The 43973-nt window shown below is 57.3% G+C and carries 40 protein-coding genes and 2 pseudogenes; 24 read left to right on the top strand and 18 right to left on the bottom strand.

All coding sequences use genetic code 11. The annotated features are described in order from the left end of the window. The first annotated feature begins 375 nt into the window (after positions 1-375). Positions 376-717, top strand: coding sequence for a hypothetical protein (locus M0D69_RS33890; RefSeq protein ID WP_301786198.1), 342 nt, complete (start codon positions 376-378; stop codon positions 715-717). A 212-nt stretch (positions 718-929) separates the two neighbouring features. Here M0D69_RS33890 and M0D69_RS33885 read toward each other — a convergent pair whose 3' ends face one another. After that, a complete protein-coding gene (locus tag M0D69_RS33885) occupies positions 930-1823 on the bottom strand; it encodes a LysR family transcriptional regulator (protein WP_301786197.1) in 894 nt (297 codons plus the stop codon). Positions 1824-1949: 126 nt separating this feature from the next. On the opposite strand from M0D69_RS33885, the gene M0D69_RS33880 reads away from it, so the two are divergent. Next, positions 1950-2798, top strand: coding sequence for an SDR family NAD(P)-dependent oxidoreductase (locus M0D69_RS33880; protein WP_301786196.1), 849 nt, complete (start codon positions 1950-1952; stop codon positions 2796-2798). 221 nt (positions 2799-3019) lie between these two features. Beyond that, positions 3020-4174 (top strand): epoxide hydrolase family protein, encoded by a 1155-nt coding sequence (locus M0D69_RS33875; RefSeq protein WP_301786195.1) that lies wholly within the window; start codon positions 3020-3022, stop codon positions 4172-4174. Positions 4175-4782: 608 nt separating this feature from the next. Here the strand turns inward: M0D69_RS33875 and M0D69_RS33870 are convergent. From M0D69_RS33870 to M0D69_RS33855, 4 genes are all read right to left on the bottom strand, one after another. Beyond that, on the bottom strand, positions 4783-4920 hold the full coding sequence (locus M0D69_RS33870; RefSeq protein ID WP_301786194.1) for a hypothetical protein: 138 nt from the start codon (positions 4918-4920) through the stop codon (positions 4783-4785). 254 nt (positions 4921-5174) lie between these two features. Next, the gene (locus tag M0D69_RS33865; protein ID WP_301786193.1) at positions 5175-5804 is read right to left on the bottom strand and encodes an NAD(P)-dependent oxidoreductase; all 630 of its coding nucleotides are present in this window, start codon (positions 5802-5804) and stop codon (positions 5175-5177) included. Positions 5805-5944: 140 nt separating this feature from the next. Beyond that, positions 5945-6817, bottom strand: a complete 873-nt coding sequence (locus tag M0D69_RS33860; RefSeq protein ID WP_301786192.1) for an NmrA family NAD(P)-binding protein — start codon at positions 6815-6817, stop codon at positions 5945-5947. Between the two features lie 45 nt (positions 6818-6862). Continuing rightward, on the bottom strand, positions 6863-7258 hold the full coding sequence (locus M0D69_RS33855) for a DoxX family protein (RefSeq protein WP_301786191.1): 396 nt from the start codon (positions 7256-7258) through the stop codon (positions 6863-6865). 117 nt (positions 7259-7375) lie between these two features. Between M0D69_RS33855 and M0D69_RS33850 the strand changes: the two genes are divergently transcribed. The 7 genes and pseudogenes from M0D69_RS33850 to M0D69_RS33820 all read left to right on the top strand — a co-directional run. Further along, entirely contained in the window at positions 7376-8281 is a 906-nt protein-coding gene (locus M0D69_RS33850; RefSeq protein WP_301786190.1) for a LysR family transcriptional regulator, read from the top strand. 305 nt (positions 8282-8586) lie between these two features. After that, positions 8587-9213, top strand: a complete 627-nt coding sequence (locus tag M0D69_RS33845) for a hypothetical protein (RefSeq protein ID WP_301786189.1) — start codon at positions 8587-8589, stop codon at positions 9211-9213. 722 nt (positions 9214-9935) lie between these two features. Continuing rightward, complete coding sequence (locus M0D69_RS33840) at positions 9936-10727, top strand: hypothetical protein (protein ID WP_301786188.1); 792 nt, start codon at positions 9936-9938, stop codon at positions 10725-10727. Positions 10728-10958: 231 nt separating this feature from the next. Further along, positions 10959-11753: a hypothetical protein gene (locus M0D69_RS33835; RefSeq protein WP_301786187.1), complete on the top strand. Its 795-nt coding sequence runs from the start codon at positions 10959-10961 to the stop codon at positions 11751-11753. 166 nt (positions 11754-11919) lie between these two features. Continuing rightward, positions 11920-12138 carry a hypothetical protein gene (locus tag M0D69_RS33830; protein WP_301786186.1) on the top strand — a complete coding sequence of 73 codons (219 nt, stop codon included), beginning with the start codon at positions 11920-11922 and terminating at the stop codon, positions 12136-12138. 201 nt (positions 12139-12339) lie between these two features. Next, the gene (locus M0D69_RS33825; protein ID WP_301786185.1) at positions 12340-13683 is read left to right on the top strand and encodes a hypothetical protein; all 1344 of its coding nucleotides are present in this window, start codon (positions 12340-12342) and stop codon (positions 13681-13683) included. 111 nt (positions 13684-13794) lie between these two features. Further along, positions 13795-14055, top strand: a pseudogene (locus tag M0D69_RS33820) (integrase); the annotation flags it as partial. A gap of 59 nt (positions 14056-14114) precedes the next feature. On the opposite strand, the gene ltrA reads toward M0D69_RS33820, so the two are convergent. The 5 genes from ltrA to M0D69_RS33795 form a co-directional block, all read right to left on the bottom strand. Next, positions 14115-15608: a group II intron reverse transcriptase/maturase gene (gene ltrA / locus M0D69_RS33815; RefSeq protein WP_301786199.1), complete on the bottom strand. Its 1494-nt coding sequence runs from the start codon at positions 15606-15608 to the stop codon at positions 14115-14117. Positions 15609-16020: 412 nt separating this feature from the next. Beyond that, positions 16021-17148 carry a molecular chaperone DnaJ gene (locus M0D69_RS33810; protein WP_301786184.1) on the bottom strand — a complete coding sequence of 376 codons (1128 nt, stop codon included), beginning with the start codon at positions 17146-17148 and terminating at the stop codon, positions 16021-16023. Positions 17149-17311: 163 nt separating this feature from the next. Further along, entirely contained in the window at positions 17312-18928 is a 1617-nt protein-coding gene (locus M0D69_RS33805) for an IS66 family transposase (RefSeq protein WP_301786183.1), read from the bottom strand. Positions 18929-19032: 104 nt separating this feature from the next. Next, entirely contained in the window at positions 19033-19386 is a 354-nt protein-coding gene (gene tnpB / locus M0D69_RS33800; protein ID WP_301786182.1) for an IS66 family insertion sequence element accessory protein TnpB, read from the bottom strand. Beyond that, positions 19367-19852 carry a transposase gene (locus M0D69_RS33795; protein ID WP_301786181.1) on the bottom strand — a complete coding sequence of 162 codons (486 nt, stop codon included), beginning with the start codon at positions 19850-19852 and terminating at the stop codon, positions 19367-19369. The genes tnpB and M0D69_RS33795 overlap by 20 nt, the downstream gene beginning before the upstream one ends. A gap of 82 nt (positions 19853-19934) precedes the next feature. On the opposite strand from M0D69_RS33795, the pseudogene M0D69_RS33790 reads away from it, so the two are divergent. From M0D69_RS33790 to M0D69_RS33770, 5 genes and pseudogenes are all read left to right on the top strand, one after another. Then, a pseudogene (locus M0D69_RS33790) lies at positions 19935-20306 on the top strand (tyrosine-type recombinase/integrase); the annotation flags it as partial. A gap of 571 nt (positions 20307-20877) precedes the next feature. Continuing rightward, a complete protein-coding gene (locus M0D69_RS33785; RefSeq protein ID WP_301786180.1) occupies positions 20878-21249 on the top strand; it encodes a hypothetical protein in 372 nt (123 codons plus the stop codon). A 173-nt stretch (positions 21250-21422) separates the two neighbouring features. Then, entirely contained in the window at positions 21423-22190 is a 768-nt protein-coding gene (locus M0D69_RS33780; protein ID WP_301786179.1) for a tetratricopeptide repeat protein, read from the top strand. 128 nt (positions 22191-22318) lie between these two features. Further along, positions 22319-22711: a carboxymuconolactone decarboxylase family protein gene (locus M0D69_RS33775; protein ID WP_301786178.1), complete on the top strand. Its 393-nt coding sequence runs from the start codon at positions 22319-22321 to the stop codon at positions 22709-22711. Between the two features lie 36 nt (positions 22712-22747). After that, positions 22748-23704, top strand: coding sequence for a cyclopropane-fatty-acyl-phospholipid synthase family protein (locus M0D69_RS33770; RefSeq protein ID WP_301786177.1), 957 nt, complete (start codon positions 22748-22750; stop codon positions 23702-23704). A gap of 9 nt (positions 23705-23713) precedes the next feature. Here the strand turns inward: M0D69_RS33770 and M0D69_RS33765 are convergent, their stop codons facing one another. The 3 genes from M0D69_RS33765 to M0D69_RS33755 form a co-directional block, all read right to left on the bottom strand. Further along, positions 23714-25105, bottom strand: a complete 1392-nt coding sequence (locus M0D69_RS33765) for a heavy metal sensor histidine kinase (protein WP_301786176.1) — start codon at positions 25103-25105, stop codon at positions 23714-23716. Continuing rightward, the gene (locus M0D69_RS33760; RefSeq protein ID WP_301786175.1) at positions 25102-25773 is read right to left on the bottom strand and encodes a heavy metal response regulator transcription factor; all 672 of its coding nucleotides are present in this window, start codon (positions 25771-25773) and stop codon (positions 25102-25104) included. Before M0D69_RS33760 ends, M0D69_RS33765 begins: the two co-directional genes overlap by 4 nt. A gap of 925 nt (positions 25774-26698) precedes the next feature. Continuing rightward, a complete protein-coding gene (locus M0D69_RS33755; RefSeq protein ID WP_301786174.1) occupies positions 26699-27676 on the bottom strand; it encodes a hypothetical protein in 978 nt (325 codons plus the stop codon). 984 nt (positions 27677-28660) lie between these two features. On the opposite strand from M0D69_RS33755, the gene M0D69_RS33750 reads away from it, so the two are divergent. From M0D69_RS33750 to M0D69_RS33740, 3 genes are all read left to right on the top strand, one after another. Beyond that, entirely contained in the window at positions 28661-29803 is a 1143-nt protein-coding gene (locus M0D69_RS33750; RefSeq protein WP_301786173.1) for a sterol desaturase family protein, read from the top strand. A 139-nt stretch (positions 29804-29942) separates the two neighbouring features. After that, a complete protein-coding gene (cfa, locus tag M0D69_RS33745; protein ID WP_301786172.1) occupies positions 29943-31130 on the top strand; it encodes a cyclopropane fatty acyl phospholipid synthase in 1188 nt (395 codons plus the stop codon). A gap of 122 nt (positions 31131-31252) precedes the next feature. Next, a complete protein-coding gene (locus tag M0D69_RS33740) occupies positions 31253-31867 on the top strand; it encodes an HAD family phosphatase (RefSeq protein ID WP_301786171.1) in 615 nt (204 codons plus the stop codon). A 51-nt stretch (positions 31868-31918) separates the two neighbouring features. On the opposite strand, the gene M0D69_RS33735 is transcribed toward M0D69_RS33740, so the two are convergent. Beyond that, positions 31919-32344, bottom strand: coding sequence for a phasin family protein (locus M0D69_RS33735; protein ID WP_301786170.1), 426 nt, complete (start codon positions 32342-32344; stop codon positions 31919-31921). 1062 nt (positions 32345-33406) lie between these two features. Between M0D69_RS33735 and M0D69_RS33730 the strand changes: the two genes are divergently transcribed. Beyond that, positions 33407-34006: a LysE family translocator gene (locus tag M0D69_RS33730; RefSeq protein WP_301786169.1), complete on the top strand. Its 600-nt coding sequence runs from the start codon at positions 33407-33409 to the stop codon at positions 34004-34006. Between the two features lie 98 nt (positions 34007-34104). Here the strand turns inward: M0D69_RS33730 and M0D69_RS33725 are convergent, their stop codons facing one another. Further along, positions 34105-34998 carry an NAD(P)-dependent oxidoreductase gene (locus tag M0D69_RS33725; protein ID WP_301786168.1) on the bottom strand — a complete coding sequence of 298 codons (894 nt, stop codon included), beginning with the start codon at positions 34996-34998 and terminating at the stop codon, positions 34105-34107. A gap of 207 nt (positions 34999-35205) precedes the next feature. Here M0D69_RS33725 and M0D69_RS33720 point away from each other — a divergent pair, with 207 nt between their 5' ends. The 4 genes from M0D69_RS33720 to M0D69_RS33705 are packed head-to-tail and all read left to right on the top strand — an operon-like array spanning position 35206 to position 39425. Beyond that, positions 35206-36207: an ABC transporter permease gene (locus tag M0D69_RS33720; RefSeq protein WP_301786167.1), complete on the top strand. Its 1002-nt coding sequence runs from the start codon at positions 35206-35208 to the stop codon at positions 36205-36207. A gap of 54 nt (positions 36208-36261) precedes the next feature. Next, positions 36262-37206, top strand: coding sequence for a sugar-binding protein (locus M0D69_RS33715; RefSeq protein WP_301786166.1), 945 nt, complete (start codon positions 36262-36264; stop codon positions 37204-37206). 25 nt (positions 37207-37231) lie between these two features. Next, entirely contained in the window at positions 37232-38737 is a 1506-nt protein-coding gene (locus tag M0D69_RS33710) for a sugar ABC transporter ATP-binding protein (RefSeq protein ID WP_301786165.1), read from the top strand. 31 nt (positions 38738-38768) lie between these two features. Further along, on the top strand, positions 38769-39425 hold the full coding sequence (locus M0D69_RS33705) for an aspartate/glutamate racemase family protein (RefSeq protein ID WP_301786164.1): 657 nt from the start codon (positions 38769-38771) through the stop codon (positions 39423-39425). Here the strand turns inward: M0D69_RS33705 and M0D69_RS33700 are convergent. From M0D69_RS33700 to M0D69_RS33690, 3 genes are all read right to left on the bottom strand, one after another. Then, the gene (locus M0D69_RS33700) at positions 39400-40179 is read right to left on the bottom strand and encodes a Crp/Fnr family transcriptional regulator (protein ID WP_301786163.1); all 780 of its coding nucleotides are present in this window, start codon (positions 40177-40179) and stop codon (positions 39400-39402) included. The two genes, M0D69_RS33705 and M0D69_RS33700, sit on opposite strands and share 26 nt — an antisense overlap. A 124-nt stretch (positions 40180-40303) precedes the next feature. Continuing rightward, positions 40304-41599: an MFS transporter gene (locus tag M0D69_RS33695; protein ID WP_301786162.1), complete on the bottom strand. Its 1296-nt coding sequence runs from the start codon at positions 41597-41599 to the stop codon at positions 40304-40306. 97 nt (positions 41600-41696) lie between these two features. Next, a complete protein-coding gene (locus M0D69_RS33690; RefSeq protein WP_301786161.1) occupies positions 41697-42791 on the bottom strand; it encodes a tartrate dehydrogenase in 1095 nt (364 codons plus the stop codon). A 112-nt stretch (positions 42792-42903) separates the two neighbouring features. Here M0D69_RS33690 and M0D69_RS33685 point away from each other — a divergent pair, with 112 nt between their 5' ends. Continuing rightward, positions 42904-43815, top strand: a complete 912-nt coding sequence (locus M0D69_RS33685; protein WP_301786160.1) for a LysR family transcriptional regulator — start codon at positions 42904-42906, stop codon at positions 43813-43815. Positions 43816-43973: the final 158 nt, after the last annotated feature.

The following is a 43973-nucleotide window of genomic DNA, read 5'->3' as shown; positions in this document are numbered from 1 at the left end:
CGCAGTACGCCATTCTCGATGATCGTAATAGGCCGTATTACGAGTACCGAATGGCGGCCTGAACTAGATCCCTGATACGTTTAGGACAGGTTTGGTGCCTCGGAACAGTACGACAAAGTGACTTTGGGCGTCTCTGTCCGGCCACGAACGGTCATTCGACACAGACCACCATATCGGTAACAATCTCAGGGCAGCTTTGTTCTCGGCGCATAGTCACGGCGACCGAACTAATTGTCATTGTCCCGTAGAGCAAGTATGGACAGCTCATTGCTGAAGCCGCCGTTTGACCGAGGCGCTAGATTGTTGCCAATTGCGCAATCCCAATGCCGGGCTTTTGGTGCTTGGCATGTATTAAACCCAGGAAACTTCCGCGACATGACTTCCGCCGACATTATGCACATCTTCGAGGCGCTAATCGCCCTAGCGCTCATCGGCTTGGGAGGCTGCGGCCTTATGCGAAACAAAATTTCTGCCAAGCTGGAGAAAAACTATCCGGCAGAAAGTGCGCGCCTCAGTGATGCTGCTGTCGGTGTAGGCGGGAGGTTCAACTACGCTTCGATTATCTGGCTCGTCACGGGTGACTATAGGTCGCTGAACGATCCACAAATTGATAGCTGGGCGCGGGTAGCAAGAGCAGCACTATTTGTTGGTGCTTTAGCAGCTGTGGTGTTCTTCATGCTGCTCGCGTATGGGCGATATCGCGCTCACCCAATGTGAGTGAATACTCGTCGCCACGCTGACCGTCCACTTAGGGTCAACGAGCACCGGACTACGATAGATGACTGGTAGGGCTGAATTACGGCACGGGTATTTGCCGGCGTTCGGCCATTTACGGTCAGTTACCGGCGTTATTCGAATGACCGCAGCTGGGTCAGCAATGGACATTTATTCCGCAACACCCGGACCGGGAGCTAATGTCTCATCCCAAATCAAGAACGATAACGAAGCGAGTCGATGACCACACGTACAGCGACCGGAAGTTGGCGTCGGTCGGGATAGTAGAGGAAGCTTCCCGCTAGCGTGACAGACCATCCCTCTAACACTTGCGTCAATGTGCCTGACTTCAGGTGGGGTTGCACCAGTTCTTTGAGAACATAGGCGAGGCCGTTTCCCGCCAGGGCGGCATGGATAAGGATATCGCTGTCATTGGCGACAAAGACCGGATCGACTGGCACCTGGACGGATCGACCCTCTCGCTCAAAGTCCCAGAAATGGAGGGTCTTCGAACTTGGTCGTTGATATCCCAGACATGCATGACTGGCCACATCGTCCGGAGTGAGCGGCGCGGCGTTGTTCTTCAGGTACGAGGGCGATGCAACAAGGGCGGTTCGGTAGTCAGCACCGATGCGAACTGCGACCATGTCCTTAGCCAACAGTTCGCCATTTCGGATGCCTATGTCGAAGCCAGCCGCGACGATGTTTGCCAAGCGATCATCTACCGACAATTCAACTACGACCTCAGGATAGTCGCGCCGAAGTTGGGCGAGCTTCGGCACGACGAACATCAGCGCTGCCGTACGATGAACACTGATACGGACACGGCCTGCTGGCCGGCTTCGATTGTCCGCAAGCGTCGTCAAGCCTGCCCCTATCTCGATGAAAGCGGGCCGCAACCGGTCCAACAGCTTTTCTCCCGCAGCAGTTGGTGCGACGTTTCTTGTGGTTCTGTTGAGCAGCTTGACGCCGAGGCGCCCCTCCAGCAAGCGAATGGAATGACTGAGAGCAGAAGCGGAAACACCGAGCCGCGTGGCTGCACGCGTGAAGCTGGATTCCTCGGCGATGGTTGCAAAAGTTAGCAGATCGGCCAGATCCTCGCGGTTCATTGTTGAGTCTCACTCATGATTTCATGCAGGATTATGTCACTAATCAACAGAGCCGGAAGGCACTAGACTGCTGGAGCTGATAACAGTCCGACGCAATAAGGCGTCGTGCAGTGCGGAGGAGGATCGATGACAGCAAACATGATCGCAGTGGTGACGGGTGCGAGCAGAGGCGCCGGAAAGGGCATCGCGATCGCGCTTGGAGAAGCCGGGGCCACGGTCTATGTCACCGGACGCAGTGTCACTGGGGGCGAAACGCCCTTCGGCGGTTCAGTAAATGAAACAGCCGAACTCGTGTCTCGCGCAGGCGGGACAGGAATAGGAGTTGTGCTCGATCACGCAGACGACCTGGCAGTGGCAGATTTCTTCGCCGACATCCGTCGTCAACACGGCCGTCTCGATATCCTCGTGAACAACGCCGCAAAGGTTGGTGCACCCGCTCAAGGCGGCTTCTGGGAGAAGCCGTTGGATACGGCCGATGTGATTACTGTCGGCCTGCGCTCGCACTACGTGGCTAGCTACTATGCTGCGCCGCTTCTGATTGCCAATGGCCGTGGGTTAATTGTCAACACCGGACACTACGGTGCCATCAGCTACCATCTGAACCCGGCCTACGGCGCCCAAAAGGCAGGTGCGGACAAAATGGCGGCCGATATGGCGAAGGAGTTACGGCCCTACAATGTCAGCGTGGTTTCCGTCTGGATGGGCGGTTTAGATACCGAACGTGCTCGCGCCTTTCTCGCTACGCTTCCAGAAGACAAGCGCCCGAAGCAAAAGCGCGAGTCTCCACAATTTACAGGCCGCGTTATCGCCGCGCTCTACGGATTTGAGTCCATGATGGCACTTTCAGGCAGGGCGCTGATCGGCGCGGAGATCGGCGCAACACTCGGCGTGACCGACATCGACGGTAGCCGACCGCTCTCTGATCGCTACGCGATGGGTGGCCCGCCTGAGTTACATCGTTCCCTTACCATTTAAGCCGTTCTGCCATATACAAATCTGAACACTAGCGAAGCGTGTCGGATGAAACCGTGCGATGTCGGCTTTTGTCCGGGCAACGGCCGTTCGTGATCGTAGCCTACAGGGCGGCTGTGGGTCGTCTACGGAACTTCGTCGTCGGACCAAGCCCGGTCAATTGTGGGCGTTCGACACCGCCAGTTAGATCGTGGAGAATCGACTGCACCCTTCCAGGAGGTGCCATGCATATCGAGCCATTTCAGATTTCCGTGTCCGATTTTGAGATCGACGACTTGCGCCGGCGTTTGCGCGACAGCCGGTGGGCATCCACGACTCCGTCCGAGTCGTGGCAACAAGGCACAGACACCACATGGCTGCGCGAATTGGTGAAGTACTGGGCCGACAGTTTTGATTGGCGGGCTGCGGAACGCGGTCTGAACCAGCAACCTCAATTCATGGCCGACGTGAACGGTCAGCGCGTGCACTTCGTTCATCGGCGTGGCGTTGGACCCCGGCCCTATCCGGTGGTCATCACGCATGGCTGGCCCGGATCGTTCTTCGAATTTCATGCGTTGGCTGATCGGCTGTGCGACCCGGCTGCATTCGGTGCGGACCCGAACGATGCCTTCGACGTCGTTATTCCTTCACTGCCGGGCTTTGCGTTTTCGCCGGCGCCTGCCACCCCTGGCACTTCCGCGTTTCAGGTAGCCGATCTGTGGGCATCGCTGATGCGAGGTCTTGGGTACGAGCGATTTGGCGCTCAGGGTGGTGACTTGGGCGCAGGGGTGTCGGTCGCGCTCGCCTTGCGACATCACCAGGTAGTCGATGGCATTCATCTCAACTTTCTGCCGGGCTCGTACGAACCCACGATCGACGCCGCGAATTCGCCGCTTACCGCTGCAGAACAAAACTTCCTTCGAGAGAAGGGTGAGTGGGCTGCGCTCGAGGGCGGTTATGCGCATATGCACAGCACGAGGCCGCGGACGTTAGCCGCGTCGCTTAACGACTCGCCGGCCGGGCTGGCTGCGTGGATCAGCGAGAAGTTTCGCGCGTGGAGCGATTGCGAGGGCGTGATCGAGCGCAGATTTTCAAAAGATGAGCTGCTCACCAACTTATCGCTCTACTGGTACACCCAGAGCATTGGTACAGCAATTCAAATGTACTGGGAAAACAGGCTTCAACCCATGCGCTTCGCCACTGGACAACGTGTATTACCGCCGGTCGGCTTTGCGCGCTTTCCGAAAGAGATTAGCCACCCGCCGCGCGTATGGCTGGAACGAGCGTTCAATGTCGCGCAATGGACCGACATGCCGCGTGGTGGCCATTTCGCGGCAATGGAAGAACCTGAACTCCTCGCGGCCGACATTCGTAGCTTTTTCAGGCGCTTCCGGCAGTGAGTTCGTTGAAGAATCGCCCCTATGCGGGATGCGATCTGCGTTTCGCGACGGACCACTGCTGGGACGATGAAGGTCATTCAGGGTTGACTCCCGCCGTTCGCCATCGGACCGGGTCCGGCCAATACCTGCCCGTCGACTGCTTCAAATTGACGCCGCAAAGCGGACATTGGAGAACAACTGAAAACGAGTCGTCTTCCGACACACCCATCAATGTCGGCAGAGCCCGCACTCGCATGCTGTCAGGATGAGCGGGATTCACGACTAAGAGGACAGACGCCCTGTCAAGCCCTCGCGACGGACGCTGCGGCACACCGCTGGTGTGGGATGGATCGCTCACGCTTCGGCCCGAGGTCGAGGCAGTTGTGCCCGTGCTGGCCGCCTAGGATTACGCCGCCGTGCCGAGCTGGCGACATGACGGCCGCTGGGGGCTGTGGACGCAGGAGGGCAACATCACCAGCGGGCCTAGTGAGACCTTCGCTTCGCGCTAGGAAGCCCTCGCGGCGGGGCGCGTTTGGTGCGACGGCCTCAGGAAGTAATTTTAACGTCCCCCGTACCGGATTGCGGTGGGTCGCAGGCCGAAACCGGGGTTTGGCTTCGAGCCAGTCACTCTAAAAGGTCGCGACCGTCAGCACGCGCGTTGTACGCAGGACCGCATACGGACCGAGCCATGAAGGGGCGGGCATCAAGCCCTGAAGCAACCGGGGGTCTTCGTCCGCGGTTGTTATGCTGGCGCGGATGAAAGGCATAGTCCTCTCCTCTGACCCAGCGCGCCGTGACGCCGGGGCAAGTTTGATGAATCATGAGATGGCGCGACGGTCGCCGTCATTTGGGCGAATCCAAATCCAGAACGCTCGCGAATGCTGTTTGGCGCTGCCACCGGTTTCTACCGGCGGTATGCGCGCGACGGGCAGCGCAATCTTGCCTTCCAATCTGTTCATTCGTGACCTCTTGTATGCCTGACTACTAGGTGGTTGAAGAACGTGATCCACGAGACCCGTCCTCACCATAGGAGAACGGGGGTCCGCTTCAACCAGATGTTAGTCGCCAGTTGCTCCACAACGAACCGAGCGACATCGGTGCGTGCGATCTTCCCGCCGTTGACGCCGGCGAGGTCAACGATGGCCCTGACGCTTCCGCGAGCTGGGTCGTTGGTGAGCATCGCGGGCCGGACTATGACCCAATCGAGTGAGCTGGCGCGGATCGCGGCTTCCTGACTCCCCTTGTCTTTGTAGGCATGGCGAAGCAGCAAGGGCTGGAATAGCCGGTCGAATACGAAGCCGCCGTGGCCACGGCTGTCTCCTACCCCCAGGGCGGAGATGCAGATTAGACGGCGCACGCCGCTGCGGGCCATCGCCGGGAGGAGCGCGCGTGTCGCTTCGGTCAGAACGCTGACTTCGCTGAAAGGGCTAACGCCCGTGCCCAGCGAGCTGACGACGGCATCGCAGCCTTTCAAGGCGCGCATCAGGGCGCCTTCGTCGCAGGCATCCCCCTCAATGAGGTCTGCGCCTGGGAAGTCGGGCGCGCGCGCCTTCGAGCGAACCAACGCTACTACGGAATGACCCTTCTCCAAGGCGTCGTGGACGATCAGCCGTCCGGTTCCGCCCGTTGCACCCAAAACAAGAACCTTCATAGTCGATCTCGATAGTTGTTGGTATGAACGCCGCATTTCATAAGGAAATGGGCTCTTTGGGTTGCTCTGCCAGAATCACGATGGGGTACGAATATCCGGAGTAGATTTCCAAAGTCATATCCCATCGCTGATCCGCTGACCTATTCTGTAGCGGCCTTCAGGGCCGCCGCGAAGACATCGCGGGCAGACGTCGCGCCCGGGACGTGCTCCGTACCCTCGACGCCGAGGTCCATCCAGCCTGAGTTGACGGCGTCATACATCGCTTCGGCCGGTCCCGTCTGGCCCTTCGGAACGCCGAGCTGCTCGAACGCTGCCGGCCACCCGGCCCGCGGTACAGCAAAAGCGTTGACGTCGACCTTCAGGACTTCACCCAATTGCGTCGCTACTTCATCCGCACTGACCATCGAACCGAGCTCGATGGCGCGATGCCCCGACCATGCCGGCCCGGTCAGAAGCGCTGCGACTTCGGCGCCGATGTCGTTGGTCGCGACCATGGTCGATTTCCGATCGGTCGGGTTGTAGTAGACGGGGAGCGTGCCACCTTGGGCAACATGCAAGCCGTAGAGGAAGTTTTCGAAAAATCCGCCGGCACGCACATAAGCAATCGGCAATGTCAGGTCGCGAAATCCTTGCTCCAGACGCGACAGCGCCGTGATCATTCCCAGCCCGCTGGTTCTGTTCGCCCCCATCGACGAAAGCGCAACCACTCGCGGCGGCGATGCCCTGGTGAGCGCCTCGACATAGTTTGCAATCACGCCCCTGGCTTCTTTGAAATCGGGCGAGGGCGCCCAGACAGCCGGCAACATGACGAACGCGCCTTCGACGCCTTCGAGCGCGTGCTCGATGGCTGCCGAATCATTCCAATCGCCGTCTACCAGTTCCACGCCCTGGTTCGCCCAGTGAGCCGCCTTCTCGCGATTGCGGACCAGCGCGCGTACTTTCTTGCCGTGCGCCAACAGATGTTCTGCCGTTGCGCCGCCTACTTTTCCCGTGATTCCCATTACTAAAAACATATGCCTTCTCCGGATATTGAGGGACAGAGGACTGCCCCGGTTGGCTTAACGAATGAGCGGCAGGATGGCTCGGATACGGGAGTTGCGCGCGTAGAGGCCGCCCCACGTCAACGTGCCCAAAACCAGCGAAATGATTTCTGGCGGCGATCCCAACTCACCAATGCGGACATGGGCGCAGATGGCACCTCCCAAATAGCCCGTCACCAGGATCGCGCCGAGGACGGCGGTAGCCGGGATGGCGTAAAGGATGGCGCAGGCAAGGACGATCGGACCCACGACACGGGTAACGTCCATCGCGAACCCGGTTTCCTGCAAGATGCTCGCGATCTGTGCTGGCACGAAAAGCTGAATAATCCCGTCTGCCACCAGAGCGATAACGACAAACGCGCTCATTACCCGGCCGGCCCACAGGGCGCGATGCAAGGTCATCGTTTCAGTCACTTGTTGTTCTCCGATGTGGGTCTCAATTTCGAAGCTTATTGTGTTTCTCAGGTATGATAAACGCCGATAAAGTGAACTAACTGTTCTCTCTGCGGTGAACAATACCGAGACGCGAAAATGCAGAATCTCGAACCCCTCCTCATATTCGTAACGGTCGCGGAAATGGGGAGCTTCACCCGCGCGGCCGACAGCTTGGGCATCCAAAAAGGGAGGGTCTCAACGGCTGTCCGGAAGCTGGAAGAAGATGTCGGTGTCAGACTCCTGCACCGGACGACGCGGAGCGTGCAGTTGACAGAGGACGGACGTGCGTTTCATGCGCGCGCCCGCGATCTGCTTGCTGAAGTCGATGACCTGCACTCGATGTTCGCAGGCGAGCACGTGGCACTTCGCGGGCGTCTAAGGGTGGATCTTCCGTCCGAAGTGGCGCGCACCACGATCGTGCCGGCTTTGCCGGAGTTCATGGCGACTCACCCCGAGTTGGAGCTGGAGGTGTCGAGTACGGATCGGCAAGTCGATCTGGTTCAAGAGGGATTCGACTGTGTATTACGGCTTGGACCGATACGGGACGAGACGCTGATTGCCCGCCCACTGGGCCTGCTGCGCATGGTCAACGCTGCCAGTCCCGCCTATCTGGCGCGCCATGGCGTCCCTCGATCGCTAGAGGATCTCCAGCGTCAGGAACATCGGGCAATTCATTTTTCGACGATGCTCGGCTCAAGACCTTATGGATGGGAATATCCGAACGGCGACAGCTACGCGACGCTTCAGTTGCCGGGTACGCTACACGTCAACAACGCGCAGATCTACGAAGCCGCTGCGCTCGCCGGCCTCGGCCTGATTCAGGCGCCACTCCTGGGGATTGGCCGATACTTAGAAAGTGGGGCGCTTGTGGAGGTTATTCCCGACTCTCGTCGCCGGGCGCTCGCCGTGTCCCTCGTCGTAGCACATCGGAGCAATCTGTCGCGCCGAGTCCGCGCATTCATGAAATGGATCGAAGTTGTGCTGACGCCGTATCTGGAATGAGGGGTGGTGGATAAACGTTGATCGAGAGTGCCCTAAAATTGACTGCTCCGAAGCTGCCACTCGTTGGGGGCTGCAATGGGTCGGGTGCCGCCCTTCGCGGCAGGCGGCAGGCGGCCAGACGCACACGTCTGCAGGGACTTGGCAGTGAGTCGCGTGCTGACGCACAGTGCAATGGCGTGGAATGAATTGTGGGACGCGTTTCGCTCGGGCCGCAAACAGTCCCTTTTTAGACACAGCCTCGGCCATCAGCGGGCGTTCAAATAGCCTAAAATTTACAGCAGGCGCATCGGCTCGACGCTCGCTGGGTGATCCAGCGCGGCTCTAACGCGGAGCCGGCATCTCAGTTCCGCGCGGTCCGACTTGACCACGATGGTCAACACACCAGGGATACCTTCCTGAGTCACGAACTAAGGGCCGAAATGTTCGCTGCTGGACGGGCGTCGCCGCATATCGATCGCTGGGGCCCGTCCAACTCGGACGTTACAACCTATGGGAGTAGAGCCATGGTCGCGGTCAAATACAACGATCTTTCTATGGCCTTCGACTTCATTAACTCCGCATCGCCGATGGAGCACAACGCGTACGTCTCGCTCGATACGGGCGAAGTCTATTGGACATCTGATTCCAACGACGCATTCGACGAGAATGTTCCTGACGACCTTGAAACTTCGGATCGCTACCTTACGATACCGCATAAGAACGATCTCGATCTCGGAAGAAGTCTCGCCTTGCGCTTTGTCGCACAAGGGTTGCCTGCGCGTTACGACCAGGTCGAAGGATTTTTCCGACGGCAAGGCGCTTACTCGCGCTTCAAGGATCTGCTGCAGCGCGAAGGCGTTCTCGAAGCCTGGTATACGTTTGAAGACGACTCTGTCGAAAGCGCACTGAGGCAATGGTGTGCCGAAAATGGCATCGAGATTCTTAAGACGTGACTGGCCGTTCAGTCAGGCGAAAAAATGTCTGGCCGCGCGGGTTACTTAGGGAATTCAGGCGTCGCCGTGACAGAGAATCACCCAGCGTATCCGCTCCGAGTCGGATCAGAACTCTCCGGTGCCAATTGTCGGCAATCGGCCAATTTGAGACATTCGACGCCACTGGCCAGATCGTTGACAATCTCTGAATGGACGCTACGTGACCGCCATCTCGTGCATGATACGATCCGAAAATGTAAGCCGCATTCAATCATGACGCGGCAATCAACCGTTGTGATGCCATCGAGACTGGCTGGCCTGCGGGCTCTCGATCGCGACTGATTAATTCAACATATGCTGAAGGTTCAATCTTGAGGCGCGCCCTGGTAGCTGCCGTGTTGGTCGTCGCGTCGATTGGATTCGAGTATGTTCCTGCACGCGCACGCGATCTAAATCAGCCGATGGTGGCTCCGAGTGTGGAACGCACATCCACATTTCGTTTGCCTAACGAATCCAATGCATCGGTATCTCGGATAGTCTTCAGCCCCGATGGACGTTATCTTGCCGTTCTCGTTGACAATACATCCCGCAGAGTTTCAGACATTATCGTTTGGGATCTGAAGTTGGATCGGGAGCAATCCCGAATCGAGAACCTACCAATTTACGCTTTTCCGTATATAAAAATATCTTGGAGTCCAGACGGCCGCTACATAAGCCTCGGGATCGGAGGCCAGGGTTGGCCGATGCAATTGTGGAATCCGTTGACGGGCGCTGTTGAGAAAGAACTCAATGTCAAGAGCGCGATACCATCCGTATATAGCAGGGATGGAAGCAAGCTGTTGGTTAATACGACGCCTATCGTTTATCTGCATCCTATCGAAGGTAGTTACAGAGTCTACGACACGAGGTCGTGGAATTTTCGCGACTATAGCGCTGACGGGTTGATGGTTCAAACATTGGCGTGGACCTCGGATCAAAAGGTAATCCTGGCCGGTGTCTGGCCCAAGTGGAGTGTGGGTCGATCGATAGACGGGGTCACCCCACAGATGTCCGATGTTTTGGTCCGGCGGGTTGACCCTGATGGCATTGAAAGTTCCCGCACCGTCATCGTGGGGCATGGGATCGCTATGGCAGGAAGGCCAGATGTAATTCTGGCTGGGCCGGTTTCATGTTCAACGTCAACGACGGACTTTTCCGGTGACATGTTTGCTTTAGGTTCGGGGCACATTACGGTGCTGAACACCAAGACCTTGAATACTGCATTTATTTACGCTCCATCCGAAGGCGACTCAAGCCGCGAGGCGTTTCCTGATGGAGCTTTGGGAGCTAACGTCGCCTTTAGTCATGATGGAAAGTTCCTATTTCTGGGCGGTCAAGGCACGGGAAAAAGCCTGATTGTCGAAGTGTTGACCGGCGCGCAGGTGGGTACGTTTTCTTCCGCTGGTCGTGGTCTTGCTGTGAGCCCAGACGGGAAAACGTTAGCGCAAGGTGATGGCAATTCCGTTTATGTGCTGACTTTGGAAAACTTGGAATGATGCGGATTCTGGGCATCTGAGCTTGCTCAGTGAACGGCTCCTATTGAGAAAGGCGATGGTCGCTTGTGGGTCGCGTGCTGCCGATCGCCAACAGGCAGCCACCGGCAATGAACGATCCTTCGTCGCGGAACCCGGATTACAAGTTCGACGGTCCTGTGATGCAGACAAAAATCAGGAGCCGTGGTGTGGGGACAAGGGTATGATCCCACTTTAAATACGCTCGATTTTGGCATGCTTGCGCTTAAACTGACGCTTGTCCCGCTGTTCTTGCTTGTCGTTTCGATGTCGGGTAAATGGTGGGGGCCAGCGTTTGCTGGCTGGTTAGCCGGTTTGCCTGTGGTAGCTGGTCCGATTCTGTACCTTCTTGTGCTTGCGCATGGCCCGATCTTCGGGGCGCGTGCTGCTACGCTTTCCCTCTCCGCGATCCTCGCGTCAGAAGCATTCAATTTCGCATACGCATGGACCTGCCGCTCGCGCTCGTGGCCGGTCGCACTAGTTGTCGGCCTCATCGCGTGGTTTATATCCGCGTGCGGCCTATCAATGTTGCCAACTTCACCTATATGGGCCGCTACCGCCGCCCTCGCTGCTGTGTGCTTCGGCCAGTCGTTTTTGCCACGCAGCGCAGCGGTCGCAGCTGGCGCACCGCTTTCACGGTCCGACCTGATAGGCAGGATGGTTGCCGGCGCGGTGCTGACGGTACTAGTCACCTCGTTGTCTGGATGGGTAGGCGCTACATGGAGCGGTTTACTAGCAGTATTCCCGCTTCTGGGGATCGTCTTATCGGTATCGTCTCACCGTGCACACGGGCCGGCCTTTGTCATATCGCTGCTTCGGGGCATGGTCCTTGGCAGGTTTTCGTTCGCCGCATTTTGTTTGCTGCTTTCGTTCTCACTGCTCAACCAGCGTCCAATCGTGGCCTTTGTGGAGGCGGCAGTCTTAGCAATGCTCGTGCAATGGGGCACTAAGCGGCTAACGACAACGCGGCGCTCCAAGATTGCGGAGCCGAGCGCCAGTGCTGCAGATTGATTCTGTCAACGTTCTATCGTTCGGCCGAGTACCCGCTGAGGGTCCGTTTTCGGACGACTTGACTGTCCCTATAGTAGGTCGACTGCGGCCTACCGCGTGGCTAGGTTGTGCACGATGCGCTCAGGATGATTGAGTGCGCTTAGGATACGGGGATAAAGTGGTTTTGATGGCTTACGGAAAGGTGCACCAGACGCAACTCGTCGCCGATGTCGGAAAGGAGCGGTGGCTCGTTCGCGATCGGGACTGGTGGGGGTGGCCCGATCCGCCTCGGTACGTGTTTTTTGTGCTGGAGGACGATCGTATCGTCGTTGCGGCAGACTTCAACGCCTGGCCCGTCAGTTGGGGGTCAAATCCAGACAAGATCGGCGCTGTGGACGTTCCATGACCCAGGCGATCTGTCGCTGCGACTGCCGTTGACGCGATAATGTGCAGCCAGTCACTGTGGGACTGAGTGCGGCCAACAGGAGACAGTCGACTCCACCTCCCGAATCATTGACAATCGGGACATAAGTCAAAGCGTGGCTCAATAGAGGCTAAGTTCTTGGTCTCGGATGATATTCGAGGTATTTCTGGGCGGGGTTTTGATATGACCGAAGCAGCGCATGAAAATCGCTGTCCGTTGAGCGCGGTGGATCGACGGCTCGCGGACGTTCACCGGCATTGGCACGAGGTTGAACGTGCCTACTTTGACCCCGAAAGTTTTAGAGTCTCGATCCAGACCGCGATTCAGACCCTGCGCACCGTCACTTTCATCGTGCAAAGTAATAAGCGGCTCTTCACTGACTTCGATCCTTGGTATGAGTCGTGGCAAAACAGATTGCGTGCTGACCCTTTGATGCGTTGGATGGTGGATGCACGCAACAAAATCGAAAAGCAAGGCGATCTAGAAGCACATAGCTTCGTTCGAGCCGAGATCATGGCGTCGTATTACGAGGAAGGGCCACGGATGGAGGTCCCAGCTGAACTCTTTCAGAGTCCAGTTGAACTGATCCGCTGCATTCCTACCGAAGCGTTGCGCAAGCATGTATTCAAGGACGGCATCCTGCGCATTCAAAGGCGTTGGGTAGAAAACAGCTTGCCAGAGTACGAACTCTTAGACGCTGTGGGAATCGCCTATGGAAAGGTCGCCCAGTTAGTGGCTGATGCGCACCGGCAATTGGGCTTGGAGCAGCCTTCCACCATGGTAGGCGACATCGACCGCACAGACGGAGAAGAATCCCGCGGGGGAAGATTGCCCTGCATGATCGGTCACGACGACGCTCGTAGTCACCACGTGTGGCTTGCTACGGGGCAGCCAATGGAGATCGAACGGAAAGCGGTTGAATTCGACCGGAAGGAAGCGGAACAAGCCGCAGGTAAGTACGGGCTCAATCCAAAGGAAATGTTCCCGTCGACAGACCACGCGCCCGAAGCGACGTTGAATGGTTTGTTCGGTGCAGCCAGAAAGATGTTTTCCGTGGATGGTCATCACGACACCATTGCCTTCCTCCTGAAGGGCGCACGTCCCGTAAAACTGATGCAACTGGCTCCTCAGGAGCACGGGGAAAAGTACCTTCTCATGAGAATGCTTGCGAACGAGGTGATCAAGTACGGTGCAGATGGAGTGATCCTCGTCAGTGAGATCTGGAGCGCACCCTATGATTCGAGCAATCCTTATCGCCGGGCAGCGGATGCACCTGAAAGAACAGAGTTTCTGACAGCTGTTCTCGTAACCCAAACCGGTGTTCCCGTTGAACTGTGTGCGCTGATTACGCGCGAGGGCGATAGCGTGAACCTCGGGGAGACAGAGTCGTTTCTGGATGAGGCGCAAATTGCTTTTGCTCCTATTTACGCTGCGTGGGGACGAGCGATTCCTAATGCTTGGATCGAAGTGACGACGATCGGCACAGGGGATGCAGCTTCTGGTGAAGACTCCACGACATCAGTTTGATTCGCGGGCGAACGTCCGCATTGGAGAATGTCGAGAGTCCGCATCGGGTCGGACAGCGACCACCGGCAGCCGGCGCAGACTAACGTTCCCTTCATTCGAAAGGAGAACGTCATGGAAACGACCGCGATCAACACACCGGGGTGTGTTCCGTGGAACAAGGGCAAGTTCACAGGACAGAAGCCACCGTTGAGACTGAAGGAGATCTGGGCCATCCGGATTCGCCTGCAACTTTCGGCGCGGACACGTGATCTCGCGATTTTCAACCTGGCCATCGACAGCAAGTTGAGAGCATGCGATCTGACCAAGCTGCGAGTGCGTGATATTTGCCACGGCCAACACGTCATATCCCGGGCAACGGTCATGCAGCAGAAAAGGTCGCGGTAGGGACGGTGGTTACCCACCGCCCCCCGCACAGATCCGTACGTGCAGCACTACTGCATACGGCTCCTACCAAAGGTGTTGACGTAAAACCGCTCCGACGGATGCGGGTGAAGTACTTTGCAAGGGGGCAGGTATTTGCTGATCACACGGCCGAACCGTGACCAAGGCAGCCGATGCCGCTGACTTCTTCGCATCAGTGCGTGACGCCAAGAGCGGCGCACTGCGTAAAGAAAGCCCGACAAGCGGCGAAGGTTGCCCGGCACCGCATAATAGTTAAAATACCCTTGAATCACCCGCCTCAGCCATCGACCTACCACAGGTACCGGTTCATGGCGACGCCGCATCAGCGTTTGCCGAATGCGCGTCAGCGATGCACGCATCCGCTTCTTGCTCGTCAACCGAATGATCTTGAATTGGCCATTCGACCTAGCCGTGCCACAGCAGTGCGTGAAGCCTAGAAAGTCGAATGTCTCCGGCTTTCCGGCTCCACGCTCTTGACGTTGTTGCGCGGCGAATCGCCCGAAGCGAATCAGCCGCGTTTTGTCCGGGTGGAGTTTCAGTTTGAATTTGGCAAGACGTTCCCGCAGTGCCGCCAGGAATCGTTTTGCATCGCCTTCGTATTGGAAACCCACCACACTGTCGTCGGCGTAGCGTACGAGGATGACATCGCCAGTAGCATGTCGTTGGCGCCATTGCTGCGCCCATAAATCCAGCACATAGTGCAAGTAGATATTTGAAAGCAAGGGCGAAATCACAGAACCCTGAGGTGTCCCCCCCACAGAGGCGATGCGGCGTCCATCCTCAATAGTGCCTGCCCTGAGCCACTTTCGGACTATGCGAATTACTCGTCTGTCAGCAATCCGATGTTCTAGAAAGCGGAGCATCCATTCGTGATCAATTTCATCAAAGAACAAACGAATATCCGCATCTAAAATCCAGTTTACTTTCCGATCCGAAATCCCTACCGATAAGGCATCAAGCGCGTCGTGCTGACCGCGTCCCTGTCGAAACCCGTACGAGAACCCGAGGAAGTCTTGCTCGTAGATTGCACTCAGTACCGTTGCTACGGCCTGTTGCACAATCTTATCTTCCAGCGCTGCAATCCCCAACAAACGCAACTTGCCGTCCGCTTTCGGAATGCAAACCCTTCTGGACGCTTGTGCACGGTAGGCACCCGAATGAATCTCCCGGTGCAGTTCATGTACGCGCCCATAAAGCTGGCTCTCGTAGTCGTGCCACGTTACGCCGTCCACGCCTGCCGCTGCCTGCTTGCGAAGAGCATAAAAGCTTTCCACCAACAGTGACGGCGTAACATGGTGCAGCAGTGCCGTGAAACGCAACTTCCGATTCCGTCGAGCTGCTTCACGTACGCCTTCGAGTCCCGTCGACGCGCTTTTATCCCGGCTCTGAGTCCGGGGCGCGGGGTCCTCGTCGGCGTTCCCTTTGGTTACACCCCTTCCCTCCATCACCTCCGCCGGGTCATCCCCTTTGTTCGGCAACTTCCTCGGTAGTATGGGCGTATCCGACTTCTCACCGGCGTCAATGGCTGGATTACGGTCATGGACCTTCCCAGCCCTGTCCGGCCACACTACGCCGGACACCGATGAGATCTCGCTGCTTCCGTATGAAAGACTTCCCGACATGCTCAGGGTCTCCGACCGCGCAGGATCAGCGCACGACTTGCGATTATCGTCGTGCTCCGTGTTGCCTTCCGCTTCGCTTAACAGCGTCGGCATCCCAGAGGAACTATTTCGCAGCTCAATGGCTGGCCTGTCGGTTTCCCCTGTCAACGCTTCGACATGTACCTCGCGATGCATGCCGCATGACTCGGGGCCAGAGCGATTCGCCAATTCTTCTCCGTATTGAACTTTCATCAACTATCTTTCATCGGCTTTGCAGCCGCACTAAGCGGTGTTTTCTCCACACTACGGAAGAAGCATGAAGGGCGATGCTCCCCTAGAACGGCATATCGTCGAAACGTGGCGTGGCTAATGACCGTCTCACGGACTTTAGCCAGCCCTTCAGTTGCTTGACGTCGTCGAATACGAGCAGGTCATGTTCAAGGGCGTGGAAACTCTCCTGCAGCGAGAAGATATCAGCGGCAAGATTGCGCATGATGGTGCCGGGCGACACCTCAATGAAGGGTGGAATTCCGTAGCTGTGCTTGAATCCGTTCTCGACGTGCAGGATTTCGTGGTCGAGTTCACCGACCTGTTCCTTCAGAATCTTGTTGTAGTGTTTCAACCGGTCTTCGCCGATGTTGTTGATGGCGCTCTGGTCAATGTGTTCTAACTCCAACTGCAACTCAAGCAATTGCAACAGGCTATTTTTGCTATACGCCTGATTGGCCCTCTGCATCAAGGTGGTCTTGCGCTCACGTTCCTGCGGATCGGTCTCGCGGTCGGGATGCAAGGCGCTGGCCAGTTTGCGATAGACCTCGCGGATCGATAAGCTCAGTTCGGCCTGCTCGACTTGTTCTCGTGCCTCTGCTGCGAGTTGCCTAGGTGTCTTTTTTCGTTTGGCGCGACGCGCTTCCCGAGCCTGGTTTTCGAGTGCATCTTGTGCCTGCAGCTGTTCCATTTGCGCATGGGCACGCTGCAGTACATCCTCGGGAGAACTCATATCAACGTCGTCGCCAAGCTCGACCCCGAGCATGGCCTCGAGCGCCGATTTCATGTCGTCCAATTCGGCGGCGGCTTCACTGTCAAAGTCAGATTCGCTATACCGGTTGTAAATCGATTTAAGCTCCGGATCATCGCTCTGCGCGACCAGCTCACCTGCCAGGTCGCTGATCAGCTCTGCAATCGTGCGTCGCTCGGATTTGGTCAGCCCCTTCTGAGCGTACGCCTGGTCCAGGCGATGCACGAGCTTGGTCCGCAAGTCGGTGGAAGTTTGCTCAAGGGGAGCGAAATCGCTTACGTATTTCCGATGGAAGGCAGGCATTGCAGCCTCCCAGGCACTCAGTCTGGCGCGTCGCTTTTCAATCTGCTTGATGAGCGTGTTGAACGCCTTTTGCCCTTTCGACAGATTAGACTGGTTATGGTCCGAAGCAATGCTGATGGACCTGAGATTTGTTCTGGTCATGGGATGATTTCCGCTGGTTGATGCGAGAGCGAGCACGCCGCTATTTTAGCCGAGGTCGCGGTTGCACCGCGCTGCGAGAGCGAGCACGCGCACGTTGCCGATCGATGATCGACTTATGCCGGAGCTCGTGGAGAGCGCGGATTGGATCCCAGATCGGGATGCTTCACGGATGGGTTGTAGCGAGCGGCACTCGTTTGGCGAAGTTAAAAGGCAGCAGGTCGCTGATGTCAGCGTCCGATGCCCGTTGTGGCATCTCGGTGAGCACATGATGCAGATACGCATAGGGCTCGACGTTGCAGGCCCGGCACGTCAGCACGAGGCTATAGACAATGGCGCTCGCCTTCGCGCCCGCAACTGTGTCAGAGAAGAGCCATGAATTTCTCGATGTTGCAAATGGCCTGATATCTCTTTCCAGAATGTTGTTATCCACGGGGGCACGCCCATCGATCACGTAGCGGCTTAAATATTTCCATTGGTTTCTCGTGTAGCTGATCGCCTTGCCCAACAAGCTTTCAGGCAGCACTTGGAGCGCCTGTGTGTCCAGCCAAGCCTTGAACGCTTCTAGCAACGGCACGCTGTGTTGCTGCCGCAGCCGGTAGGTGTAGTCGGCTTGCGCCTCGCCATCGGGCAGTTCTGCCCGGGCCAAGGTCTCGACCTGATACAGCGCCTTGAAGTACTCAAGCGCCTGCAGCGCACGACCACCCGTTTTCTTCTTCTGTCCCTTGTGCGCGTCAACGAACAAGCGCCGTGAATGGGCGATACAGCCGAAGTGAGTGGCACCTTTGAGCGTTCGCCAAGCACTGTATCCGTCAGTCATCAGCATGCCTTCGTAACCAGCGAGAAACGCTTGCGGGTATTGCTGCCCGCGCCCCGGCTGGTAGTCGAACAGCACCACCGGCTGCTCGCTGTCCCCGGCGCTTCTGTACGTCCACATATAACTCGTGCTTTGTGGCGTCTTGCCTTCTTCCTTGAGCACCTGCACCGTCGTCTCGTCGCCGTGAATCAGCGGCTGCGACAACAGTGTTTGGCGCATCGCTTCGTACAGTCGGCTGTAGTGCATCTCGGCAGGCCTGATGATCCAGTTCGCCAGCGTGCCACGGCTCACCGCAATCCCCGCACGGGCCAGCACGTGTTCCATCCGGTACAGCGGCGTGCCGTCAACATATTTGCCGGTTGTCACCGTCGCAATCATCGCCGCGCTCGCGCTGCTACCCGGCAACGGTTGCACGGGCATCGGCGCGATTACCATCGGCGTGCGTTCGGCGTTGCGCTCGCAGTGGCGGCACGCGTATTTGAAGCGCACATGTTGCAGCACCAGCACCTTGATCTCGATGTGCAACTGCTCGCTCGTCTGTTCGCCCATGCGGTGCAACGTGTTCTGGCAGCACGCACAGATCTTCTGCTCATCGGGTAGATCGTACTCGATGCGCCGGCGCGGCAGCTCGGCCGGCAGCGGCTTGCGTCCCCGCTTACCGTGCTCGGATTTATCAACCTCCGGCAGTCCCGTATCGGGGAGCGCGAATACGTCATCCGAATCATCGTCACCGGGTTCGGTCGCGGCGATCTGCTCGGCTTCATCGAACACCCGATCCTTGAGTTTCTCGCTGCTCGGGGCGAAGCGCTTGAGCTGCGCCAGACGGAACAACTCCTCGAGTTGCCCGATGCGTTGCGCAAGTTGCTGGTTATTGGACTGAAGCTCGAGAATGCGCGCGATCAGCTCATCGGGCGAGAGCTGTTTGAGATCGTCCTCAGCGGACGGGGAGCGGGCGTCGGTATTCATGTGCACCACGATAGCGAAGCGGCACAACGAATGGGTTTACGTCAAAGTGTAACAATCGCGCCGGGCGTCGCGCGCACTACGCCCGGCGCGCTGCTACCGAACGTTCAGCTCACGTGTCGGTACTGCCTCGAAGGGTGACGACGCACCGCGTCGATGTCGATGCCTTCGAGTAGCCAGTGAAGCTGTTCGGTCGTGAGTTCCATCACCGCCTGCTGTCGGCGTGGCCAGACAAAACAGTCAGCCTCAAGCCGTTTCATCATCAGCCAGAAACCCGAGCGCTCATAGAACAGCAGCTTGATGCGATTTGCCCGTTTGTTACGGAAGGCGAAGACCACACGGGCAAATGGGTCAAGCTGCATGGACTGCTCGACCAGAATAACGAGACCATTAATCCCGTTTCTAAAATCGACCGCGTCGCGGTGCAGGTAGACCCGCAGTTCAGCGTCCAGTCGGAACATCACTGCGTCCAAGCGTTTCTATCATCGCCGACACCAACGTCGCGTCCTGGGCACCGCACTCGAGTCTGAGCGTGATGCCGTTGGGCATTTCCACCGTCAACCGTGACGGTGCCGCCGGGCGCTGCGCTACAGGAGGCGCTTCGCGGTGCGGCGGCGCTAACCTGGGTAACTGAGGTTGCGCTTTGGCGCCAGCGCTCTCGACGACCGGAACAAACGCCGCCGCGTTCTCTGACACCGGCGTCACGCTCGTGTCGCGGTGTTCCTTCTGGTGCTCGCAGATCCACCGGCGCAGCAAATTCGCGTTCACGCCGGCCCTCAGCGCCATGCCAGCTACCGATACTCCGGGTTGCAGGCAAGCCTCGATCAACCTCTTCCTGTCCCGTTTGTCAAAACGTCGTTTGCCGTCCCGCCCAACGCTGGCAACCTTGAGTGGCAAAAAATCCAAATCTGAATAGTTCTGTGTCATGGAAGGTGTCCACTGATTTCAGTGGACACATCCTGCTCCGTCCGCACCCAAGATGCCATGTGTGCTCAATTCACCGCTTACGCAGAAAACGCAGCGTCCGGTCCAGTTCGAACTTACCGGGCAGACCCGGGATAGCGCGGACGCGTGGATCAGGACCGCCGGACTGTCGCAGTCGGACTTTCTGTTCCCGAGCAGGATTCACGGGTCGCCGCACCTTTCAACGCGTCAATACGCTCGCCTCGTGCATCGCTGGATCGCATCAATTGGTCTCGACGACACGGCGTACGGAACCCATACCATGCGTCGGACAAAGGCATCGCTGATCTACCGGCGCACAAAGAACCTGAGGGCGGTCCAGTTGTTACTTGGCCATTCCAAACTTGAAAGCACAGTCCGATATCTCGGCATTGAAGTCGACGATGCACTTGAGATGGCCGAACAAACTGAGGTCTGAACCAAGGCTAAGCCGCCGAAGAATACCTCAGCAAACCGCGCAGCTTTCGGCGTGCGATTGGGCATCTCTCTTTCCTCCTCGTCGCGCAAACACTAGATTTGTCATTTCACCCCAGCGGATTTTAATCAAATAGGCTTCGATCTTTATCGTAGAACGGCCGCTTTCGGGAAATCTGAAGGTCTCTTGAGGGTCGAGAAGACGCATTCGATTTTCTTGTCAACGGACATTCGTAGCAGAGCAACCACTAAGTATCCCGAACGACTGCAGAGGGCCGAACTCCAGGCGGTCGCCTCGACAAGACGAGTCTATATCGACGATCCCAACCCTGCTTCCCGGCATCGGCTCATATCGACCTGAATGAGCCCGCCCACCTCCTACCCAAGACACACCAGATTTTCCCGTCACCACTGACCACGCGGCTGCCTGACCCGCACATATAGCCAGGACCACAAGAACCCATACATACGGGCCGTTTATCTCCGCAGCAATAGATTTGATCTATTTTTTACGCACGTTCCGCTATCGTTCGAGGTTGTAGTGGGAGTGTGTCGTATACGTTGCTGGAGATAGCATGTTCGAATTAGGAAAAGAGTATTCGCGCGAATACATTCACGCGGTGTGCGGGGGCAATAAGCAAGCGTTTTTACCGGCTAGCAAAGGAAAAATTGTAGCCGCCTGCCTGCGGCCAGATCTGAATCCTCAAGCGCCTGAAGTGATTATCTGCAACAGTAGCAGCTCGGCCCGGGCAGCGGGAAGAACGCTTGCAAGGCAGGGCGGCTCCATCCCTGTGTTCATCGAGCAAGCGACGGATCGCCTGCGATACGAGGGTGACTATGCTGTCGCCGAATCGCTGACTGCGCCTCTGGATTGCGAGCCTTATGCCCGGAATACAGGTTTCACCATCCGGCAGATATCGCGGGTCATCAAGCTCAAGCGCTGTTAGCCCGCAGCCCTGCGGAGCGCATGTGCCCCCGCCCATGAAAGGTTTCATCCCACGACCTGGACATTGAGCCGGGGGCAACTTTATTATTCGCTGGACGCGTACTATTCTGTATATGAGGAACACAAAGGATGCGGACTCGCCGCATAACTCTGAGCCCTCAAAAGCGAATACACATGCCATATCTGGGAATCGGTCTTCACGTAATTGTTGCGATCTACTTTGCCGTGCATGCGGTACGTAGCCGCCAGAACATATACTGGCTTCTGCTTTTGTTCGCTTTCCCGATGCTGGGAAGCGTCGTGTATTTCTTCGCCATCTACCTGCCAAGCCTGCGCCAGTCGCGCGGCGCGCGCGTGGCCACGCGGGCCCTCACTCAACTGGTCGACCCCAATCGTGTCATACGCGAGGCGCGCTCCGACTTCGACCGCGCGCCCACCGTCGAGCATCGCATGCGCCTGGGTGCAGCCCTGCTGGAGACCGGCAATGCCGGCGAAGCGCTCGAGCACTATCAGGCTGCTGCGAACGGCCCCTTCGCCACTGACCCGGCGCTGCTGCTCGGCCTGGCACGGGCACAGTTCGCTGTCGGTCGCCACGCCGCAGCCGACGCTACCTTGTCCAGCCTGTTCGCTGCCAATCCGCGGGCGCGTCAGCAACCCGAACCGGCCTTGCTCTATGCGCGCACCCTGGCTGCACTTCAGGCGCCCGGCACGCAAGCGGCCTTCGAGCAGGCCCTGGCGTGCGCCAGCGACGCCGCACCCCGGTGCTTGTTCGCAGACTGGCTAGCCGGGCAAACGGATCAAGCAGATCACCGACGGGCCAGCAGCTTGTATGCGGAAATTGCTCACGATGCCAAACACTGGCCGCGTCACGCCAGGGAACACAACCGGGAGTGGCTGCAGCGCGCGAACGCCGCGCTGGCCACGGAATCGTCACGTCGATAAGAGGTAGTCAAGAGCTGTCGATGAATGGGCAGGTATCAGGCGACGACACAGCTCGCTTTCGGCACGCTCCGCTCGTTGGGAGGCGTAATATTCAGAGGCAAAATCGTGCCGCTATCGAGGAGAAACACATGAGCTATCCAGGTCCGGTCGAGTATGACCAAGGCGCACCCGCGGTCCGTGCGGTGTACGACGATATTATGCGCACCCGCCAAGTGGACGACGTCAGCAACTTCTGGAAATTCATCGCGAACCACCCTCCGACACTGGAACGCACGTGGCATAGCCTCAAGGACATCATGGCGCCAGGAGCACTGGATCCGCTGATCAAGGAGCTGCTCTACGTTGCGGTCAGCGTGACCAACAACTGCGCATATTGTGTGGCGAGCCACACGGCAGCCGCCCGTCGCGCAGGCATGACCGACGAGATGTTCGGGGAATTGCTTGCCGTCGTCGGCATGGCGAATGAGACTAATCGCCTTGCAGTTGGATATCGCGTGCCGATAGACCCTGCATTCGAATAAAATCGACGAGATAACCCCCTTAGCCGCAGGCGAAGAATGAAAACCCCCTCTGAATCCCAAACCTCAAACACTAGTCACAATCGACTGATTTCTCACGGTGCCGACTCGCAAAATGGCTGGGAAGATCTGCTGCACGCCATCAAGGCACGGTTGCGCGAGGCAGGTGATCTTCCGGGTGCAACCGTTGACCAGCAAGTCAGCTTGCTGGAGCAGTTATCCGCTTTCGAACTCGGTCGATTCCTGCTTGAGAATCGTGGTCTGAATGCGTATTGGACGCACCAGTTGGTGAACTACCGGCAAAGTGCCGAACCGGCGGGCTCAATGTCCCCGCTCGAGGTCCGGGTATTCGAGAGGTTGCCCGCCGTACTGGCAACCCGGGAACGTTTTGGAATCTTTCGTCAACAGCTACAAGCCCTGCTCAAACCGGGGCTTGCACTGGTATCGATTCCCTGTGGGTTGATGGGTGAACTACTGCTGCTCGACTATGAGGGACAGTCCGATATCACCTTGACAGGCATCGACCTCGATCAAGCGGCGTTGAATGGCGCCCTGGCGCTGGCGAAAGAACGCGGGCTAGCCGATCGCTTGTCGCTGCGCTGCGAGGACGCCTGGATTTCCGGACCGGGCAACGAGTTTGACGTACTGGCGAGCAACGGTCTAAATATCTACGAACCGGACAATGCCCGCGTGACAGCCCTGTATCGCGCGTTCTTCAACAAGCTGAAACCAGGGGGCACGCTGGTCACCAGCTTCCTGACACCGCCGCCAGCTCTGTCCGAAGAGTCGCCGTGGAATCTGACAGAAATCGACCATGAGTCGCTGGCGCTTCAGCACCTGATGTTCGTACGCGTCATTGAAGCGAAATGGAGCGCTTTTCGTACGCACGCGCAAACCATGGCGCAACTCGGGGATGCGGGTTTTGTCGATATCAGGTTTATCGATGACCGCGCGCGTATGTTCCCAACTGTCGTCGCTCAAAAACCGTTGCAATAAATGCCGACGTCAGGCGAGGCGCGGAAAATACAACGCGAAGGTTGTGTTGTCGCGTTGGCTCATGACGTCGACTTTGCCCCGATGCGATTCCATGATGGATTTCACAATCGCGAGGCCCAAGCCCGTGTTTTTTGCCGATCCTTGTCTCGATGCATTGAGCCGATAAAACCGATCGAAGATCTTCTCGACGTACTCAGGCGGAATAGGCTGGCCCTTGTTCGTGACCTCGACGATTACGTATCCCTCCGACTGGTACGTGCGCAGTTCGACGTCTGATCCCACGGTGGCGTGGTCGAGGGCATTCGACAGCAAGTTGCTGACTGCTCGTCGAAACATCAGCGGGTCCGCCAGGATCCTGGTATCCCCATTGATGACGAAGCGGACGCCCGCTCCCTCGGCTATGCCTTGAAAATACGAGGTCAGTCTGGTGAGTTCAAGTTGGCAATCAACTTCGCTAAGCTTCAGGTGTTGCTTTGAATTGTCGGTCCGCGCGAGGAACAACATGTTCTCGATCATGCGCTGAAGGCGTTCGCACTCTTCAATATTTGACTCGATGAGAATCTCGTAGTCTTCAACCGTCCGCGTGCGCGACAGCGTAACCTGCGACGAACTGATCACGTTCGCCAGCGGCGTTCGCATATCGTGCGCCAGATCCGACGAAAACTGAGAGAGGCGCATAAACGCCCGCTCAAGACGATCAAGCATGCGGTTGACCGATGTGGCAATCTCCAGCAGTTCGACCGGCCCGGCGGCTATGTCGAGCCGCTCGTTCAAGCGATGCGCTTCAATGCTGGACGTTTGACGGCCAATGGTCTTGACGGGCGAAAGGCCCTGCCTCGCTATGGCATAACCCAGCGCACCCATCAGGATCGCACCGGCCGCTATCGCGAGCCAGATGTCTTCCTGATAGCTCTTGAGCAGCGAGTGCCGCTCAGAGGCCACATGCGCCAGCAGGATGCGAATGGTTTCCCCTGACGGCAAGGTTTCGTCGGCGTAGATGCAGCGTGAGGATCCGATGGTAGGCGGATTGCACGAATACGCCGTATGTTGATAGTGGCGCCCCGGCCCGACAGAGTTCAGCTCGCGAGCCGGCGCGATTGAATGCCGCACCAGCATATCGCCGCGCCGGTCGGAGAGGGCGAGGAATATCGCAGGATGCGACTGCAGAACTTCGTGGAACACGACGCTGTGTTGAACCAGCACTTGTGTTGAACCGAAGTTGCGAGCTTGCTGCAGGAACTGATCGAGCTTTTCACCGATCTCGATGTCGTCGCGCCTTTGAAGTTCGCGCGCGAGAGAGTCGTACAAGAACCCGCCCACCAGCGCAAACGCCAGCAGGGCGACGATCGCAAGGGCGGCTGTCAGACGCTTGAGCAGCGAATAGGGCCTGGCGGCAGTCACGACCGGTCCTCGAGGACATAACCCATGCCGCGAACGGTATGCAGCAATTTCTTCTCGAAGCCGTTGTCAATTTTCGCGCGAAGCCGTTTGACGGCTACATCGACCACATTCGTATCGCTGTCGAAGTTCATATCCCAGATCTGCGAAGTCACGAATGTTCGTGTCAGCACCTCGCCCTGCCGCTCGGCAAGGAGTTGCAACAGAGCGAATTCTTGCGCGGTGAGATCGATGCGAGCGTTTGCGCGCCGGCTCCTTCGCCTGACCAGATCGACTTCGAGATCGCCTACGGTCAGGACATCGCGCATCGCGCGCGGTGCCCGGCGAATGAGCGAGCGAATCCGCGCGAGAAATTCGACGTAGGCAAAAGGTTTGGACAGGTAATCGTCTGCGCCCAATTCGAAACCGACCACCTTGTCTTCGACCGTGTCTCGTGCGGTGAGCAATAGCACCGGCGTGTTCTTCTCCATTCGCAAGCGCTTGAGCACGTCGAGCCCGCTCAGCTCCGGGAGCATCACGTCGAGCACAATCAGGTCGAACGCTTCATGCAGCGCGAGGAAGAGGCCGTCTTTCCCATCCGTGGCGGTATCGACCGTGAAGCTCGCTTCGGTCAACCCTTTTCGAAGATAGGACGACATCTTCGGCTCGTCCTCGATGATCAGTATCCGCATTGCGTATTTAATTTGATGAAGTGCAGCCTGTGAGTTCAATCTCCAGGCTACCGCAGCTTAGCTTGACAATACGGACGCAAAAATGGCGACAAAATTACGTTTTTGTCATGTGGTCGCACCCGGCAAAACGGTCATTAAGAATTCGTCAAGCGTGTAGCGGCGGCGCTGGACTCTCACGTAGTGGTCGTCGGTTCTATCGGTGCAGGCATCGCTCCATTCGCGACGAGTGCTTTGCAGATGACGGAAACGTCATTTTCGCGTCACGTCGCATCCGGGTGCGAGATCCAATAATAGAAACCGATACGAGATCGACGCGTAGTCCGGTTTATCGCTCTCAAGCAGATTTTAGAAGATTCAGTTTGCCGCCGACTTCGACACTACGACGTTTCCAACATCAGCGTTTACTGATGACCGTAGAAGTTGGCTTCTTTCTAATCACTCTGGATAACTTAATAAAGAATTTTGTTTTGACCGCATCACGAGTCTTCCACGGAAGACAACGCGGCAATCGGTCGACGCATCACCTCAAAGGTCAACTCATGGCGACAACATCTTCTACCCTGGGCCGTCTGATCGTCACTTTGGTTTTATTCGGGGCGGTGGCAGGGTGCGCCGACCCAGCGGCGGGAAGTAGCTTGTATGCATCGCGTTCCAGCGAAGCGCCGAGGCTTCCACCCAGTTATCCCTGTCAGAATATGCATGTGAAAACGTTGAACTGTCCGTCGAGATGATCCGACTACCGTGGTAGCGAGAGCTTGTTAAGTTCTCACCCGGATCGCGGCGGTGCTGTCTGCACGCGGAAGGGCTTCGATCCGGATTGCCGCTTGGCGCAGTGGCCGGTTGGCGTCGGATACTGTGCCTGAGCTCGTCAGTTTGAACAGATCTGCGGACAATGTCCGAGTGTTTGACCGGTCGCGCGAACGCCTCAAGACACTGGCGACAATTCGGCAGCTTTGCTCTGTCGTTCCTGCTCATCCCACAGCCGGCTGTCGGGAAACCAGAACGCGTCCGGTCGCGGGGGCGACGCGAGCCTCACCGGAAGTGACGGATCGAATATTTTGGACCAGGCCGACAAGTAAGATGGCGTTTTCACAAGCAATCCGCAATTTGAAAGCAGCAAGCTTGAAACCAGCGCTTCACGCCCGATTTCGAGTCCTGGATAGCCGCTGAAATGGACGGGCACGCCACCGCGTGCGAGTAATTTCGCAGGCGCTGCCTTGACTGGCTTCCCGAATGGCCACGCGATAAAAAAATCGATAAATGCCTGTTCGTCGCTCGATACAAAAATATTGTTTAAATTCGGGTTTTCGGCCAGCACGGATTCCACCAGCCGGCAAAAATTTTCCCAGGAAACCGGGATGGCTTCCAGTTTTTTATCGGTGCCTCGGAAATGGACGCCGAGGGTTGACTTGCTGATTTCCAGCCTCTTGCAGATCGAGCTGACTTCGTCTGCGATATGCGCGGCCGGTCGATAATGCGACAGGAAGAGTTCGCTCGCAGACTTGAGTTGCAGCCGGGCTTCATACCGCTGCCGAAGGCCCAGCTGAACCAGATCGCGAACTGTCGATGTTCTTACTTTTTGCGCTGACGTTGCCTCTGGCGGTGTCCGAACAGTCTCAAAACAGGCTGAGAACCAGTCCATTTCCCCCAACGGATCGCCGTATATGCCACCTCGTGCGGAAATGCGCGGTGTCAGGCGTTTCTCCTCGCAATACATCAAGATAAACAAGATCATCTGCATCACCGAGAAAAAACCGGAATTCTCCTGGATCTCGATGGCGAACACTCCTTTGTTCAAGCGCTGCGTGGCGTGGAGGGAAACCCGGCTCGGCGTGGCCAAGGAGCGCTTGAACCCCTCGCTGCGTCGGATCAGTCTTGCCCGGTCGATTACTTTTCGCAACATGCTGAACTCCCAATCATTTGGGTTATTTATTTGAGATTGAACACGCTGCTTAACGAATTAAAAATGGAATAACCTTTTAAGTGAAAGTGCCGCAGTGTCTGGACGGCAGCTCGTATTGCCGGTTGTATATCACACACGTTGGTAACAGGTATTGAACAAATGATCAGGCCGGGACGCGTCAGGGCGCACGACGAACAATCGCCGCCACTCATCGGTTCGGTCCTTAGAGTTGAGTTGTCTCGTTCGTATGGCTAATAGAATCAGGCACCTCGTTTTATCTTTTATTGGGCTGTACGGTCAGAATAACATCGCCACATTCTTCATCAAGAAAATTTGCCCTGCTCAGGTGTCTTTGCGCACAGAGGGCAGGTAGTTTACTCTATCCAATCCCGGTAGTCCGGACGCACCATGCGCTTCCACCCGATTGATTTAAATGATAAGTAATCCAGATTATATGGAGATCGACGACACGTACTCACGTGCTCGGTAACGCTCGGATCCCTCGAACCCGACCGAAGCCGCGCCGGGGGACCATTAGCCGTCGTAAAGTAATTCGAATTATTCATCGTTTTGCTTTACCTGGCCACCGCGAGCATTGACGAAGCCAGATCAAACAAACGCCATGTAAGCATTTGGTAAGTGAAGCATTGGCACAATTGACGCGGCTTTGTGGTTTTGTCCACAGCGAAATACCGGCGTTTGCAGGCTATGCCAGCGGTTAGCAAGCAGGGGTTGCGTAGATTCTGTACGATTCCAGACAATCGATGATTAGCTATCGCGGCGGCGTTCCACGGGGGCGCTGCTGAGGACCATGACTGATTCGCAGCGGCCACGCCGAACGGGCAGGTCTGCCAGATTCCCAATCCTTACCCGGCACACCGGCAAGCTCGGCCGGCTTGACCGCCTGTTCCCGCTGCCGTTGAACCATTGGCTGCGTGAAGCTGGACGCTTCGTATAGCCGAGACCACATTGCCGAGATTGTGAATGGACAAGATCATCGTTTTCATACTTCCTGTTTTCGTTGTTCTGATCGGCGCCGAGTTTGCTTACGGCTGGTTCAGGCAACGCAATACCTATCGGCTGAACGATGCGCTGAGCAGTCTCAGCCAAGGCCTGATAAGTCAGTTGCTGGCGCTGGTCACGCAGCTCTTTCAAATTGGCTTGTATGCCCTTGTGTTCAATGCGCTGACGCCAACCCCTGACGTCAGGTTCTGGGACACCTGGTACGGCTGGCTGATCGCCATCGTCCTGTTCGATTTCTTCGACTATTGGTTGCATCGCGCGGGGCATGAGTGCGCTGTCATGTGGGCCGCCCATGTCGTCCATCATCAAAGCCAGCACTTCAATTTCTCGACCGCCTTGAGGCAAGAAAGTACCGTCGCGCTCATTGGCTGGATCTTCTACCTGCCCATTGCGGTGATAGGCGTGCCGCCCGAGCAGTTCGGCGTTGCCGGACTCATTGTCCTCGTGTATCAATTCTGGATTCACACTGAACACGTCGGAAAACTCGGCTGGTTCGACCGCGTGTTTTCTTCGCCTTCCAACCATCGTGTGCATCACGCGGTCAACGACCAGTACCTCAACAAAAATTACGGCGGCATGTTCGTGATCTGGGACCGGATGTTCGGGACTTTTGCGGAGGAAGAGGAGCCTTGCGTCTATGGAACGAGGACGCCCCTGCGAAGTTGGGATCCGGGCTGGGCAATCTTCGCGGAATACTGGTCGCTCGTGCAGGCAACGCGTCAAGCGAGGTCGTGGACAGACAAGTGGCGCATCTGGCTCAAGCCTCCGGGCTGGCGGCCTTCCGACTCCAGTGCGGACCTTCAGGCTGAGCCTTCTGCGCCAACGTTCGACCTGGAGGCGGCGAGGCAGTTGTACGGAGAGCCGCCTGCCAGCAGTGCTGCGATATTTGCGGCCGTGCAATTTGCCCTGATGATGGGTGCAACGGCGGGTTATCTATGGTATGCGGAAGAACTTTCATATTCGACGGAGCTGGGGTTGACCGGTGTGATCGTCGCCGGACTTTGGGCTTTGGGCGCTTACTTGCAAGGCCGTGTGAGCGTCATCCCGGTCATTCTGGTCGACCTTGCGGGCGTAGCGGCTGCGGTCGTGATGTTCAGAGCTTGACCGTCATTTCCGGGGCGGTTCGAAGGCGGCTGTCCGCAAGCAATGCGTAAGGGCAGTGCTTACTGGCTGTAAGCACTCCAATTCTGACACCGGCCCCTTTTGCGTTACAGTGCGCTACAACCCTTTCGGTCAAGAGGCAATGGTGACGATCAACACGAATCGCAATGAAGCCGTCCTCCCGGACACAGCCTCTCCTAAACCTAGACGCGCCGCACCCAAAATTATCACGCAGTTACTTGAGCATGCAGGCGTTCAAGTCAATGGCCCAGCGCCCTGGGACATTCAGGTCCTCGATAAAGCATTCTTCCGGAAGATGTTCTCTACGTGGGAGTTGGGAATTGGCGAGTCGTATATGGACGGCGACTGGGATTGCGAACAACTGGACGGATTTTTTCATCGGATAGCGAGTACTGACCTTGAACAAACCGTGGTCGGCCCGGCACGGATCAGATTCGTTGTTGAAATGGCGCGTCAAAAACTACTAAACGCGCAAAGCAGGGGTCGCGCATTTCAAGTGGGTGAGCGCCATTATGATATTGGCAATGACATCTTTGAAAGCATGCTGGACTCGCACATGATGTATTCGTGCGGCTATTGGGAACAGGCTCAGACACTCGAAGAAGCCCAACTGCACAAGCTTCAGTTGATATGCCGAAAACTGCAGCTCAAGCCCGGCGAACGTCTGCTGGATATTGGCTGCGGCTGGGGCGGCCTGGCCCGATACGCTGCAACGGAATACGGTGTCGAGGTCGTGGGCATTACCGTTTCCAAGGAACAGCAGAAGCTGGCGCAGCAACGATGCGCCGGCTTACCCGTGACGATTGAGCTCACTGACTATCGGGATCTCACGGGACAATTCGACAAAATCGTTTCAGTCGGAATGTTCGAGCATGTCGGGCCGAAAAACTACGATATTTACTTCAATATTGTGAGGGATCTGTTGCGCCCGGATGGCTTGTTCTTATTGCACACGATTGGTAACTTCGTGACAGAAAAGAAGACGGATGCCTGGATCGATAAATATATCTTTCCGAATGGCCATTTACCCTCGGCCAAACAAATAGCGGCTTCTCTGGAAGGGCGCTTTCTTATTGAAGACTGGCATAATTTCGGACGGGACTACGATAAGACGTTAATGGCCTGGTCTGCCAAATTCGACGAAGCATGGCCGCGACTGAAGGCTCAGTATGACGAACGATTCTATCGGATGTGGAAGTACTTCCTCTTGTCGTCCGCCGGATTTTTCCGATCGGGCCAAGGCCAGTTGTGGCAGTTGGTGCTGAGCAAGCGCGGACGCAGCGATGCGTATCGGTCCGTCCGGTCCTGAATTTTTTTTGGTTATGCTGAAATTCAGCCGCGGGCGCGACTTGTTTGCCGACGGTCCGAAGGAAGGCACATCGCCGGATGGGTTCTTCCTTTTCTGGAAGCTTTCGACGCGAGGCCGACAGCATGACAGCATCCATCACGCTGGTTCTGTTCGACATGGAGGGCGTACTGTCTCACTATGACCGCGACGCTCGAGTCGACCACTTGTCGGCCGTATCGGGTCAGGCGCCCGAAACCGTGCGTCATGCCATCTGGGGATCCGGGCTTGAAGCACGTGCCGACGCAGGCCAGATCAGCGACGACGAGTATCTGAGCGAATTGGGTGATCTTCTAAGCTGCCGCATCAACCGCAATGACTGGCTGGCTGCTCGCCGCGCGTCTATCACGCCGTACGCGGAAGTGCTCGCGCTCGCCGCGAGAGTGGCCGAGCGCAATCGGATTGCGGTGCTGACCAACAATTGCCGTCTGGTTACCGACCATATCGGCTATCTGAATCCTGCAGTCGCTCAGATCTTCGGTTCTCACGTCTACGCATCCGCCTCGTTCGGCGCAGCGAAGCCGGCGGCGCAAGCCTATCTTCGCTGCCTTGAACAACTGGGCGTTGGTGCGGCAGACACGCTTTTCATCGACGACACAAACGCTAACGTGGCTGGGGCGATCAATGCGGGCCTTCACGGATACAAGTTTGTCAGCGCCGATGCGTTATCGGAAGAACTGGAGCGTTGCCGGTTGATGTAGTGCTGCCCGAGCCGATTGTCTCGGCACGGGCAGGACGGACGCCCGGAACGGCTACGGCTTCGGTTGTTCCAGCGACGACTTCAACTCCTTGGCCGCCTCTTCAATTCGCTTCGTCACAATCGCATACGCCTCGGTGTGAGCCTGCTGCGTTTTCTGGGCAATCTCCTGCATGTCGGCAAGCGCTTGATGCAGTGCCTTTTGAACGACCTCGGTCGAATTGGCCGAGGCTTCTTTCGGAGAGCCGGAGAACTGCTGCGCGATGCCCTGGAAATCATTGAGCGCCCGGCGCAGGATTTCGATCTGTTTATCTCGAAGCGCTTCCATGCCGCCGAACGCGACGCGGTTCGCGGCGGCGAGCGCTTCGACGTCTTTTCTGCGTGCATCGAGGATTGCCTGGACGTCGAAACCGGGAAGCTTGTATTGCTGAAACATCGCGGAAAACTGACTGAACGGATCGCTGTGCTCGGGCTTCGTCATGTGCGTCTCCCTGGGGTTTATTTGCGTTCTCGGAAACGTTGACGCTCCTCAGGCGTAGAGGGTGCGCCTAACGCTTATTCGATAGTACAGTGGAATGATCCTTGCGGAATCCAAGGGAAAACGCGCACAGGGCAACTAGTCGCGGCTAAAGGGGTTTTCAGTCAGGTTTAGGCGGAAACGGCGCAAACTTAGCGGCATGCGTCGGCTATTAGTCGGCTATTCCTGGTCGACTGAGTAGTTACGAAGCAGTGTATTTACATCGGATGCCTGGCCTGGCAAATATCTTGCCATATCATTTCCCGTGTAAATGTACGGGAGCGGCAGTAAGCCGTGAAGCTGTAAACTTAAGTGACAATTATTCGGGAACGTGGCTATTCGCCAAGACTCTTATTAAGTGGAATGAGTCCTGATGCGTCTTCGCCTCTCGGTAGGAATAAATGCATCGGATGCGCAAAGCATTTAAGGTTTTCATGGAGTGTGCAATGAAAGTCGCGACAAAGAAGATGTTGATGTCAGTCTTGGTTATCGGGATGTCAGGCGGGGTGTCAGTCGGTATGTCAGGCGCGGCCTACGCGCAGACAGGGGGCACGACCGCCGGTGAGAACGGGATGCTTGTTCCTGGCGTCAACAGTGCTGGCACGGCGACGCCAGGCGCCATGCCCCCCAGCAATGACCTGAGAGCCGCCGCTGGCCTCTCCAAAGGCTCAGACGGCATAATCAGCAGCATGAGAAGCAACGGCACGAGAACAACCGAGAGTTCGGTCGTAAGACCGCCTAATCGTACGGGCACGGTGTATAGACCGTAACGGGTGTACGACGCGCTCGCCACCACCCACAAGAAGCATTGACCGGGTCAGAACGGATAGGCGGGAATCGTTGATATGAATGACGCCGCGCCAGGAGGAGGCCGGCGAGCAGCGATCAAAGGCATCCAGCAGGATTAGCCGTTCTTCAAGCGGCCATCCGGGCGTCATTGTCGGAGCGTATTTATTTTGCGTGCGGTCCGGTGCAATCTGCGTGTGATAAAAAGCATACTGCTCCAGTCTTCCCATCCGCCAATTCATGCTTTCAATTTCCAGCGCAGCGCTGTTCGTGCTCGGTACTGTCATCGTGCTGATCATGCCGGGCCCGACCAATACGTTGCTCGCCGCGGCGGGCCTAAGGGACGGTGTCATGCGCTCGGCGCGGCTCACTGGCGCTGAGCTGGCCGGCTACGTCGTCTCTATTACGGTTTGGGGGCATTTCCTCTCACAGGCAGCACATTCGCTGACATGGCTGCCGACGCTCGTGCGTATCGCGAGCAGCATCTTTATCGCGTACCTCGCGATCCGGATGTGGCGTACAGCGGTCTTGCCCGCAACGTCAGCGCAACAGGCAATCGGCCTGCGCACGCTGTTTGTCGCGACCTTGTTCAATCCCAAAGCGATCCTGTTTGCCGGCACGATTTTCCCGGCAATTGCGTTCGCGAACTTGCCCGCCTATTTCGAAACGATGGCTATCTTCGCGACCCTGCTAGTTCCGATTGGCCTCGTCTGGGTCGCGTTCGGTGCGGCGCTTGGCAGCGGCCGGCTGATGTGGATCAGTCAGGCTCATATGCTCCGCGGTGCGTCGATCGTGCTGGGAACGTTCTCGTTGTCGCTGGCTTGGGTGGCGTTTCACTAGCGTGCGCGGTCTTGGAGGTATAGCTTCTCAAGCGCCTGAATCACTGTCTTGCGGATAGAACTGAGGATGGCGCCCAGGCCACCCTCAGCGAAGATGAACTACCGCGGTGCTTGCTCCCTCCATCGATACTGCTGCTGCCAGCCGAGCAGCTTTTTCAGTTTCTCGTTACTCAGCAAGGTCTCGAACTGTCCAAGTTGCTTCTTTACAGGCACGCCTGGATAAAACCGTTTCAACAACTCCGCTGTCGGCAGATCGGAGGACACATCGTCCGCAGCGACGTTCATCACCTCGAAGCCGAGCCCGTCCTTTTCAATGCCGAGCCGGCAAGCGGTTGCCAGATCGCGTCCATCGATATAGCTCCACGCGATCCGCTTGCGCGATCCAGGGTCCTTCAGCCATCCCGGGAATTTTTGATAATCAACCGGATCAAGTACGTTGCCAATGCGGAAGCAATAAATATCCGCGCCCGTACGCGCATGAAACGCCTTGGCCGTGACTTCGTTGATCACCTTGGACATGGCATAGCTGTCCATGGGGTCGACAGGATACTGCTCGTCCAGCGGGAAATATTGAGGATCCCGATGCCGGTGAGCGAACACTATTCCATACGTTGTCTCGCTGGAGGCGACGATTACCTTCTTGATGCCAAGCTTCGAGGCAGCGTCGAGCACGTTGTAGGTCGCCATCACGTTGATCCGGAACACCTCATTGTCGGTGGTGACCAGAATGCGCGGAATGGCAGCGAAATGAACGATCGCATCAATGGGCTTGGGCTCGAGATCGTCGTCGAATTCCCTGGGCGTAGTACTGGACGCCATCGCGTTGAATACCTGTCCCGCGTCGGTCAGATCGGTAATCAATGTACGGGCCACCGGCTTCGCCATGGGCACGCGGTCGAGATTCAGCACTTCGTAGCCGTGTTCTACCAAGTCCTCGACGACCCATTTGCCCGCAAGCCCGCTGCCGCCGGTCACTATTACTCGCTTCGTCATACGTTGTGCTCCTGGTTCGATTAATGGGTCTTGACCTTGGAACCGATATTACCGACGGCCAAGCATGAGTTCTGTGACGAACTTCATAGTCCCTGGGAGACAATGATCAGGGACAACCCCGATACGGTTGTATGACGCGCGTCACAGACTTGATGAACGCGGCCACCTAGCATCCTCCTAAACCAGAATTAAACGGAGAAGAGACCGGTGACCGCAATATCGTCCAAAGAGGATCCTCAGCCACATTCAGTGCGTCTTGCCGACATGCTGCGTAGCTGGCTCAAGATCCGCGAATTGAATGTTCTATCGGTATTGCTATTGGTCGGAATCCTGATCAGTATTTTCTCCCCATATTTCCTGACCACGAACAACCTGATGGGTGTGTTCCGGTCGTTTTCGCTGATTGCAATCATGTCGATCGGCATGATGCTTGTCATCATCACGGGCGGCATCGATCTGTCGGTTGGGTCCGTGATGGGCCTGTCATCGCTGGTTACCGCGCTGGTCTTTCAACATGGGGCCGGTCCTATTGCGGCCGTGATTGCCGGGCTATCGGTTGGTCTCGCCGCCGGCTGTTTCAACGGATTTCTGATCACCGGGATTCAGCTGCCGCCGTTCATTGCGACGCTCGGCACGCTGAGCATTGGCCGCGGCTTGATGTACATGATCACCAAAGGGGTTCCGGTAACACCCGATGTACCCGACAGCTTCACCTTCATCGGCCAGGGATACATTGGCTTCGTGCCGTTCCCGGTGGTCATCATGATCTTCATGACGATATGTTTTTCCGTGCTGATGCGCCAGACCCGTTTCGGCCGGCATGTCTATGCCACCGGCGGCAACGAAATGGCAGCCCGGCTTAGCGGCGTGCGTACCTTCCGCGTGAAATTCATTGTCTACGCGCTCTCGGGACTCATCGCTTCCATTGCGGGCATTGTCAGCTTCTCGCGGTTTGTGTCGGCAGAGCCTGCGTCGGGGTTCGGCGCCGAGCTCGATGTCATTGCGGCAGCGGCCATCGGCGGCGCGAGTCTCTCAGGTGGAGCGGGCAGTGTCGAAGGCGCGATCATCGGCGCGGCTCTGGCGGGAATCATCACTAACGGCGTTGTGCTGCTGAATATCGACACGTACGCACAGCAGGCCATTACAGGCTGCGTGATCCTGATTGCGGTCAGCATCGACATTTGGCGCGTTCGTCGAAAGGGTCGTTGATGCGCGCATCGTCTTAACCTTGTTGCACCACGACAAATAAACATGGAGACAAAAATGGACAAGAATTTTCGCCGCGCACTAAGTATCGGATTCTCTGCGGTTGCTTTATCGCTAGGCGTATCGGCGCACGCCAAGGAAGCGAAGGATATTTCCGTCGCGGTGATTCCGAAGGTAGCTGTGCCGTTCTTCGACGATTGCAACAAAGGCGCGCAAACATCCGCCGACAAGCTAGGCGTGAAGTATCAATGGGTGGTGCCGCAAAACACGCAGGGCTCGACGCAGGTACAAATCATTGAAGACCTGATTTCCAGGCATGTCGACGGCATCGCCATTTCCGTTAATGAACCGAAGTCGGTCGAGAGCGTGATGAAGCGCGCCGCACAAAGCGGGATAAAGGTGCTGACTTACGACTCGGACTCGCCCAAGAGCGGCCGTTCGATGTATATCGGCACGAACAACGAAACGGCTGGCGCGACCATGGCCGAAACGATGGGCAAGGCGCTTGGCGGAACCGGTGAAGTCGCGATCGTGACCGGGCAGCTTGGCGCGGTAAACCTTAACGAACGCATTGCGGGAATCAAGAAAGGGCTGGCGAAATATCCGGGTATAAAAATCGTGGAAACCCAGGGCACCGACGACGATCTTGCTAAAGGCGTTTCAGTAGTCGAGACCACGCTGCGCGCGCATCCGCAGTTGAAGGGCATTTTCGGCGTGAGTCAGGTCGGCGGGCCGGCTGTGTCGAAGGTGCTCAATACCAAAGAGTTTGGCGCCATGAAGGGCAAGCTCGAAGTCCTGGCCTTCGACGATCTTCCCGACACCCTCAAGGCACTTAAAGACGGCTCTATTCAAGGGATCATGGTTCAGCGTCCGGTAACCATGGGCTCGCTTGCAGTCGATCATCTGGTCGCGCAGATCCAGGGGACGGACACATCGCCCAAGGACATCGATACCGGTGTGACGGTCGTGACCAAAGACAATGTCGGAAGCTATACCAAGTAACCGGGCAGGAAGCCAAGGGAAAGTGATGGAATCGCCATTTCTGGAGATGCGAAACATCTCCAAGACATTCCCCGGCGTCAAGGCGCTCGACGGCGTCAACCTTCAGATCAGGCAAGGGGAGGTGCTGGCGCTCGCCGGGGAGAACGGGGCGGGCAAGAGCACGCTGATGAAGATACTGACGGGTGTCTATACCCCCGATCCGGGGGGCAGCATCCTTATCGAGGGTAATGAGATCGCACTGCGCGACAGCAACCATGCGCGCGCGCTTGGGATCGGCATTATTTATCAGGAACTCTCAGTCGTTGAGAACCTTAGCGTCGCGGAAAATCTTTTTCTCGCCAGGGAGCCGCTCAATCGCGTTGGTCTGCTCGACCGGGCACGCATGAACAGCGAGGCGAAAAAGATGCTTGAGATGATCGAGCTCGACCTCGATCCTTCTACGCGCGTCAGTGAATTGAGCGTTGGGCAGCAACAGATGATCGAGATCGCCAAGGCGCTTGCGTACCAGTCGAAAGTCATCATCATGGACGAGCCGACAGCTTCGCTTAGCCATCATGAGACGCGCACGTTGCTGGGGTTGATCAAACGGTTACGCGATCGAAAGATTGCGGTGGTCTACATCTCGCACAGGCTGGAAGAGATTTTCGAACTCGCCGATCATGTGACGGTGCTTCGAGATGGCCGTACCGTGAACACATCGCCAATCGCGGAAGTCACTCGCGATTCGCTGGTTCGCATGATGGTCGATCGTGAGTTGAGCGAGCTATATCCGGGGGCTATCTCACACACAAGTGAGGAACCGGTACTGGAAGTTCGCGATTTGTCGTTGCGTGCCACGAAGGGTGCCGAAGCCAGGATCCGGAACATCGGTTTCACGTTACATCGCGGCGAAATTCTTGGCGTTGCGGGGCTGGTCGGTTCGGGGCGCACGGAGATCATGGAGATGATCTTCGGCATGCGCCCCTGCACGGGAAGTATTGTCGTCGAGGGAAAGCAGGTGAGGATCCGCAACCCTCATGACGCGATAGAACAGGGTATCGGTTTTGTGACTGAGGACAGGAAAGCGCAGGGACTCGTGCTCGGAATGAGCGTACGCGAAAATTTCAGCCTCACCCATCTGAAGCGCTATTCACCCTTCCAGTTTCTACAACGCGCGAAAGAAGAGGCCAGTTGCAAACAATTTGTACGCAGCCTCGGCATCAAGACGCCTGGCACCGAACAGAAAGTCGTCAACCTTAGCGGGGGCAATCAACAGAAGATCGTGATTGCCAAGTGGGTGGCGCGCAATCCCAAGGTTTTAATCGTCGACGAGCCCACGCGCGGCATCGACGTTGGCGCGAAGGCGGAGGTGCACGCGCTGCTGGCGCGCCTGGCCTCAGAAGGCATCGGGATCATCGTGATTTCGTCGGACCTGCTGGAAGTGCTGGCGGTCAGCGACAGGATTTTGATTGTGCGTGAAGGGCGGTTGAATGGCGAGATGACGCGTGAACAGGCAACCCAGGAACGCGTGATGGCGGCAGCAACCGCATGATCCGTGTTTTTAACCGATTGAATGGAAAACCATGACAACCATAGCTGTTATTCATACTGGCCCGGTAACGGTTCTGCCGATCAAGAATCAACTAAGCGAGTTGATTGCCGACGCCCGGGTCATCAACATCATGGACGATAGTTTGTTGAACGATGTCCGCGCAGCGGGCCACCTGACACCCGAGGTTGCCAGCCGCATCTATAGCTATATGTCGAATGCGCAGGCAATGGGCGCGGACATCATTCTCAACGCATGCTCGTCGGTTGGCGAGGCGACGGACGCGCTAAGAGACCTGATCCGCACGCCAATCGTCAAGATCGACGAATCCATGGCGGAAGAGGCAAGTGCGATCGGCTCGCGCATTGGCGTGGTAGCGACCGTATCGACAACACTGGATCCGACCGTGCGCCTGATTCGCCGCAAGGCCGAAGAGCACGGCCGGACCGTCGATGTAACCGAGCGGATCGCGGAAGGCGCTTTCGAGGCGCTACTCAGCGGCGACGGCGCACTCCACGACGAGATTCTTAAAAGGACGATTATCGAGCTCGCCGGTCAGGTCGATGTCGTGGTGCTCGCACAGGTCTCCATGGCGCGTCTTGTCCCCGCGCTGGGCGAGTTGCGCGTGCCGGTGCTGTCTAGTCCGCGTAGCGGCGTCGAGGCGGTCAAACGCGCGCTAGCGGCGCTTTGACGACCTGGCCGTTGACGGGACGCGCGGTGAACGACGTCGACAAAACCGCCTGTCCCGACGCTATCTTTCGTCGCAGGAATTTCGCGACGAAGAGGGGCGTCAGCACGATCTTGCGTTCATGGATGGCGGTCAGCCCCTCGGCCTTGAGGTCGTTGAAGTGCCGGTTGACCGACTCACGCGAGGTGCCGATAAACTCCGCGAGCTTGTCTTGCGGGATCGACAAGTCGATGAGCACGGCATCTCCGGTGCCCAGGTAGTCGAATTCGATCCCTATCTGGTTGGCGAACATCGCGAGAATGTTGGTGAGACGCTTGCGGACGTCGTGCAATGACAGGTTTTCGATCAGCTGCTGCGCCTCCTGCCATCGCTGGTAGTGGCTTTTCAGAACGAACTGGTTGATGACGTCGTAGCGCGCAAGCAGTTGTTTGAAATCCGCCTTGCGGATGTAGCAAATCATGCTTGGTGCAAGCGTCTGCGCATGATGCGAATAGTTGGCTTCGTTAAGGACGTCGCCGTCGCCAAACAGCATTCCCGCCTTGATGAACGAAAGCGTGATCTCCTGTCCATCCTCGGTCAGCCTGAAAAGCCGGACACTGCCGGTCTTGAGCAAATACACATGGTCGCTCAAGTCTTCCGGTCTGTAGATGGTTGCGTTTTTTCGCACGGTCCGGTGATCGCTGAAGGCGGGCATGACCTCATCGAGACAGTGACGTTCGATTAGCGAAAGCAGCTCACTTTTTCCGACAAACCACATTACGTGTCTCCTTGAAATGTGTCGTGGGTATAGCCTGTAGCGTTGCCCATAAAGAGTAACACTGCACCGGATACCGTGCAGTATCGACGTGGATTGCCGGTTCGCGTCTCGCGACGCACCGGCGCTAGTGGGCGGCCGGCGCCACCTGGTATCTCCTTCGACCGATCATCAATGTAAGCAGTGCCGACACTGCCAGGCTTCCCGCAACAACGTAAAGCCCGGCGGCATATCCGCCGGTAACCGACTTCAACCAGCCAATGGCAAAGGGCCCGACGAAGCCGCCCAGATTGCCGATCGAATTGATCATCGCGATGCCGGCGGCAGCGCCCGCGCCGGAGAGGAACGTGCTGGGCATCGCCCAAAGCGGCGCCTTGGCGGCGCTGATGCCGACGTTGACAAGCACGAGCGCCAGGACAACACCCAATGCAGTTTCGGTCGAGCCGGCCCACGCGAGGCCGACGCCCGCAACTACGCAAGGGATGACAACGTGCCAGGTGCGCTCGCCGCTGCGGTCGGAGTGCCGAGCCCAGAGCACCATCGCCAGGACAGCCACGACGCTTGGAATCGCGTTCAACGCGCCGGTACCGAGGGCGCTGAAACCGAACTGACGGATGATCAAGGGCGCCCACAAGCCAAGCGTATAAAGTCCCGCCGAGGTGCCGAAGTAAATCAGCGACATCACCCACACACGCGAGTCGCGAAGGGCGCTCAACGCACCCGATGCATGGCCCGCCTGCGACTCGCGACCTAGGCTTTCTTCACGCAACGTCGCAATGAGCCACGCTTTTTCATCGGCGGCAAGCCACTTCGCTTTGTCCGGAGAATCGGTCAGGACTCTCAAGACGATCAGGCCTAGGACCACCGCCGGGATCGCCTCGATGATGAAGAGCCATTGCCAGTCCCTGAGGCCCGCCAAGGCCGGCATCTGCATGATTGCTCCAGAGATTGGCGAGCCTATGGCGGTCGAAAGCGGAGCAGCAGCCATGAATGCCGCGGCGGCAACGGCCCGTTGCCGCGTCGGAAACCATTGGCTCAGGTAAAGGATGATGCCGGGGAAGAAACCTGCTTCGGCCACGCCTAGCAAGAAGCGTAACAAGTAGAACGAGTTTGGCCCGACGACGAACGCCGACGCGGCCGAAACAAGCCCCCATGTCACCATGACGCGGGCAATCCAGATGCGCGCGCCCACCTTGTTAAGGATCAGGTTCGACGGCACTTCGCACAGGAAATAACCCAGGAAGAAGATGCCGCCGCCGAGGCCGAACATGGTCGGTGTCAGTCCCAGATCCTTGTTCATGGTAATGGCCGCAAAACCGACGTTCACCCGGTCAAGGAAGCTGACAAAATAAAGCGGCATCACGAAGGGCAGGACGCGCCACGTCAGCTTGCGAACCACCCGGGCTTGTAAATCGTTAGTCATGCAAGTCTCCGCTAGTCGCCCGTGACAGGGTTGCCCGGGCGCTCTATCTGTTTTATTTTTATTGCCGTAGATGCTTGGCAATCTCTCAGGCAATCTCTTAGGCGGCCTCGGACACCACCGCGGAATTCGACGCGAGCAGGGCGCACACGGCTTCGGTAACCTGCGCAGTGGTTGCCTTGCCACCGAGGTCGCCGGTGTGCAGTGCCGGGTCTCCCGTAACGCGTTCGATCGCGGTCATCAACGCGCGCGCTGCGCCCCTCTCGCCGAGGTGTTCAAGCATCATCACGACTGACCAGAATGTGCCGATCGGATTGGCGAGACCTTTCCCCATGATGTCGAAGGCGGAACCGTGGATAGGCTCGAACATCGAGGGATAGCGGCGCTCGGGGTCGAGGTTGGCGGTCGGTGCAATGCCAAGGCTGCCGGCAAGCGCCGCAGCAAGGTCGCTCAGGATGTCGGCGTGAAGATTCGTGGCAACGAGGGTATCGAGCGAGGCCGGGCGGTTCACCATGCGGGCAGTGGCGGCATCGACGAGTTCCTTGTCCCATGTGACGTCCGGAAACTCCTTCGATATTTCCAATGCAATTTCATCCCACATCACCATGGCGTGACGCTGCGCATTACTTTTGGTGATCACCGTAAGCAGCTTACGGGGGCGCGACTGTGCAAGGCGAAATGCAAATCGAAGAATCCGCTCGACGCCTGCCCGGGTCATCATGGATACATCGGTTGCGACCTCGATCGGATGTCCCTGATGCGCACGGCCGCCAACGCCGGAATACTCACCCTCCGAGTTCTCCCGGACGATCACCCAGTCGAGGTCCTTCGGAGAACAGCGCTTGAGCGGGCCGTCGATGCCAGGGAGGATGCGCGTGGGGCGCACATTCGCGTACTGGTCGAAGCCCTGGCAAATCTTGAGACGCAATCCCCAAAGCGTCACGTGATCGGGAATGTGCGGGTCACCGGCCGAGCCAAAGAGGATTGCGTCCTTGTCGCGAATCGCGTCGAGTCCATCGGCCGGCATCATGACGCCATGCTGACGGTAATAGTCGCCACCCCAGTCGAAGTCTTCGAACTCAAAACCGAAGTCGTTGCTTCGCGCAGCGATCGCTTCAAGCACGCGCTTTCCCGCTGGCACGACTTCCTTGCCGATTCCATCGCCCGGAATGGTTGCGATGCGATAAGTCTTCACGGTGCTCTTCCTCAATAGTAGACATGTGGCCAATGCTAGAGCCTTAGCGGGCTCCGGGAATGCTGCTAGACTCAAACCGCTGTTAACTTCAAGTTAATAATCGGGTGAGTTGATGCGTTCACTAATACAGCCGGAAGACCTGCGGTTTTTCTCGGTTTTGGTGGCTAGCGGAAGCCTGACTGCTGCCGCGCGCGAACTGGGCTTGAGCACCGCGGCGGTAAGCAAGCATTTGTCGCAGATGGAGGCACGCGCCGGCGTGCCGCTTGTCAGCAGGACGACTCGCCGAATGAGCCTTACGCCGGAGGGTGAGCTTTACCTGACGCATGCACGGCGAATCCTTAGCGAGATGGACGACCTCTCGCAGTTGCTTGGCGGTTCACAAGCTGCTCCCAAGGGCTTGCTAAGAGTCAATGCAACGCTTGGCTTCGGACGAGGTCACGTTGCGCCGCTAATTTCGAAGTTCGTTCGCACCTTCCCGGAAGTGGATGTGCAGCTTCAGCTTTCAGTCGACCCGCCGCCGTTGAGCGATGACACCTTCGATGTCTGCGTGCGTTTCGGTGAACCGCCCGATGCCCGCGTCGTCGCGCGGCGCATTGCACCTAACAGGCGCCTGCTCTGTGCGGCTCCTTCCTATTTCGCTAACCGGCGGATACCAAGAAGCCCCGCCGAATTGTCTCAGCACAATTGCATTGGCATTCGACAAGGCGACGACGGATACGGTGTGTGGCGGCTCATAAGCGGGCGGGGCGCAGCGGAGAAAACAGAGACGGTGCGCGTGCGCGGCAACCTGACCACGAACGACGGCGAAATTGCTGTGAAATGGGCGCTTGATGGCCACGGTATTCTGATGCGCGCGGAATGGGACATAGCGGAGTATCTTGCCGACGGCCGCCTGGTCCAGGTGTTACCAGAGCATCGAACGCCCGGCGCCGATATCTATGCGGTGTATCCGCAGCACTTGCAGATGACTGCACGAGTGAAAGCGTTTGTCGAGATGCTCGTGCATGCGTTTGGGGCTCAGTAGTGGTTAGCGGCGGGGGGCGTTCGCACTCGGGGTTGGGCGGGTTCGGGACGTAGCGGTTAGGGTCGATGCCGGGTTGCTGTTTTCTGCGCCCGTGGCCGGTTTATCTTAGCTGTTCTCTTTATCACTATTAGCCACTGTGCGTGGCGGCACGTCATTTC

It is taken from the genome of Caballeronia sp. SEWSISQ10-4 2 (assembly GCF_030464885.1).
In the GTDB taxonomy this organism is placed as follows: domain Bacteria; phylum Pseudomonadota; class Gammaproteobacteria; order Burkholderiales; family Burkholderiaceae; genus Caballeronia.
Note: the sequence above shows the minus strand (reverse complement) of the source record. Positions and strands in the feature narration are given on the sequence as shown.

Bases quoted from the DNA above. Each gene is read 5' to 3' on its own strand.
- M0D69_RS33785 (WP_301786180.1), top strand. From the start codon at position 20,878: ATGTTCGAATTAGGAAAAGAGTATTCGCGCGAATACATTCACGCGGTG.
- M0D69_RS33860 (WP_301786192.1), bottom strand. From the start codon at position 6,817: ATGTTTTTAGTAATGGGAATCACGGGAAAAGTAGGCGGCGCAACGGCA.
- tnpB (WP_301786182.1), bottom strand. From the start codon at position 19,386: ATGTTCCGACTGGACGCTGAACTGCGGGTCTACCTGCACCGCGACGCG.
- M0D69_RS33740 (WP_301786171.1), top strand. From the start codon at position 31,253: ATGACAGCATCCATCACGCTGGTTCTGTTCGACATGGAGGGCGTACTG.
- M0D69_RS33700 (WP_301786163.1), bottom strand. From the start codon at position 40,179: ATGTGGTTTGTCGGAAAAAGTGAGCTGCTTTCGCTAATCGAACGTCAC.
- M0D69_RS33880 (WP_301786196.1), top strand. From the start codon at position 1,950: ATGACAGCAAACATGATCGCAGTGGTGACGGGTGCGAGCAGAGGCGCC.
- M0D69_RS33755 (WP_301786174.1), bottom strand. From the start codon at position 27,676: ATGTTGCGAAAAGTAATCGACCGGGCAAGACTGATCCGACGCAGCGAG.
- M0D69_RS33835 (WP_301786187.1), top strand. From the start codon at position 10,959: ATGCTTGCGCTTAAACTGACGCTTGTCCCGCTGTTCTTGCTTGTCGTT.
- M0D69_RS33825 (WP_301786185.1), top strand. From the start codon at position 12,340: ATGACCGAAGCAGCGCATGAAAATCGCTGTCCGTTGAGCGCGGTGGAT.
- M0D69_RS33875 (WP_301786195.1), top strand. From the start codon at position 3,020: ATGCATATCGAGCCATTTCAGATTTCCGTGTCCGATTTTGAGATCGAC.
- M0D69_RS33830 (WP_301786186.1), top strand. From the start codon at position 11,920: ATGGCTTACGGAAAGGTGCACCAGACGCAACTCGTCGCCGATGTCGGA.
- M0D69_RS33770 (WP_301786177.1), top strand. From the start codon at position 22,748: ATGAAAACCCCCTCTGAATCCCAAACCTCAAACACTAGTCACAATCGA.
- M0D69_RS33840 (WP_301786188.1), top strand. From the start codon at position 9,936: ATGCAATTGTGGAATCCGTTGACGGGCGCTGTTGAGAAAGAACTCAAT.
- M0D69_RS33890 (WP_301786198.1), top strand. From the start codon at position 376: ATGACTTCCGCCGACATTATGCACATCTTCGAGGCGCTAATCGCCCTA.
- M0D69_RS33885 (WP_301786197.1), bottom strand. From the start codon at position 1,823: ATGAACCGCGAGGATCTGGCCGATCTGCTAACTTTTGCAACCATCGCC.
- M0D69_RS33780 (WP_301786179.1), top strand. From the start codon at position 21,423: ATGCCATATCTGGGAATCGGTCTTCACGTAATTGTTGCGATCTACTTT.
- M0D69_RS33695 (WP_301786162.1), bottom strand. From the start codon at position 41,599: ATGACTAACGATTTACAAGCCCGGGTGGTTCGCAAGCTGACGTGGCGC.
- M0D69_RS33850 (WP_301786190.1), top strand. From the start codon at position 7,376: ATGCAGAATCTCGAACCCCTCCTCATATTCGTAACGGTCGCGGAAATG.
- M0D69_RS33760 (WP_301786175.1), bottom strand. From the start codon at position 25,773: ATGCGGATACTGATCATCGAGGACGAGCCGAAGATGTCGTCCTATCTT.
- M0D69_RS33735 (WP_301786170.1), bottom strand. From the start codon at position 32,344: ATGACGAAGCCCGAGCACAGCGATCCGTTCAGTCAGTTTTCCGCGATG.
- M0D69_RS33710 (WP_301786165.1), top strand. From the start codon at position 37,232: ATGGAATCGCCATTTCTGGAGATGCGAAACATCTCCAAGACATTCCCC.
- M0D69_RS33805 (WP_301786183.1), bottom strand. From the start codon at position 18,928: ATGAATACCGACGCCCGCTCCCCGTCCGCTGAGGACGATCTCAAACAG.
- M0D69_RS33870 (WP_301786194.1), bottom strand. From the start codon at position 4,920: ATGCCTTTCATCCGCGCCAGCATAACAACCGCGGACGAAGACCCCCGG.
- M0D69_RS33795 (WP_301786181.1), bottom strand. From the start codon at position 19,852: ATGACACAGAACTATTCAGATTTGGATTTTTTGCCACTCAAGGTTGCC.
- M0D69_RS33810 (WP_301786184.1), bottom strand. From the start codon at position 17,148: ATGACCAGAACAAATCTCAGGTCCATCAGCATTGCTTCGGACCATAAC.
- M0D69_RS33865 (WP_301786193.1), bottom strand. From the start codon at position 5,804: ATGAAGGTTCTTGTTTTGGGTGCAACGGGCGGAACCGGACGGCTGATC.
- cfa (WP_301786172.1), top strand. From the start codon at position 29,943: ATGGTGACGATCAACACGAATCGCAATGAAGCCGTCCTCCCGGACACA.
- M0D69_RS33730 (WP_301786169.1), top strand. From the start codon at position 33,407: ATGCTTTCAATTTCCAGCGCAGCGCTGTTCGTGCTCGGTACTGTCATC.
- M0D69_RS33685 (WP_301786160.1), top strand. From the start codon at position 42,904: ATGCGTTCACTAATACAGCCGGAAGACCTGCGGTTTTTCTCGGTTTTG.
- M0D69_RS33750 (WP_301786173.1), top strand. From the start codon at position 28,661: ATGGACAAGATCATCGTTTTCATACTTCCTGTTTTCGTTGTTCTGATC.
- M0D69_RS33725 (WP_301786168.1), bottom strand. From the start codon at position 34,998: ATGACGAAGCGAGTAATAGTGACCGGCGGCAGCGGGCTTGCGGGCAAA.
- M0D69_RS33775 (WP_301786178.1), top strand. From the start codon at position 22,319: ATGAGCTATCCAGGTCCGGTCGAGTATGACCAAGGCGCACCCGCGGTC.
- M0D69_RS33705 (WP_301786164.1), top strand. From the start codon at position 38,769: ATGACAACCATAGCTGTTATTCATACTGGCCCGGTAACGGTTCTGCCG.
- M0D69_RS33715 (WP_301786166.1), top strand. From the start codon at position 36,262: ATGGACAAGAATTTTCGCCGCGCACTAAGTATCGGATTCTCTGCGGTT.